Annotated in this window: 40 protein-coding genes and 5 pseudogenes; 19 read left to right on the plus strand and 26 right to left on the minus strand. The window is 65.7% G+C overall.

What is annotated here, in order from left to right; genetic code table 11:
- Together B9A95_RS06830 and B9A95_RS06835 are read left to right on the plus strand one after the other, a co-directional pair.
- A partial coding sequence (locus B9A95_RS06830) for a replication-associated recombination protein A (protein WP_212648265.1) occupies nt 1–1,420 on the plus strand: 1,420 nt, incomplete at its 5' end.
- Nucleotides 1,421–2,196: 776 nt separating this feature from the next.
- Nucleotides 2,197–2,421, plus strand: a complete 225-nt coding sequence (locus tag B9A95_RS06835; RefSeq protein ID WP_139806546.1) for a hypothetical protein — start codon at nt 2,197–2,199, stop codon at nt 2,419–2,421.
- 247 nt (nt 2,422–2,668) lie between these two features.
- On the opposite strand, the gene B9A95_RS33375 is transcribed toward B9A95_RS06835, so the two are convergent.
- The 4 genes from B9A95_RS33375 to B9A95_RS06850 form a co-directional block, all read right to left on the minus strand.
- Nucleotides 2,669–2,824 carry a hypothetical protein gene (locus tag B9A95_RS33375; RefSeq protein WP_170928487.1) on the minus strand — a complete coding sequence of 52 codons (156 nt, stop codon included), beginning with the start codon at nt 2,822–2,824 and terminating at the stop codon, nt 2,669–2,671.
- Nucleotides 2,825–3,263: 439 nt separating this feature from the next.
- On the minus strand, nt 3,264–3,455 hold the full coding sequence (locus tag B9A95_RS31730; RefSeq protein WP_139806547.1) for a hypothetical protein: 192 nt from the start codon (nt 3,453–3,455) through the stop codon (nt 3,264–3,266).
- A gap of 579 nt (nt 3,456–4,034) precedes the next feature.
- The gene (locus tag B9A95_RS06845; protein WP_139806548.1) at nt 4,035–6,401 is read right to left on the minus strand and encodes a GAF domain-containing protein; all 2,367 of its coding nucleotides are present in this window, start codon (nt 6,399–6,401) and stop codon (nt 4,035–4,037) included.
- Nucleotides 6,402–7,242: 841 nt separating this feature from the next.
- On the minus strand, nt 7,243–7,659 hold the full coding sequence (locus B9A95_RS06850; RefSeq protein WP_084046197.1) for a hypothetical protein: 417 nt from the start codon (nt 7,657–7,659) through the stop codon (nt 7,243–7,245).
- A gap of 30 nt (nt 7,660–7,689) precedes the next feature.
- Here B9A95_RS06850 and B9A95_RS06855 point away from each other — a divergent pair, with 30 nt between their 5' ends.
- Entirely contained in the window at nt 7,690–8,370 is a 681-nt protein-coding gene (locus B9A95_RS06855; protein WP_139806549.1) for an Lrp/AsnC family transcriptional regulator, read from the plus strand.
- 1,256 nt (nt 8,371–9,626) lie between these two features.
- On the opposite strand, the gene B9A95_RS06865 is transcribed toward B9A95_RS06855, so the two are convergent.
- Nucleotides 9,627–9,896, minus strand: coding sequence for a hypothetical protein (locus tag B9A95_RS06865; protein ID WP_084046200.1), 270 nt, complete (start codon nt 9,894–9,896; stop codon nt 9,627–9,629).
- Nucleotides 9,893–10,099 (minus strand): hypothetical protein, encoded by a 207-nt coding sequence (locus B9A95_RS06870; RefSeq protein WP_139806550.1) that lies wholly within the window; start codon nt 10,097–10,099, stop codon nt 9,893–9,895. The genes B9A95_RS06865 and B9A95_RS06870 overlap by 4 nt, the downstream gene beginning before the upstream one ends.
- Nucleotides 10,100–10,476: 377 nt before the next feature.
- On the opposite strand from B9A95_RS06870, the gene B9A95_RS06875 reads away from it, so the two are divergent.
- Complete coding sequence (locus B9A95_RS06875) at nt 10,477–11,619, plus strand: hypothetical protein (RefSeq protein ID WP_084046202.1); 1,143 nt, start codon at nt 10,477–10,479, stop codon at nt 11,617–11,619.
- 2,180 nt (nt 11,620–13,799) lie between these two features.
- Here the strand turns inward: B9A95_RS06875 and B9A95_RS36130 are convergent.
- Both B9A95_RS36130 and B9A95_RS06880 read right to left on the minus strand, forming a co-directional pair.
- Entirely contained in the window at nt 13,800–13,928 is a 129-nt protein-coding gene (locus B9A95_RS36130; RefSeq protein WP_281255827.1) for a hypothetical protein, read from the minus strand.
- Between the two features lie 484 nt (nt 13,929–14,412).
- Entirely contained in the window at nt 14,413–15,186 is a 774-nt protein-coding gene (locus tag B9A95_RS06880; RefSeq protein ID WP_084046203.1) for an AraC family transcriptional regulator, read from the minus strand.
- Nucleotides 15,187–15,267: 81 nt separating this feature from the next.
- Between B9A95_RS06880 and B9A95_RS06885 the strand changes: the two genes are divergently transcribed.
- From B9A95_RS06885 to B9A95_RS06900, 4 genes are all read left to right on the plus strand, one after another.
- Nucleotides 15,268–16,233: a DMT family transporter gene (locus B9A95_RS06885; protein ID WP_170928488.1), complete on the plus strand. Its 966-nt coding sequence runs from the start codon at nt 15,268–15,270 to the stop codon at nt 16,231–16,233.
- Between the two features lie 509 nt (nt 16,234–16,742).
- Nucleotides 16,743–17,537, plus strand: coding sequence for an isocitrate lyase/PEP mutase family protein (locus B9A95_RS06890; RefSeq protein ID WP_084046204.1), 795 nt, complete (start codon nt 16,743–16,745; stop codon nt 17,535–17,537).
- Between the two features lie 550 nt (nt 17,538–18,087).
- Nucleotides 18,088–18,324, plus strand: coding sequence for a hypothetical protein (locus B9A95_RS06895; protein ID WP_084046205.1), 237 nt, complete (start codon nt 18,088–18,090; stop codon nt 18,322–18,324).
- A 194-nt stretch (nt 18,325–18,518) separates the two neighbouring features.
- Complete coding sequence (locus B9A95_RS06900) at nt 18,519–18,806, plus strand: hypothetical protein (protein ID WP_139806551.1); 288 nt, start codon at nt 18,519–18,521, stop codon at nt 18,804–18,806.
- Nucleotides 18,807–19,112: 306 nt separating this feature from the next.
- On the opposite strand, the gene B9A95_RS06905 is transcribed toward B9A95_RS06900, so the two are convergent.
- A complete protein-coding gene (locus tag B9A95_RS06905) occupies nt 19,113–20,294 on the minus strand; it encodes an aminotransferase class I/II-fold pyridoxal phosphate-dependent enzyme (protein ID WP_084046207.1) in 1,182 nt (393 codons plus the stop codon).
- Nucleotides 20,295–20,442: 148 nt separating this feature from the next.
- Between B9A95_RS06905 and B9A95_RS06910 the strand changes: the two genes are divergently transcribed.
- Entirely contained in the window at nt 20,443–21,021 is a 579-nt protein-coding gene (locus B9A95_RS06910) for a Rad52/Rad22 family DNA repair protein (protein ID WP_084046538.1), read from the plus strand.
- A gap of 117 nt (nt 21,022–21,138) precedes the next feature.
- On the opposite strand, the gene B9A95_RS06915 is transcribed toward B9A95_RS06910, so the two are convergent.
- The 4 genes from B9A95_RS06915 to B9A95_RS06930 all read right to left on the minus strand — a co-directional run bounded on the left by B9A95_RS06915 (nt 21,139) and on the right by B9A95_RS06930 (nt 24,060).
- Complete coding sequence (locus B9A95_RS06915) at nt 21,139–21,318, minus strand: hypothetical protein (protein ID WP_139806552.1); 180 nt, start codon at nt 21,316–21,318, stop codon at nt 21,139–21,141.
- Nucleotides 21,319–21,684: 366 nt separating this feature from the next.
- Nucleotides 21,685–22,146, minus strand: coding sequence for a response regulator (locus tag B9A95_RS06920; RefSeq protein WP_084046209.1), 462 nt, complete (start codon nt 22,144–22,146; stop codon nt 21,685–21,687).
- Nucleotides 22,147–22,759: 613 nt separating this feature from the next.
- Nucleotides 22,760–23,002 carry a hypothetical protein gene (locus B9A95_RS06925; RefSeq protein ID WP_084046210.1) on the minus strand — a complete coding sequence of 81 codons (243 nt, stop codon included), beginning with the start codon at nt 23,000–23,002 and terminating at the stop codon, nt 22,760–22,762.
- 446 nt (nt 23,003–23,448) lie between these two features.
- Complete coding sequence (locus B9A95_RS06930) at nt 23,449–24,060, minus strand: hypothetical protein (RefSeq protein WP_084046211.1); 612 nt, start codon at nt 24,058–24,060, stop codon at nt 23,449–23,451.
- Nucleotides 24,061–24,545: 485 nt separating this feature from the next.
- Between B9A95_RS06930 and B9A95_RS06935 the strand changes: the two are divergent.
- Nucleotides 24,546–25,415: pseudogene (locus tag B9A95_RS06935) on the plus strand (IS5 family transposase).
- Between the two features lie 4 nt (nt 25,416–25,419).
- Here the strand turns inward: B9A95_RS06935 and B9A95_RS06940 are convergent.
- From B9A95_RS06940 to B9A95_RS06950, 3 genes are all read right to left on the minus strand, one after another.
- Nucleotides 25,420–26,529 (minus strand): BMP family lipoprotein, encoded by a 1,110-nt coding sequence (locus tag B9A95_RS06940; RefSeq protein WP_084046212.1) that lies wholly within the window; start codon nt 26,527–26,529, stop codon nt 25,420–25,422.
- A 758-nt stretch (nt 26,530–27,287) separates the two neighbouring features.
- Nucleotides 27,288–28,242 (minus strand): IS630 family transposase gene (locus tag B9A95_RS06945; protein WP_139806553.1). Its coding sequence is split into 2 segments (ribosomal slippage): nt 27,288–27,890 and nt 27,892–28,242, totalling 954 coding nucleotides; the frame shifts between segments, so codons are not numbered across the junction.
- Nucleotides 28,239–28,493 (minus strand): hypothetical protein, encoded by a 255-nt coding sequence (locus B9A95_RS06950; protein WP_084046213.1) that lies wholly within the window; start codon nt 28,491–28,493, stop codon nt 28,239–28,241. The genes B9A95_RS06945 and B9A95_RS06950 overlap by 4 nt, the downstream gene beginning before the upstream one ends.
- A gap of 808 nt (nt 28,494–29,301) precedes the next feature.
- On the opposite strand from B9A95_RS06950, the pseudogene B9A95_RS35105 reads away from it, so the two are divergent.
- Nucleotides 29,302–29,597 (plus strand): annotated as a pseudogene (locus tag B9A95_RS35105) (IS630-like element ISDds8 family transposase); the annotation flags it as partial.
- A gap of 1,571 nt (nt 29,598–31,168) precedes the next feature.
- On the opposite strand, the pseudogene B9A95_RS06960 reads toward B9A95_RS35105, so the two are convergent.
- Nucleotides 31,169–31,949: pseudogene (locus B9A95_RS06960) on the minus strand (IS982 family transposase).
- A 796-nt stretch (nt 31,950–32,745) separates the two neighbouring features.
- Here B9A95_RS06960 and B9A95_RS33380 point away from each other — a divergent pair.
- On the plus strand, nt 32,746–32,907 hold the full coding sequence (locus B9A95_RS33380) for a hypothetical protein (protein WP_170928489.1): 162 nt from the start codon (nt 32,746–32,748) through the stop codon (nt 32,905–32,907).
- A gap of 410 nt (nt 32,908–33,317) precedes the next feature.
- On the opposite strand, the gene B9A95_RS06965 is transcribed toward B9A95_RS33380, so the two are convergent.
- Nucleotides 33,318–35,114: a putative bifunctional diguanylate cyclase/phosphodiesterase gene (locus B9A95_RS06965; protein WP_084046215.1), complete on the minus strand. Its 1,797-nt coding sequence runs from the start codon at nt 35,112–35,114 to the stop codon at nt 33,318–33,320.
- 478 nt (nt 35,115–35,592) lie between these two features.
- On the opposite strand from B9A95_RS06965, the gene B9A95_RS06970 reads away from it, so the two are divergent.
- Nucleotides 35,593–36,450 carry an alpha/beta fold hydrolase gene (locus tag B9A95_RS06970; protein WP_084046216.1) on the plus strand — a complete coding sequence of 286 codons (858 nt, stop codon included), beginning with the start codon at nt 35,593–35,595 and terminating at the stop codon, nt 36,448–36,450.
- Nucleotides 36,451–37,400: 950 nt separating this feature from the next.
- Here the strand turns inward: B9A95_RS06970 and B9A95_RS06975 are convergent.
- Nucleotides 37,401–38,486: a DUF4384 domain-containing protein gene (locus B9A95_RS06975; protein ID WP_084046539.1), complete on the minus strand. Its 1,086-nt coding sequence runs from the start codon at nt 38,484–38,486 to the stop codon at nt 37,401–37,403.
- A gap of 576 nt (nt 38,487–39,062) precedes the next feature.
- Here B9A95_RS06975 and B9A95_RS36850 point away from each other — a divergent pair.
- Nucleotides 39,063–40,347, plus strand: a pseudogene (locus B9A95_RS36850) (IS701 family transposase).
- Between the two features lie 320 nt (nt 40,348–40,667).
- Nucleotides 40,668–41,041: pseudogene (locus B9A95_RS35110) on the plus strand (IS982 family transposase); the annotation flags it as partial.
- Between the two features lie 252 nt (nt 41,042–41,293).
- Here B9A95_RS35110 and B9A95_RS06995 read toward each other — a convergent pair.
- From B9A95_RS06995 to B9A95_RS07010, 3 genes are all read right to left on the minus strand, one after another.
- Complete coding sequence (locus B9A95_RS06995; RefSeq protein WP_212648267.1) at nt 41,294–41,878, minus strand: hypothetical protein; 585 nt, start codon at nt 41,876–41,878, stop codon at nt 41,294–41,296.
- A 578-nt stretch (nt 41,879–42,456) separates the two neighbouring features.
- The gene (locus B9A95_RS07005; RefSeq protein ID WP_170928491.1) at nt 42,457–44,493 is read right to left on the minus strand and encodes an ATP-binding protein; all 2,037 of its coding nucleotides are present in this window, start codon (nt 44,491–44,493) and stop codon (nt 42,457–42,459) included.
- 31 nt (nt 44,494–44,524) lie between these two features.
- On the minus strand, nt 44,525–47,620 hold the full coding sequence (locus B9A95_RS07010; protein WP_170928492.1) for an ATP-binding protein: 3,096 nt from the start codon (nt 47,618–47,620) through the stop codon (nt 44,525–44,527).
- Between the two features lie 938 nt (nt 47,621–48,558).
- On the opposite strand from B9A95_RS07010, the gene B9A95_RS07015 reads away from it, so the two are divergent.
- The 4 genes from B9A95_RS07015 to B9A95_RS07035 all read left to right on the plus strand — a co-directional run bounded on the left by B9A95_RS07015 (nt 48,559) and on the right by B9A95_RS07035 (nt 53,941).
- Nucleotides 48,559–49,395 (plus strand): hypothetical protein, encoded by an 837-nt coding sequence (locus B9A95_RS07015; protein ID WP_084046223.1) that lies wholly within the window; start codon nt 48,559–48,561, stop codon nt 49,393–49,395.
- Nucleotides 49,396–50,478: 1,083 nt separating this feature from the next.
- Nucleotides 50,479–51,885 (plus strand): hypothetical protein, encoded by a 1,407-nt coding sequence (locus tag B9A95_RS07025; protein WP_084046225.1) that lies wholly within the window; start codon nt 50,479–50,481, stop codon nt 51,883–51,885.
- A gap of 1,016 nt (nt 51,886–52,901) precedes the next feature.
- On the plus strand, nt 52,902–53,243 hold the full coding sequence (locus tag B9A95_RS07030) for a hypothetical protein (protein ID WP_084046226.1): 342 nt from the start codon (nt 52,902–52,904) through the stop codon (nt 53,241–53,243).
- Nucleotides 53,240–53,941, plus strand: coding sequence for an aspartate/glutamate racemase family protein (locus tag B9A95_RS07035; RefSeq protein ID WP_084046227.1), 702 nt, complete (start codon nt 53,240–53,242; stop codon nt 53,939–53,941). Before B9A95_RS07030 ends, B9A95_RS07035 begins: the two co-directional genes overlap by 4 nt.
- Nucleotides 53,942–54,819: 878 nt before the next feature.
- On the opposite strand, the gene B9A95_RS07040 is transcribed toward B9A95_RS07035, so the two are convergent.
- The 4 genes from B9A95_RS07040 to B9A95_RS07055 form a co-directional block, all read right to left on the minus strand.
- Entirely contained in the window at nt 54,820–55,254 is a 435-nt protein-coding gene (locus tag B9A95_RS07040) for a sensor histidine kinase (protein WP_170928493.1), read from the minus strand.
- On the minus strand, nt 55,184–55,837 hold the full coding sequence (locus B9A95_RS07045) for a GAF domain-containing protein (RefSeq protein ID WP_170928494.1): 654 nt from the start codon (nt 55,835–55,837) through the stop codon (nt 55,184–55,186). The genes B9A95_RS07040 and B9A95_RS07045 overlap by 71 nt, the downstream gene beginning before the upstream one ends.
- A 48-nt stretch (nt 55,838–55,885) precedes the next feature.
- Entirely contained in the window at nt 55,886–56,317 is a 432-nt protein-coding gene (locus B9A95_RS07050) for a GAF domain-containing protein (protein WP_139806556.1), read from the minus strand.
- A 196-nt stretch (nt 56,318–56,513) separates the two neighbouring features.
- A complete protein-coding gene (locus B9A95_RS07055) occupies nt 56,514–56,915 on the minus strand; it encodes a PAS domain-containing protein (protein WP_084046231.1) in 402 nt (133 codons plus the stop codon).
- Between the last annotated feature and the right edge of the window lie 756 nt (nt 56,916–57,671).

A 57,671-nucleotide genomic window follows, 5' to 3' on the forward strand; every position in this document is an offset into this window, starting at 1 on the left:
AGTAGGCTTTCCGCTCACGGGCGTTCTGGACAAGACTTCGCCTGCTGTTGCCTTGGAGGACCGGATGAACACCCTGTTTCAGCATGATCAGCGTCCTCTGGCGGAGCGGATGCGGCCCGAACGCCTGGAGGACCTTGTGGGTCAGCGCCACCTGTTTGCCCGTGGAGCGCCCCTGGAGGTGGCCCTACGGACCAAGCGTGTGCAGAACCTGATTCTGCACGGCCCGCCAGGTACGGGCAAGACCACCATCGCCCGCGCCCTGGCGAACAGCGTTGAGGGTGAGTTCATCGCCCTGTCGGCCGTGAACGCCGGCAAAAGCGAACTCGCGGACGTGATCAAGCGCGCTGACGCCAACCGGGCGCGTGGCAAGCGGACCATCCTGTTCCTCGATGAGATCCACCGCTGGAACCGTACCCAGCAAGACGCGCTGCTGCCCCAAATCGAGTCGGGTCACATCTCCGTCATTGGGGCGACGACCGAAAACCCGGGCTTCAGCCTGGTCCGGGCATTGCAAAGCCGGGCGCGCATCCTGGAGATTCAGCCCCTCACCGCTGAAGACCTCGGGGAGATCCTGCGCCGGGCAGAGCAGGCGGAAGGGAGGCGGCTTCCACTCACGCCCGAGGGTCGAACAGCGCTGATTGACTCGGCAGATCATGACGCTCGACTCGCGCTGGGCATGGCCGAAGCGGTATGGTTCGCCGAGCCGGACCACGACCTCACGCCCCTGGAGCTTGAGGTGATCGCGCCGAGCGTGCACGGGCGACACGGACGCAACCGCGAAGCGCTGTACGACATGCTCTCCGCCTTCCACAAGTCCATGCGGGGCTCGGATCCCGACGCGGCGCTTCTGTATGCCTTTCGGATGCTCGAGGGCGGTGAGGACATTCGGCAGATTATCCGGCGGGTTCAGGCGTGCGCGTCAGAGGATGTCGGCCTCGCGGATCCTCAGGCGATGGTGCAGGCGGCGTCCGCATGGGCGGCCATTGAGCGCCTGGGGGACGCAGAGGGGTGGTTGCCCCTGGCGCAGGCGATCATCTACGTGGCGGCCGCGCCCAAGAGCAACGCGGTGTACGCGGCGGGCAACGCCGCCCGCCGCCTGGCTCGGGAGACGTCGGACCTTCCACCTCCGCTGTGGATGATGAATGCGCCAACCTCATATCAGGCGTCACTGGGCCGGAAGAAGGGGTACGCGTACGACCATGACTTCCTGGGTGCCTTCTCCGGGCAGACGCGGTTGCCGGAGGCACTGGCGGGTACGGTGCTGTACCAGCCTTCAGAGCGGGGATGGGAGTCCGTGCACCTGAGCAAACGGCTGGCCCACTGGCGAACTCTGCGGGCCAGCGGTGAACTTCAGCCGCGGGCGACAGGGCCCGGGGCTGAACCCTCGGAAGAGGCGGAGGAGGAACGCCGCCTGAAGTGATGGCGCTGCTCCTCCGCTTGCGGGTGAAGGATATGGAACGGGGGTCCACGCGCAGCCCACCACACGCAGGCCTTCGAAGTGCAGCAGGCGAAGACGTCCTCAATGGCCCAGCGCTGACGGTACGCCTGCGGGCTTCGGGGGCGGAGGCCACAGAGTTCAGATCCCCCAACGAGCGCCCTGTTCCTCCAGATGTCCGCGCTGGGGAGCGACTTCAGCCACTGCACAGGGACGTTCCAGCGCTCCAGCAGGGTGCTGAGGGTCACCCGTCCAGAAGCTGCGTTCAGCGGCAATTTCTCTTTCTCCAGCACGCCCGAGTATCCCCTCGCCAGCCCTGGATACGGCCTGGCCCCACCGGGTTCGAGGCTCACCACGACGGAAACGGACCCGGCGTACGTGCCGGCCGCTCGAAGCTGCATCACGCCTCCATGGACCTCTCCGTATGCGGCGACCTGCGAGAGCTCGGGCGTCCATACGGTGACCCTCAGGGCGCCCGCCAGCGAGAATGCCGTGAACGCCAGGCGCCCTGCCGCAGGCGCGCCCTGCCACCCTGTGGGCAACGCCCTGACGTGCCCAGGTCACCGCCGTGAGGCATTCACCGGGTAAGGTGGCCCCGTGATGAAAAAGCTGCTGATGGTGGGCCTGCTGGCCCTGACGGGCCAAACCGTTGCCTCGAGCGCTGGCGCAACCTCAAGAGCCTCGGCGCGAACCCGCAGGGTGGAGGGTTCTCCTGCACGTCGGTGCGTTACGGAGTCTCCTGCCGGGGGAAGGTGGCGGCCTTGAGCCAGGACATCATCAGCGTACAGCAGGCCAGCACGACGCGGTACATCATTCAGGTGGGGTTGCCCGGATTCACCATTGGTCAGATCGCGCCGCTGCGCACCGCCTCAACGCATCATCGCTATCAGCTCATCACTTCAGGGCCGCTCAAGGGGCACTTCGTCAAGCAGCTTGGAAAAATGATCACCATTCGGAGCGCAAGCGCACTGGACGGGCTGTACTGACCCCACACCCCTGTGAGCGAGGCTCCGCGCGCATGGGCGCCTGCGGGCATCTCAAACTGGGTACAGCAGGACACCCTTACCGCAAGGAATCGACTCGTAAACCAGTACCCTGCGTGAGATGGGCTGATCACGCAAACGGATACGACTCCGCTGAAGGTCACTGTGAATACGGCGTGGGTTCAACAACTTGCCCCTCCTGAACTGGAGGGGCGGCTGGGTTCTTCGGCGTTGTTGACGGGAGTGCGCCTCACGCGAGGCGGCTCTGGCGCAGGAAGGACAGCAGGTAGGCCAGCTTGAAGCGGTCACGCTCCCGTCCCTCGGCACGGGCGGCTTTGGCCTCGCGGCGACGCTGGGCTTCCGCCTGCAGTTCTTGAGCTCGGTCGTTCAGGACGTAGGGATTCACGGTGTTCTCCTCCTTCCCGGGCGGCCCCTTCGCCTCCCCGGTTGTCCCCATGGTGCTCTCCCGCCCCTCCAGGCCACATCACCCGGCTGGCGCATCCCCCATTCCGCCAGATGGCGGAGGCCGCCTACGACGGCCCCGTGCAGCGCAAGTTGGAAGCCGGACAAATGCTCCAGGATGAATACCGCGTAACTGCTCAGCAGGAGGCTTCGACTTGGGTAAGCAGATAGAGTAGAGATATGTCCGACGACACCTGGCCGAAGTGCAAAGACCATGGGTGATCTCGACAAAGACCGTTCCCTGACGCGGAAACGGACTCCAGAAGAGGCTGCTGATAGACTTTCGACCCGACTCGAAAATACCGTTCCCTGACTCAAGGACTGAGCCCGCAAGAGGCCGCAGATACACTCGCGACCCAGGATGTATTCACTGGGGAAATCGTCTATACCATATTTAAACTATTCGGGCTTCCTTTGAGTGAGGCGAAGAGAATAGGAGAAATTGCCTGTCGGGCAGCCAAGGATGGGAAGCCCATTGGTGAATAATTGCAACTGCTCAGCACAACAGTCGGTATTGTGCTGAGCAGTTGCAATACCGCAGCGGTAACGACAATCAGGGACTTGATTTTCAACATAGAACCTCCTGAAAAGGAACTCGTGACTTGAATAGAGCCGTTTTCCATGTGGCAAGCCCCACGGAAGGATATACACAGTACCTGTGTTTTTTCTTCCACCACATAGAATCGGCCTGACCCGCAACAGTGAATTGTTCACATATGTGGTACATTTCGAGGATTTTGCGAAGACTGCGGTATTACCTGCCTTTAACCGTATTATTTACTGCCAATAAGACCTGATGGAGTAAAGGGAGAAGCTCAAACAGGGACAGAGCTACCGAATCCATCAGGTGCAATCGGCCGACGCGCACGCTGCGCTGAGGATGCCGCCGGTTCTGCCACGCCCCGCGGCGAAGAAGGCCCTGGGAACTGCAAGACCTGTGCGCGTGACTGCGACGCCTGGCATTGCGGGCCGTGGTCCTTGGGTGGGGTACGGCGGACGTCCAGGGTGTGCCGGAGGTCATGGTGGCGTGTTGGATTTGGAGGAGATGTTTGCGGCGATGGGGAGAAAGGGTGAGCGCGTCCGTTCTGAAAGAGAAGGCTGTTTTCGCCGTGAGGGCGGAGGTGATGTTCAAACCAGCAGTGCGGACCATTTCCTCACCGTGTGGGAGGGCCCTCCTTGGGGAGGGTGAAGCCGAAGGTCGCGCCCTTACCGACCTGCCCTTCGGCAAACACCTGGCCGCCATGTTTGAGAACCATCCGGCGGACGCTTGCCAGCCCAACCCCCGTCCCTTCAACCTCCGTGCCGTGCAGCCGCTGGAACATATTGAACAGCCGCTCCTGGTAGAGTGGATCGAACCCGATCCCGTTGTCGCTCACCGAAATCTGCCACGCTGTCCCCAGGTCCTCCGCCGTCACCTTGATGACCGCTGGAGCGCGCCCCAAGGTAAACTTGAGGGCGTTTTCGGTCAGCTGCGTCAGCACCCCGTACAGCGCCTCGCGGTCCCCGGTCACCACCGGCAGGTCCTTGACCTCCCAGTGGATCTGGCGGTTCAGCAGGTCCGGCAGCAGGGTCTTATGGATCCGGACCATCGTCTCGTTCAGGTTGACGTCCGTGAGTCGCAGTGGCTGTCTGGAAGTGCGCGACAGGTAAAGCAGGGCGTCGATCAGCACGTTCAGCCGCGCGCTCGCCTGATCGACCACGTCCAGGTAGCGGGTCGTCTTGGCATCGAGATTTTCCCCAAGCGCCTGCCGGGCCAGCTTGATGAATCCGGCAATGTGCCGTACGGGCGTTCGGAGATCATGCGAGATAGAGTACGAGAAGCCCTCCAACTCCTCGTTCGCTGCGGCGAGCTCCTGGCTGCGGGCGACAAGCGCGTCGCGCTGGCTGGCCAGTTCCCGGCTGGCGAGCGACCGCTCGAGGGCGAGACCGAGGCTGCGGGCCACGGTCTCCAGCACCGCGCGTTCCGGCGCGGCCCAGGTGTGTGCCTGGTGCAACCCGAACACCATGACCCCCTGAACCTGATCTGCGACGAACACCGGTAACGCCGCGGTGGCCTTGACCACCGCGAACTCCTCCTGCGCGACCGTGAGTGGCCTGGTATCCAGACGTTCCTGGTAATACGGCAACCGGGTGTTGAACGGCCGCTCAATGTTCGGGATACCGCCTTGGGGGACCCCCTGCTGGAGGACCTGAAGCAGTGCGGCCTTAAAGGTTCCGCGGTGAGACACCAGGGCCCAGTAGGTTCCTTGCCACTCGTAGTAGGTACTGACCCCTTCTGGCAACAGTGACAAGATGAGTTCCTGGGCACGGCCAACCAGCGTGACCGGGTCGTGCTCCAACGAGAAGTCCCGGGAGAGAAGGGCGAAGCCCTCGAGCGCCTGGGTGCGCGCCTGTAACTCGGCGTTCTTCTCCTCGAGTGTCTCCGCCTGCCCGGCGCGCTCCAGCGCGAGGCCGAGGGTATTTGCTGCCCGCTGCAGGACCCGCTGTTCCGACGTGCGCCAGCCCCGTCGCATCGCTGGGCGCCAGATCACCAAAAACCCCTCCAGCTTGCCGTCCGGCAGGCAGATCGGTTCGACCCCCACCGCCAACGCGGGGAAGGACGCCACCGTGCCGGCCGCAAGGTGGTAGTCCTCGAGGTACACTGCCTTCTTGGATTCCGCCACCCGGTACAGCAGAGGCGTATCCCGTAAGGCGAGGCCCGGGCGCGTCATGTGCTCGAAAATTTCCTGCGGCATGTCGCCCCAGAGGGTCGGCAAACGGATCTGTTCACCATCAAGCCGCACCACCAGCATGCTCAGGGCCTGCAAGGCAGGGCCAAGCCTGAGCAGCGCCAGGGTCGCTACTTCTTCAGGCCTCCTGGCTTGTTGCAGCGCATCTCCCAGCGCCGCGAGGAGCTCACTGTCCCGCAGGGCATCCTCAACCCGCCGTTCGAGGTCCTGCGCGAGAGCGACCCGGCCCAGGGCGACGCTGCACTGGGCGGCCATCGCACGCAGGAACCGCTGCTCGTCCGGTTGGAAATCGTGAGGCTCCTTGAAGTCCAGCACCACCACGCCGAGGGGCCGGTCGTCCAGGACCATCGGCAGCACCGCGCTGGCGCTCGGGGCGCGCGTCCCGGTCCGGGGTTCAAGCGCCGGGTATGACCGGGTCAGCGCCTCGTGATCCTCGAAAAACAGGGCTTCCTGCCGCTGCAGGGCGTCTCCAGCGGGCAGCTCGTGGTCGAGCTGGCCAGCCTGACGGCTGGCTTTGAGGTCGGGTTCGTGCCCTTTGGCGGCGGCGAGCTGCAGCGCCTGATCCTCTTCGCTGACCATCAGGATCACGCCAGCGACCGCGCCGACCGCCTCAAGGGCGGGGGTGAGCACGATGTCGAAGACGGCCTGCGGGGTGTCTGTGGTGGCGAGGGCTTCGGTGACCTGCTGGAGGCGTTCGATCAGCGTCGGCCGAGCAGGGATGGGCCCATCACGCTGTTCGTGCATCCCGCAAGATACTGTCTTGCCTTCACCCTGCACGCCAGCAGGCTGCATCACCTCCTCCCTCTTGCCGGGGGCCTCCACCCGGCCCACCCGCAGGTCAGCGCATTTGGAACCGAGGTGCAGGCCTTCTGATCCGAGGTCCCCGCATCGGTGTAGAGGCAGGGCCAGTGGGTCAAGGTTCGCTGCGCTCTCCCAAAGGGTCTATGTCTCGGTGAGAGACTGGAAGGGATGGAGGCCCGGACACAGGTTGTCGACCGTGCTGGGGTACGCGATGAATGGGAGTGCCGGGCCACGTATATGCGCGGTGTCCACGTGGAATATCCTGCCGTCGGGCAGGATCTGGATGCCTCTGGAGACGCCCTTGGGGGGAAGACAGGGTGCCCGGAGGTCAACTGCCCGGTTTGCCCAGCACGGTATTCGCCGGCCCAGTTGCCGTTTCGCGACGCCCCACCCCTGGCGCATGGGTCAACGTGCGGACTTCTTCTGGACCGAGCCCGGCGAGCGGACTGGAAGGCGCATGGGGGAGAATGGCGCCGTGAGGGCTGCCCTTCCACCCACGGCGTCATCCGGACGAAGCCTCTAATAGGAGAGGCCCTGGAGATACATTCGGAACGTGGCCCGCGGTATCGGACGCGCGAACGTCTCGCCGAACAGCCGGCAATACTGCTCCGGAGGATCAGGAAGGCGCTGCAGGGTGCCCATTCCCTGGCTTGCGCTCCATGCGTCAACGGAGTTCCGGTAGGTGCCTCAGGGCACCGGGAATTTCCCGTTGGGCACGCTGAACTCTTCAGGGTCCATATCGTCCCCGTTCCTGTTGTTCCAAGCGGCGATGCGGCCATCCTTCCCCACCACCACGCTGCTCCTGAGGTCCGCGGGGACTGCCCCACCGGCGCTACAGGCCGGGAACAGCCCCGGGGCGTGGGCCGGGCCTCCACAGGAACATACGCCACACGAAGGCCAGCGCCAGCCCCGCCATCACCAGCACGACCGCCCACATCCCCCCGGGAAGCGCCCCCGTCAGCGTCCCCCGGCCCAGGGACGCGGCGGCCGACAGGCAGCACAATAGGTTGCCCAGCCCGACTGGCCGTCCGTGGATGCCCCCGAGGGGATTGCCCCGCCACCACCAGTTGATCATCCCCAGGCCGAGCAGGCTGCTCGCCGCCAGCTGTGCCAGCGCCTCGCCCCCCGCGGACGGTGCGCCCAGCCACGCGGCGGCCACGTCCCCTGCGAACAGGAGCGGCACGCCCAGCGTAAACAGCACGGCGGCGGTCAGGGTCAGCAGCAGGCGTCCGGCAAGGTCTTGAGGCATGGCGGCACCCTGGCGTACCCTCAACTTGCCTTGCAAGACGATATGAAAAGTAGGCCCCACCGCGTCGAGAACCGCCTTCAGGCAGAACTGCTGATGGACCGCACCTGGTTGCGCCTGCTTGACGTGTTCGCCCGGGAAGGCCGGGGGGTCGCGGATGCGGCCCGCGTGCTGGGGGTCACGACCGAATGGCTGTTCAGGCGGGTTCGGCGACTGGAGCGCGCCGGGCTGCTCAGCGTTCAGGGCGCCCGGTCCCGCGCCGGACGCGCGGTGAAGCTGTACCGCGCGGCGGCTGAGACCTTCTTCGTGCCGTTCTCACTGGTGCCCCCCGAGACGGTCGGGCGGCAGAACCGCGCGCAGCACCTCGAGCTGTTTGAGACGGCGATTGGGCGCACGTTCCTTCAGGCACCGTTTGACCAGGACGGGTGGGGCTTTGTCACCGCGCGGATGCCGAATGGAGACGTGCACCTCCGCATCATGCGGGAGGACGGAGCGCTGTGGGCAGACCTGGGCGACGCAGCGCCGGTCATGGTGAGCGGCTGGCATGTGCTGCACCTCACGCCGAGCGACGCCCACGAGCTCCAGGGGGAGCTGCGCGCGCTGCACGGGCGCTACGCGCAGCGCACGGGCGAGGTGCCGTTCCTGCTGGGAATCTTCCTGGCAGACACGTCGCGTGTCTCCGGACTGGAGCACGCGCATGGCGCCGCTCCCTGAGGCTTGCCCCTCGGCCGACCTGGTGGTGGGCGGGGCCCCAGGGAGGAGAACCCGGTTATCCGGGAGTGGCGTCCCGCCCCGTACCGCGTCCCCCTTCCCCGATACGGGTTTGCGGACCACCCGTTCCGTCCCCCCTGCTCCGCAGCCTGCGTCACCGTTTTTCCTGCATGCTGTGCGGCGCAGCGTTGCCCGTCGGCTCGGGTTGGCCCGTGAGTTCACCGCGGATTCACCCGAATCCTGATCGGCCTCCGCCACGGTTTCTTCAGGGTCTCGTTGCCGCCAGGGCCGGGTCTGCTGAGCAGCGCGGCTTCCATGCGGGGGCCGTGGGCGTCACGCACGCGCCGGTCGCCGCACCAGCCCGGGCGAAACTCCATGCCCGCTCGGCTGCCGCTTGGCGCAGACCTGGGAACTGGGTCGCTCTGCGAAGTCGTGCTTGGCGGCCAGAACGGCGCACTGCTTGTTCAGACCATACCTGCTGGCCCCTCGGTTGTCCACCCAGGAGCGCAAAGCCCCGTTCCTGGTGAACTGGGTGACGCGGACGGCTTCGTCTAAAGAGGCGAACTGCTCCGCTCTCCCGCAGGCTTTGAATTCAAGGATGACCATAACCGCCCGCCGTCTAATTCTGCGTATGCCAATGCCTGAGGCATTGGCCCTGGCACCGCCGCCCGTTGGGCGGCCTGGGTTCTGCATCCAACCCCTGAAGGGGTTGGTTTTCCGCCCGGACCTATTTTGATAGGCGCCGCCGGACTCCGGGCGGCACTTCCCCCGGGGAAGCTTGCCCCGGCGTTGCGCTGAACGTCTGGCTCCCCGCCCTGCCGTTTCCTGGAAAGGCCACCCGGAGTCCGCCTTGGTGTCCTGACTGCGGCAGGGAAAAGGAGTCGGGGAACGGTCAGCCCTGGACACGACGCGCAGACTGCGGGCATACCGCGTCCCCTTCTGTCCGGACTTGAGCTGGTGCCGCTCCCGCCGCGGAAGAATGGTCCCCAGCCCATTGAGGACGCCAGCGATCCCGCCCCGGCGCGTGGAGCCGCCCAGGCACCTCCGGTACTGCTTTGACGGGGCGCAATCACAGCGCTTCTCAGCCTTGTTCACATCCTCTTCCCTGTGGACAGGAAAAGGGCCCGGCTTCGGGTAGAGTCCTTCGCGACGTCTGTTGGGGCTGCAGCGCGAGCTCCAGGCCCGGCTTCTGTGCGCGGTACAGCGCGCGCTCCTGCGTTTCGCTGTTGGTGTCGGGGAGCGGGTGGCCGGCACGCAAGTCACAAGGGTTTTTCCGAGGCGGCGAGGGAAAAGCGTCCGAGGCCAGAGAGTCCGTAAACCCTCGTGTACCCGCGGCTCTCCTCGAACTGACGATCAGCTTCAATCAAGTTTGCCGCCTGAAGCCCCACGACTTCCTGAACATGAACGGCGGGGCCGGGGTTGAGGTGGGCGCTGGTGGGCGTGCCGCGTCCGCTGTATTGGACGTAGAGGGTGGCGCCCTCCCGCATGGCCTTGAGGATGGCGGCCTGGGTTGGGGTGAGGACGGTCACTGCTGCCCCCTTGGCTGGATGACGGGCTCGGGGCCGAGCATACCGGGGACAGCCTGCCAGTCACTCCGGGGGTCAATGGGCGACCGCGCGAGCGTGCGGCCGATGCTGGCCCGCCCCTTGCCCAGTTGCGCTGCCCGCTGCGGTTGATTCATGCCCCAGGCTTTGAGGGCGACCTGCACGGCTTTTCTGGGCGTCTCGCTCATGAAGTGACTGTAGCACTTTTGTTGGCCGGACCTGTTGACATTGCCCGGGGAGAAAAGCCGGGTTCCGCAAAGAAGCCCCGGCCTGTGACGGTGAGCAGCGTGGCCGTGCCTACAGGCACAGGCGCCGTCACGGTGCGGTGCACGGCTACGCTTTTGGACAGCCTGGAATGGCGACGGAGGCGACGGCGTGAAGCGGGCGGTGCTGGGCAGGCCAGCACGCTGCCCATCGCCCGGAATGCCGCCTGGTCCCAGCGGGACGGGGCTGGGTCCCCCCGGTCTACCGGGCGGGTTCGCGCAATGTGGGAAGCGGCGATTGCACCTCGGCCTGCCTTATAAACGGCAGAAGAAGTGCTCTCACGCTTTTACCTTAAACTTAGATGAAGATGTTTGCCTTTTCCTCCACCACTGCTCTGCCTCAGGCGTCTTTCCTCACGCCACTGGGAGAAGAGGTAAGGAGCGACTGGCAGTTTAGTGCTGTCGTGCAGCCCGAAGGTTCTCCCGCTCCCATCTACGCGGGTCACAATGCCACCCTTGCCCTGATGTACGCCTCCCTGGCTGCCCTGGACGCGCAGTGGGACGCCTTCACGGTGGTGCCCACCGCGCCCCTCCTCCGGGGTCAGGCCCCTCGCCCTGCACCCCAAACCGCTCCTGAAGATCTCCACGTGGTTGCCCTTACTGCCGCAGCAGCGGCGTCCTCCCACATCTCCAGCTTGATTGACGGACGGAACCGGGTGACCCGGCGCCGGCAGTTGGGGCTGAAGAACACTGTCATCTATCAAGCTGACCAGCCCTGGTTGGGTTTTCGACCCGAAGAGGTCAAGCGGACGGGAAAGCAGCAGGACCTGAGTAGCGTTCTGCTCCGAATGCGCCCATACGTCGAGGAAGCGTACGCCCGACTTGCAGCGTGGGATCTTAAGAGCTTCCCCTACCCGGTGGTCTTCCATCCGGACCTCTTCACCCAGCCGGAATGGGTCATTCGGTGTGAACGCGGGGACCTCTGCCACCCCTTCGGGTGGATCGATGAGGGGACGAGGCGGCCCTACCCTGGACGGCAACGGGTCCATCAGGTCAAGACGAACGATGGGCCTGTGACGCTGTACGCGACCGCCCCTGATCTGGACGGGTCTCTGGAGATGGCCCAGCGCAGGACCAAAGGCTTTCAGTGGGCCGACACATCTGCGCTCGTGTCTACCCTTCACGGTCAAGCCAAGACGCCAAAGCCAGAAGCACCTGTACCGGCGATCACCTGTTTGAATACCTCGGCTGGACCTCAAACAGTGGTGTTAACGGGGTGCGAGACCCTCCGGGCAAGGTGGAATCAGGGGCAGACCGATACGTTGGTGTATGTGCAGGAGGACCCCCGGGTGATCCTGTTCACTCCAGAGGAAGCGCGGACCTGGTCGGTGGCGAGGCGACTCCCGTACCGTTTCGCCCAGGAGGCCTGGGCAAGGCACAGGAGCCTCCGAGGGATGGGCCGCTTACTGTATCCGGTGCCCCAACAACCCGGTATGGCGGTGTAGCTCTTGCGGCCACCTCTGAACGGTGACCGCGGAAGAGGACAAAAAAAGGTCCCACCTCCGTTTGCGCCGAGGGGGGGAGAGGCTTACCCACGCTGTGCCGGCCAGGCCCCTGCATCTCCGCACGCCGCTGCCCCCCTTTCTCGCTGATGACGTACACCCCAAAAGGCGCGACGATCGCGGGGCGATCAGCGGTGAGAAGTTGAGCTTCGCCGGTCGCAGTTGTGGGCTTGAACCTTCCCGGGCAGCAGTATCACCGGGTCCTTGAGGCGAATGGGAGCGTCCAGCATGACGGCGGTCATTTGGTCAATACTCCGGATGTCGCTATACCTGATACCTGTCGGTCTCATTCCAGGAAGGTAAGCCCCCCTCAATGTCAAGTGTGTCACGCACCTGTTTCCGCTTGACCACCTGTTCCACCGCCTCTTCCCTGGCCGGTGGACAAAAAAAGGCCCCACCTTCGTTTGCGCCGAGGGGTGGGGCTCTTCGTTTCTACTGCAGTTTGGGCTGCGGCGGGGCTTCCCTGCCTAGCGCCTCTGCCGGTGTGGTCCTGATGCCTGGCGACGGAGATGCGCAAGATCGTGCACGTGGATGCCGACGCGTTTTCGTCCCCTCCGCTCTGCTTCGGCGATTCCACGCCTCACCGCCACCGTTTTCCCTGCCCGCTCTGCTTGGGTGAATCCGGCGTCTGGTACTCGATGAACCGGAAGCCTTATCGCCCGCCGCGTTGACAAACGGCGAGAGTGGGGGCAGATCCATGGCCACAGTGTGTCAAAAAAAGCCCTCGCCGCCGCGAGGCAGGGTGGGGCCTTCCATTTGGCGCCACTTGTCTGGGAATCAGCCTTCGCAGCCCAGGCTTCGGAGGAGGTCATCGATATGCACAGCGGACTGTTGAGACCTTGACACCTCAATAACTCGTGTTGGAGCAACGTATGTTGGGCGGCGAAAGCCGAGCCATCTCAGGATCTGCTGCATCTTCCCCTCCTCCTTCTTGGTGTTCTGAGAACTGTACGGGGTTGAGCCCCGCTCTACCATTGAGGGGTTGTTCATGAGCTTCTGCTTAGAGCATGTGTCAAAAAGAGGACTTCTTTTGACCGAGCCGCCCGGGCGAACTTGAGCGCGCAATGGGAACAACGGGGAGCCGTAAGGGGTGCGCTTCCACTCGCGGCTCAATTCGGACAACGGCTCTCTTGATCATGGCGTAAATCGGTATGAATTTCAGTCGGACGTTGTGTGCGCTGGTCATGTAACCCAAGGGGCACAGGACCGGTGCGAACCTACGCCGTGATCAGTAATGGTACGCCGTTGACTGGCAGGAACCTGATGGATGGCGCCCGCGTTTCTGGGGTCAGCGCGGTACGGAAAGCGAGGGAATCCACTGTGTGCTCGCCAGCACTTTCAGACCCAACGGACGACCAATAAGGGGCGCCTTTCACGCTGGCCTGACCGCCAGTGCACCACCGTCCGGTCCAGGGCCGCAAAAACCCCCTTCTCCGCCAGCAGAGCTCAGCGCAGGGAGGGGACAACAAAAGGCCCCACCCGCCGCGAGTAAAGGTGGGGCCGTTCGTCTGGCGCAGGTTTGGGAGGGTCAGTGCCCGGCGTGTCGTGCGTCTGCGCCGCCCCTTCTCCGCGGTGAATACCCCCCTCGCCCCAGGTTGGCGGGCGGCCACCCGCTCGGATACAGCGAAAAGAGCTTCGCTCGGCGCACTCCGGATGTTCACGCCGTTGCTGGCCCGCACGCCACGGGCAACGACAGACGCGGCAACGGGCGCCACCTCGCGCGCGAGGGTCACTTGCTATAGGTGAGCGGTTTGCCGAGCTCGGGGATGCCGAGGGGAACTTCGTCCAGAACAGGTTCCCGTTCTCTCACCATTCGGCGGTCTGAACGCCTACGCCCGCGGCGAGTGACCCGCGAGAGGCCGGAAGTCCGGCCGTGTGAAACTGTCTGCCAACCGGGGTCTGCCGGGCCCACGGGCGCCGGCACGGTACCGTTGGCCGCGTTGGTGCGGTCTGCACGGATCCCGCGCAGGGAGTAGGCGCTGCTCGGCGTGGCGACGCCCGCGGTCGGCACGCTCGCCGGTCGCCGCCGCTCATCCCACCGCTCGGGCCGTGGGTTTCCCGGAGGCCCCCCTGTGAAAAACGCCCCCCGCGAGGGGCGGGGAGCGTACCTGGGCGCAGTGAGCTCAGCGCATCAGGAGTTGCATGATCAGGAGGGTCAACGCGACGACACCGAAGGCGAGGCCTGCCATAACAGGGGTGTCGCTGCGTTTCAGGCGCCAGAGGTACTTGCGGGTCAGCCGCTTCACGTTCATGCGTGCAGCGTACCTGACCCAACTCTTACTCCCCTGATCATTTCAACGTGGAGCGAGGGTGGCAACCTGCACAGGGCCCGGGGCGAAGGGGGGGGCGAGAACAGGCGCAGAGGTGCGGCGCCCGGATGCGGGCAAATGGGCAATTCGCAGCGCGCCTTCACGGCTGTGGGAGAAGGCGCGCCAGTGAGGTCGCGGTTGGCGCGCCCACTTGGAACATAGCTCCGTGTTTCTCGGGCGACCTCCACCGCGAAAACGCGCCCGCCATAGCCTTCACGGCGCACCACCGCATTTTGGGGCCTGCCGGTACTGCTCCGGCGTGGACGCGTTCGCCGTGCGTCACCACCCCTGGTGCGCCGTACAGCGCAGCGTTGTTTTCGCCGTCTTGACGTTTGGACGAAGACGCCGCTTGACGCTCCTTCGCCGGACCCCTCTGTGTGGGCCGTGGCGACTGCCGGGAAGGGGTTCGGACAGGCGACAGGTGGGCCTACAGCTGCAGTTCCCCGCTGCGCAGACGCTGGCGGTAGGTCTGGGGCGTGATGCCGCTGACCTCCCGAAACTTCCGGCTGAAGGCGCTGTGATCGCTGTACCCGCAGTCATGCGCCACCTCCGCGACCGAGCGGTCTGACTCCCGCAGCAGCCGGACCGCGGCGTCCAGCCGGACCCGCAGCAGGTACTGCTTGGGAGAGACGTGACACACCCGGCGGACCAGCCGTTCGAAGCTGTCGCCGGAGACTCCAGCACGGGCTGCCAATTCGCGGATCCGGAGGGGCTGCGCGTAATGCGCCTGCATGAACGCCAGCGCGTCCGCCACCCGGGCGTACCCCTCACGCCGCTCACTCAGCGGCGGAACGTCGCGCGACACGCCGGCCACGCCGACCACCGCGCCGTCCGCAGAAAACACGGGAACCTTGTGCGTCAGGCACCAGATGGGCTCACCCCGCGGCCCAACGTACAACTCCAGCACGTCCCGCATCTGGCGGCCCTCCTGCAGGGTACGCTCGTCTTGCTCCTTAAATCGCCTGCCCGGTTCCCCGGCAAACACTTCGGCCGCGGTGCGCCCCAGCACTTCGCTCTTGTGCCGCGCGCCACACCGTTGCCTGAGGGTGTCGTTGATGCTGACGTACCGGCCCAGCGCATCCTTGACATAGAAGACCACGCCCGGCACATCGTCGAGGAGCGTCTCTATGGGCCAGCTGCCGTCTGCAGACGGACGAAGCCACTCCCGGGGATCGACAGGAGACGTACCAGGACGCACCATGCCTCCTATTATGCGGAAATCCGCAGGAGCGCCGCGCCGTTTCCACAAGACGCCGTGTGCCGCGGCGCCTACCTTAAAGGGATGCGCAGCGCTCCGGCCGCCCCGACTTCCCCTCGCCCCAATTCACGGGGAGACCTGTCCGGCATCGGCCTGGCGCTGCTGTCGGCCGCTGCCTCCGGCACCCTCGGCGTATGGGGAAAGCTCGCCCTCACCCTGCAGCTGAGCACACCGACCTTGCTGAGCTGGCGCTTTGGTTTAACGGCGCTGCTGCTGCTCGCGCTCGGGTCGTTTCGTGTGCCTGGACGGGAACGCCTCATTCTGCTGCTGCTGGGCCTCCTGTACGCGGCGACCACCGCCGCGTACTTCACCGCGCTGACCCGCATCAGTGCCAGCACATCCGCGCTGCTCGTGTATGTCGCGCCGGCTTTTGTGATCCTCTACGGCGCCCTCAGCCGGACCAGGCCCACCCGCGGGCAGCTTGGCGCGCTGGCCTGCACCCTTCTGGGATTGAGCGTCGTCATCGGTCTCCCGGGCGCAGCAGACCGCGATGTGTTCGGCTTGCTGCTTGGGGGACTGTCCGGCGCACTGTACGGCGCGTACCTCTTTGCCAGTGACCGGCTGGCTGTGCGGTCATCTCCGCTGACCGTCACGGCGCACGTGACGCTGGTCAGCGCCGTGACGTTCGCTGCCATGGGGGCACTGGGGGGAAACCTGGGTGTGCCGGCCAGCCTGCCGCAATGGGGACTCGTCACTTTGATGGTCCTGATTCCGACGTTGGTGGCCCTTCCGGCCCTGGCCGGCGCCGTTCAGCGCATTGGGGCGGCCCGCGTCAGCCTGCTGGCCAGCACGGACCCACTCTGGGCAGTGCTGTTCGCTACGGTATTTCTGGGTGAGGTGCTGGGCGGTGCCCAGGTGCTCGGCGGTCTGCTGATTCTGGCTGGAGCGGCCTGCGCACAACGGCCGTCCAGATCCGCGCGTGTCCGGCCCCTGCAGCTCACGTCACCGGCCCGTACGGCCGCGGAATGTTCAGATCCACGGGGGTCTTGAGCCGCTGCGCCGCTCGCCATCTTCGGCCACCACCGCCCGTTGAGCGCACAAGGTCGTGCCCCCATGCGCGGGCGACATTCGTTCTCCCATCCTCTTCTGCTTGACATCTACCTACAGGTAGGTAGATACTCGGCCCATGTCCGAGCAGCCTGACGCGCGCGCCCCCCTTCTGGACGTTGCCCAGCAATTCATTCAGAAGGGGGGGTACCGCGCCGCTGGCGACAAGGACATCGGCGAGCGGCCCGGGCTTGCCAACGCCGGCATTCACGCCCCCGTTCCCGGTCCGGCTGGCTTGTCCGCCGGTACCGGGGACGGGGGAGCTTACCGTGACGCCGTTGATCCGGATGGCCGCGCCGGCCGGCGTGCCCGCCGCCGGGAACACCACCCTCCCCGGGGACGGCGCGGTGCTCCTCGGTCTCCCCGTCCGGTGACCCCCGCCGTTTCGATCAGATTCTTTGCCGTGTGGACGCCTTGCGCACCCCCCCCGATTTCCCTTTGAGGAGCCCGAGATGACCCAGACCGTTCCGACCGACCTTGCCGGCCGTGCCCGCACCCTGCTCGACCTGCACGCAGCGCCTGAAATCCTCACGCTCGCCAACGTCTGGGACGTCGTCTCCGCCCAGGTCGTCGCCGCGGCCGGCGCCCATGCCCTCGCCACCGCCAGCCACGCCATCGCCTCGACGTTCGGCTACCCCGACGGGGAGAACATCCCGCTCGAACTGCACCTCGATATGGTGCGCCGGATCGTTCAGGCCGTGGACCTGCCCGTCTCGATGGACTTTGAGGCGGGCTACGGCAACCCGGGTGAGACCGCCCGGCGCGCCATCGAGGTCGGCGTGGTGGGTGGCAACCTCGAAGACGGAATGAGGCCGCTGGGCGAGGCCGTCGCCGCCGTGGAGGCCGTGATGGCTGCCGGGCGCGAGGCAGGCGTCACCTTCGTCCTCAACGCCCGCACGGACGCCCTTCTGCGCGCCGGAAAGGACGCGCCGCGCTCAGCGGTCCTGGGCGAGGCGATTCGCCGCGGCCGCGCCTTCCTGGAGGCCGGTGCCCCGGTGGTCTTCGTGCCTGGCCTGGTCGCCCGCGAGGAGATTCGGGAAGTGGCGGACGCCCTGGGGCCGCAGAAACTGACGGTCATCAGCGTACCGGGGGTCAGCCTTCCGGCCAGCGAGCTTCAGTCCCTCGGGGTGGCGCGCGTTTCCACGGGACCCTTTACCCAGCGCGTCGCCCTGACCGCCCTGCAAGACGCCGCCGCCGATCTGCTGGCTGGGGGTGTCCTGCCGGCCAGCACCCGGCCACTGAACTGAAATCCGTTCTCGGGTAGGGGCGGTCGCGGCGGCAGATCCCGGCCGTGGTGGGACCTGCGGGGCGATCTGGATGCCCGCAGACGTCTGCAACTGCGCTCTGGTCCGCATCCGCTTTCACCGCCATGGACGCGTCCGGACACCCGCACCGCTTGGCCTCTTCGGACGCGTGACAGAAGGGCCGGGCGCCTTTCTCGCGAACGAGAACCGTGCCCAGGTCCTTGAGCCGGGCCTCTCCAGGATGGCCTTTGCGCCACCAGTGGGCGGACGTTTGACCTGGGTGTCGCGAGGACACTGGGTTCATTCCACCACGGGGGCCGGGTGAAGTCGGCGTGGGCCGCCCTTTCGGGGGACCCTTGCTGGCCCGGACGCGCTCCCCTTTTTGTGAACGCCGGTTCCCACCCACCCGGCGGGGAGTCATGATGAGATGTCGCGCCCAGGGAGGGTGCCTGCCACGTTTCCCGGCGTGCGGCGCCAACCGCCCCCCGCCTGATTCCTGGCCCTCACCCACCAGGTGCCTCTCCCTGCAACGCCCTTGCATTACCTTAAGCCCATGCTCAAAGACGATATGGCCATCCACGCCGGCATCCCCGAAAAAGCTGTCAAAGCCGCCCTGCAGAAACTTCAGGACGACCAGGCCCACGGGGGGACCACCTGGGACCTCGGCAAAACCCGGGCGGGCCGCCCCATCAAGGTCTACTTCGAAGCCGAAACCATGCCCCAGATCCACGCCGCCAAGAAACGCCTGGAGCAGCTCCTCGACGAAGCCGGGTTTGACCTCTACCCCTGAACGGAAGCGGGGCCGCCTGCCTCCGCCCGCAAAGGGCGTTTTTTCGTTTGCCTCCCCCCGTCCCGCGCAGGCCACGTCCCCGAAAAAGCCTGTTCCATTCTGGGATGTGGCCCCGGGGAGGCTGAACCGTCCCACCCGGGCAGCTTCCCGCTGCCCAGCGTGACAACAGGATGAAAATTTGTTAAAACTCTTGCGTGCCACAACTTAACCCACGGCTCAACCACGCCTTGCGGTCATTGGGAGAATGCGCCGTTGCGCTCACCATGCTGGCCTTCGGTACAGTGCTGATCCAGGCCGCCCTGATGTCCTCGCACCTGCGTGAACACCGCCTCGCCGGCTTCCAGCTGGCGCTGTCGGCCGCCAGCGTCCTGATCGCCTGGGGTGCCGGCCGGCGGCTCGCTGCCTGCTGGCAACCAGAACAACCCGAAGCCTGGGTTATCGCGCCGCCCACCGTCTCCCTGTCCTGGGACGACGCCGCATAAGCCCTGCCCCCGCAGCAGGGCGAGGCGTGGTGGGACTCTGGCTGGGTGCCCAGCACCGCGGCGTTGCTCGAAAAGGACCGGGCGCCTTACTGGGCGTGGTTCTCAATCCGGACACCCTGAAGGGCTTTCGTTGCGCCCCGCTTACCGGTACCGAGCAGGAGGCGGACGCCGACTGGACCCCCGGGCGCGGCCCGCCGCGTCACCAACGCGGCTTCCTCACGCCGCCCCGCCGTTCGGGAGGATCCACCAGGCGCCGTCCACGAACAGGTGCAGCGAGGGCCGGACGCAGGGATCAGGGCGCAGGGATCAGGGCGCAGGGGGCTGCCGGGCCGACCGCACCTGCGGGGAAACGGCTGCGAGCCTGCGGGCCGCCTCGGTGAGCACCTCCGGCGGCTGCACGAGGGCGAAGCGGACAAAGCCCTCGCCCGCTGGTCCGAAGGCCCGGCCAGGGCTGACGGCCACGCCCGTCTCTTCGGCGGCCCGCAGGGCGTACTCCACACTGTCGGTCAGCCCCGGTACCCGCGCCCAGACGTACATGCTGCCCTGGGGCCAGTCCACCGCCCATCCCAGGGCGCGCAGGGCAGGCACAAGTGCGTCGCGCCGGGCTTCAAACACCCGCGCGGCCACACGGTTCCGTTCCTCCGGCAGGCCGAGGGCCACCTCCGCCGCCCGCTGAATCCCCAGGTAGGGGTGAAAGTCCACCGCTCCCTTTACGCGCGCAAGGGCCGCGATCGCTCCCCGGTCGCCGGCGGCGAATCCCACGCGAAACCCCCCCATATGGTGCGTTTTGGAGAGCGAGTGCAGCTCCACCACGCCGTTCACGCCCGCCTCCATGGCGCTGGGCGCGCGGTAGTCACCGAAGGTCAGCTCGGCGTAGGGGTGATCATGGATGAGCAGCGTTCCCCGCCCGCGGCACCAGCGGGCGGCCTCCCGAAAAAAGGCCGCGGTCGCCACCGCTGAGGTGGGGTTGTTGGGGTAATTCAGCAGCAGGGCGCGGGGCCGCACGCCCTCAGGCACCGCCCCCAGGTCCGGCAGAAAGCCGAGTTCCGGCCGCAGGGGCAGCGGGAAGGTCTGGAGGCCCGCCACCGCCGCCGCGCCCCGGTACGGCGGATAGCAGGGGTCGGGCAGCAGCAGCACGTCGCCGGGATCCGTCACAGCGAGAAGCAGGTGTGCGAGGCCCTCCTGCGCGCCGATAAGGGGCAGCAGCTCGGCGTTCTCGTCCAGCTCCAGCGCAAAGCGCCGGCGCAGGTACAGGGCTGCCGCCGCCCGCAGGGGCCAGGTGTCGCTGAACAGGGGATAGCGGGAGGTGGCGGGATCCCGCGTGGCTGCCCGCAACGCCTCCATCGCCTCCTCCGGCGGCGGTTGATCGCTCGACCCGATGCTGAGGTCGATGACCGCCCGGCCTGCCGCCCGCGCCCGCTGTTTCGCCGCGTCCATCAGCGCGAACACGCTGCCCGGCACCGCCGCCGCCCGTTTTGAAGCCCACATGGACCGCAGGTTAGAGCATCGGGTGGCGGGGAGGCGGCCGGCAAGCGGTGCCGGCCGCCTCCCTGCACTTCGTTCTTCCTGACCTGTCGTGGGTTGGGGTGTTCGCTAGCCTGCGCGCGTGCCCTCCTCCGAACGGCTGTCCCCCGAACTGCTGTACCCCCAATTGAAAGGGCAGCTCGCCGCGCCCTTTCCCTCGGCCCGGGTGTGCTGGAAACCGCAGGCCTTCAGCCGGGACCGCTCCTCGGCGCTGATGGTGGCGTTTATCGACGCGCGGACGGTGATGGAGCGGCTCGACGCGGTGTGTCCCGGCGGGTGGACCTTCGATGTGAAGCTCTTTCCCGGCACCCCGCCCACCGCGCGGGGTCGCCTGACCGTGCTGGGGCTGACACGCAGCGACGTGGGCGAGGCGGGCGAGGGCGAAGCGGGGACCCTCAAGGCGGCGGCGAGCGACGCCCTGAAGCGCTGTGCGGTGCATTTCGGGGTGGGCCGCTACCTGTATGACCTGCCCCGCTGCTGGGTGGCCTGGGACGAGGACCGCCGCGCCCCGGCTGAGCCGCCCACCCTGCCTGAGTGGGCCCGGCCCGAGGACGAGCGGAGCGCCGGAGCCCCGCACGTCATCGGCGCGCTGGAGACGTTGCGGGCCGGGTTACCGGGCGACGTGGCGAAGCTGCGTGAGGTCTACCGTCATCTGCGTGCGGCGCTGGACGTCCTGGAGCGCACGGAATGAGGCGGGAAAGCTCCCGCCTCTGCATCCCGGCGGCGCCAGATTCCCGCGCGTGGGGACCGGGGGCGCCGAGGCATACCCGACCTGAACGCCGCTGTTGTGCGGAGCTGTGGACAGCGGTCATTTCCCGGCGCCTTGCTGCCCCGCCTGGAAACCCTGGCGCTCCGCATCCACGCCGGCCAGCACCAGAAGAGTGGACGCGGCAACGATGCCGCCTGGCCAGCGCGAACGCCATTCCAGCGGCTGACCTGCCGCTGCCCGGCGCACGCGCTGCAAAGCAGCGAGCAGGGCGGCCGTCAACGCCTGCGGGTGAGCCCACACCCACGCCGTCCAGACCACCGAACGCGAACACCCTGGTCCTTGCGCCCTTCTCCTCGCCTGCCAACTCCCTCCGTTTGAAACGTGATCTCAGCGCCGTGTTCAAAAAGAAGACTTCTTTCTGACCGGGCCCGGCGAGCGAACCTGAATGCGCATGCGGAGACTGGGGAGCCGTAAGGGATGCTCTTCCGCGCGCGGCGTCATTCGAACAGAGGCGCTCGTGGGTCATTTGCCACGGGTGTAGGCATGCAGACCCCAGGAGGATGAGAGAGCGGAAACCCGTCCTGGTTGAGATTCCCGTCGGTGTCCGCGAGCTCGGGAGACCACTCACCTCTGGCAAGTGTCCCACTAGTCGGTGTTCTTCCGCTCCTGGGACTGTGGGGGATTGTCCCTCAGCTCCCGGTGGTCAAACTCAACCGCCTGCCAGTACTTCAGAAAGTTATCGATCTGACGCACGAACTCCTCGAAACTGGCTGACTTCACCAGGTAGGAACTGGCGTGCAGGGTATACGCTTTGCGAACGTCTCCCTTGCTCCTGGAGGTGGAGAGCATCACGACCGGGATTCGGCTCAGCCGAGGGTCCTTTTTTAGGGTTTCCAGGACTTCAAAGCCATTCATGCCAGGCATGTTGACGTCCAGGAGGACGACATCCGGCTCAAACCGCTGGCGCGCCAGCAGGTCCAGCGCTTCTCTTCCCGTACTCACGCAGGTCAGGACGCACTCCGGACAGAGGTGGTCGAAGGCCTCTTGCGCAAGGAGTTGATCGTGCGGGCTGTCATCGATCAGCAGGTAGTGAAAAGGAAGGGCCACGAGAACAGTTTAAATGTTCTGTGTTGGCTGGACGGAGATCAGCGGCGGAGCGCCCGTTGCCGTGTTAAACAGCTCAAATCTGCCCTCGTCCCCTTGTTGTGACGGTTGTCCTGAAGTTCGGAGACGTCGCCCGGGGGATGGGATCCGCCCACCTCCTGGCGGCCGACGAGGCGCGCCACCCCAAAGGGGCGGCACGTTTCCCGAATGGATGAGCGGAGGGGGGAGGGACCGGAGGACGCGCAGGCCCCTGAGGCTGCCGAAGAGGAACTGCGCGGGGAGGGCTGCGCCGATGAGGATATCGGCGGCACCCTGCTGGGCGCCGGTTTTCACGACGAGGGAAGCGGGCTGGCCGGAAAGGGTACCGGCGAGAAGGGAAACGGTCCGGGACATGCATGTGTCTTCGCCTTGAGTGCCGCTGGACAGGCCCTGTTGGCGCACCTTCTCAGGGTCTGGGCCCGGGAGGACGGCCGGCGAACGCCAGACGCTGGGAGGCCACAGCGCCCTCCCAGCGTCTGGCGTTCCCTCTCCCCCACCCTGACCTTCCACCCCTCAAACTCGCCCTCCCGCTCCGGCGGGGGCTTTTGTTGTGACGAGGCGCGGTGGGTCAGCGCCATCAGTGCAGCTGCTGCACCAGGGCCTCCAGGGCGCTCTGCACCTGTGCGGGCGACACACCGCTCCCGAACTGCTCAAGCACAACGACGTTGCGCACCTCACCCTCCTGCGCGTCCGGCACCGGCATCTTGATGCTGAGGTACGCGTAGATCACTGGCGTCTCCAGCGTTGTACTCAGATCGAGGTACTGAATGACGTCCACGTTGATGTACCGTCCCCACACATCCTTGACGAACTTTGCCATTCTGACAGCGTAGCCCAGGGGTGGTCTGGGCACGGAACATCAGGCCTTCACCGCGGCAGGAACCGGAGGTTTGGGAGAGCAGGGCGCCACGCGAAACAAGGCGCGTGAAGTTCGTCATCCCTGACCAACCTCACGGGTGTGACGGCTGGGTCGTCCCAGGACGAAATGGCCCAGACCGAGCAAGACACATTTGCGCGGCGGCCAGGGTGAGTGGGCAGAGCGGCTCCGTTCCAAGTCGGGCGCAGCGAGGTGGGTGTTCTCCCGCGGCCTGGGGCGCCCCGGAAGGTGCCGGTCTGTGTGCGAAGTGCGCTGCGGTGTCCTCCACGCAAGGCCCTTCCAGCCAGCACCACGCGGCCGCATTCACAGTCGTTCGTCCGTCGTCTGTCTTGGGCGGAGGTGAGGTGCGCCGCGGCCCGCCAGGGGGCGTGACAGCCGGCGCGCCCGGCCTACGTCCACAGCGGGGCCGAGGTCTCCGGAACTGTGGCGCCACGCTGGTACCGCACGACCTCGTGGTGACGGCTCCCATTGGCCAGCCACGCTCCAGGGGCGTCCAGCGCCGCGCTCGCCGTTCCCGCCTCTGCGCCAAACCAATGGGTCAACCGGTGGACCTGCGCTGGAGGAGTTTCACGGGGCAGAACCAGTCGGGCGGCGTTTACCTGCGGCTGCACGTGCAGGGCCAGTCCGTTCCAGAACGCTGCATTTTGCCGCAAGACCTCGCCCACCCGGCGGGTCGTGGCCAGAACGTCAATCAGATGTGCGGTGTCGGTGAGCGCTCCCGGAGCGACGGTGCTGTTCCAGGCCGCGTTCACGTTCAGGTGAACGCTGACCGTTTTCCGCTGTTCCAAGCTGAGTGCCCGCGCGAAACCGAGCGCCTCCTCCCGGGAGGCGTAGGGCAGCCGCACCTCCACGGTCCGGGTGTCCAGCTTGACCTGGAGGTGTCTGGAAGCGTCAAGACCGAACGTGCGGCGCACCAGCGCCGTGGCCGGGGCTGCCTGGCCCTGCGTGATGAGGGGCAAGCAAACCAAATGCAAGGTCTTGACGGGAAGGGAGGCAAACATGGGGAGGGCGCCCTCAGAATATCAGGGCCGCCTTTCTGTCCCATGACGCGGGGGGAACGCCGCTATGGGTGAGCGATCGACTGCCCCCGGAACGGGACAGAGGCGTTTGAATACGCTTTGCGGATCATGGGCTCGATTCCGGTGATTTCACGCCTCACCGTCACCGTTTTTCCTGCCCCTCTGGGGCGCCGCGCGGCGCGTCCGCTCGGGTTGGCCCGTGATTTCATCACGGAAGAGCCGGAATCCTATTCACGCTGCGGAAGGCGGGCGCTGACCTGCGGCCCCCCTCTTGCAGTGTTTTTAGTACTACAGTTGCAGTTGCTCCAGGAACCTGCTGTTCAAGGGCTTTCTGTCACCAGTCACCTCCCGAGAATTCCCGTGTTTTAGAGACGGAATCGCCAACTGCAACTGTAGTATTAGAGCCTATCCGGAAGATATTGATCTACTGAAGGGCAGTGACGACGACGCAACCGCACCAAGATCAGATCAATGACCAGAACACGCTCTGGGAGGTATCGGATGAGCTCTGGCTGCGTCTGGCCCCTGTGCTGGTGATCAACAAACCCAGGAAAAAGAGCGGGCGTCCCACGCGCGACGCCCGCTCAATCTTCAACGGGCTGATTTGGTTGGCCCGAACCGGCAGTCAGTGGAGCCAGTTGCCCCGCCGGTACGGTCCGAAGTCGACCGTCCATGAGCGGTTCTGTGCCTGGGTGGAACACGATTGCTTCCGCACGGCGTGGGCGATGGTGCTCGAAGAGTACGACCAGGAACTCGGCACCCTGTGGGAATGGCAAGCCGCCGACGGGAGCATGCTCAAGGCCCCATTGGGGAAAAGGGGGGCACTGGTGCCCCCGAAGCTACGGGCAGCAATCCCACCGACCGAGGAAAGGCGGGATGTAAACGCACCCTCCTCACGGACGCCAAAGGTATTCCGCTCTCGGTCGTGCTGTGTGGTGCCAATCGCCATGACAGCACGATGCTCACCGAGGCCCTCGATGCTGTCGTCGTTGCTGTTCCTGCTCTCCTGTAGAGCAGGAACAGCGCCATCTCCTGCTGGACCGTGGGTACGACACGCAGGCGTGTCGTCAACTGGCCATGGATGAAGCTTTGGTCGCGCACATCCCCAAGACATCGGCGGCCGCTCAGCCCATTCCTGCTCCTGGTGATCCACAACGACACCCACCTCCGAGGTGGGTGTCGTTGTGGGCCACAGTTGGTTTAACCGTTTCCGTCGCATCCAGACACGTTGGGAGAAGCGGCAAGACCTCTATCTGGGCTTTGTCGAATTGACCGCTTGCCTCATCATCTGGCGCAAACTCGCCCCCGTTGCTCGTCTCAAAACATCTTCCGGATAGGCTCTTACTTGGCGGGGACCTTGATGGTCCCGCCGATCACGAGTTTCTCGACCGTTTCCAGGTTCTTCTTCATCGCTTCGGGAATCAGGGCCTGGTTGTACTTGTCCACCGCGAGGTCAATGCCGCCGTTGCTGAGCCCGAAGGAGCGGTCGCCCGCACGCCAGGGCCGCCCCTCGGCGACTTCCTTCACGATGGAGTACACCGCGTTGTCCACGCGCTTCAAGACCGAGGTCAGGCCGTGGTTGAGCGTCGCCGGATTCTTGTCGAAGTCCCCCAGTCCGTTCTGGTTCGTGTCGACCCCGATGAAGAAGGTGGGGCGCGCGTCGCCAGCGCAAGCCTTCTGATCTCCCGCACTCCTGGGTACGCTGGCGAAGTTGTTGGACGTGAACCGCACGCCTTCTGGAAGGCCGCTCGCCCTCAGGCATGGCTGCGCCTTGACCTGCTCGATTAGCCCGTACCCGCTGGCACCCGCCGCCGCGTAGATGATGTCCACCCCGCTCTTCATCATGCCGGCCGCAATCAGCTGGGCTTTTTTCGGATTGTTGAAGCCCTGCGTGTCGTTGTCGACGTAGCTGACCGTCACCTTGCAGGCGGGGCAGGCGAACTTCACGCCCGCCTGAAACCCGGCTTTGAAGCGGTTGATGACCGGAATGTCCAGTCCTCCGATGAAGCCGATGCGGCCCGTCGCACTCTGTTTGCCCGCCAGCCAACCCGCCAGGAAGCTGCCCTCGTGCTCGCGGAAGCGCAGGCCCACCGTGTTCTCCCCTTTGGGCAGATCGTCCACCGTCACGAAGTGGGCGTCCGGGTTGCTGGCGGCCGTGCCAGTGATGGCCCCATTGTTGGCAAAACCAACGCCGACGACCAGGTTCGCGCCTTTCTTGGCGAGGCCGTCAATCCCTTTGCCCACCTCTTCGAGCGTTTTCGGCTCGTAGGTCTGAATGCTGCCGCCCACTTCAGCGATCGCGCGTTTGGCCCCTTCGAACGCGCCCTGGTTGAAGCCCTGATCGTTCCGGCCTCCGAGGTCGAAGGCCAGACCCACTGTGAACGACGCGGCGTGGGCGGAGCCCAGAAGCAGCGAAATGAGGACAAGCCTTGAAGCGTTCTTCTTGAGCATGGTGTCAGGTCCTTTGTTCAGATTCCCGGCTGGGAGCAAGAGGGCGTTTACCCGTGTAGGCATCGTCACGCGCGGCGGCCAGAGGCCTTCAGAAGGCACCTTTTGTAAAAGCGGCCTGATCAATGTCGACCGGTGCGGTCGTCGTCTGGCCCGCCACGTGGCAGCCGAAGGCCGGCAAGGAGCACGCAGGAGTGGGATAGAGTGCCTGAAAAAGGGCCTGGAGTCGGCGTAGAGGAAAAGTGGGATGGCTATGGACCCAGGCACGCTGGAGAAGTGCCCCCGCCTCCCGCTCTAAGTCACGGGATAGAAGCCTGTTGGAATAATAGTGCGAAATGCGCACAAATTTGTCACCACGTTGCGTTCCCACGGAGAAAATAGCCAGAAGAAGAGCCCATCCTGGTATTTTGACCGGAATATTTTCAATGCCTACCGCGATGGCCGTGCTCGTGGTGGGCAGCCACCGCACCCGCCTGATACTCCGGTGACGGCCAAGAACGTGATGGATGGAGGCCTTGTTTCCAGGGTCAGCGCGAAACGGAAAGCGTGGGAACCCACTGTGTTCTTCGCCAGCACTGTTGAACTCAACGGCGTACCGATCACGGGAGATCCCCCGCCTTACAAGGTCGCCCCAGCGCCCTGAAGGAGAGCGTCGGCGGCTAAGCAGGAGGGCAAGGCGAGGGGGAGGCCCAAGACGCTATACCCTGGACCTCTCCTCGGCTTGTGCCTCCACGTCCAGCTTGCGACGTCTAGAGCATTTGTCATAAAGACGCCGAAGGGTAGGCATGCCGGAACCAGGCAGTAATGTCCTGCGCGCGAACCGCCTGCAAAGCAGTTCCAAGAGTAGAGATGAGACCGTCGATGTTTCGACAAGCCTTTGCTCTTACGACGGCTTTGATCTTGGAGAACCTCAGTTCAATGGGACCCAAGTCGGGACTATAGGGCGGAAGGAACAAGAGCTGACACCCCTGTGCCTCAATAATCACGCGAACAGAGGCTCGATGATGAGAGGACAGATTGTCCATGACAACGACCTGTCCTGGCTGTAAGGCAGGACAGAGCAGGTGGCGGACGTACCATTCGAACGCTGAACCATTGACCGCCCCAGTCAGGACGAACGGGACCATGGGTCCCGTAAGTTGTCGGGCGCAAATCAACGTCTGATTGCGTCCGTGATCCCTGGGAACATGGCCCTGAGCGCGCTCAGAACGGTGAGCACGGGCGTACCCACGTGTCATTGCTGTATGAAAACCACGCTCGTCCAGGAAGACCAATTGTTCCGGATGCGTGAGATAGGGAGCCAGATCATTTAGAAACTGCCGTCTGTGCTCTTCACTTCGTTCGCTCGCGACCAGCGTTTTTTTTATGGGTGATGTGGTGCTTGCGAAACACCCGGTCCACTGTTTTAAAACTGACCTTTAATCCTGTCGCTTCTTCGAGCATGCGAGCATGCTCGACCAAGGTCGCGTCCCGATGCGTTTCGAGTTGCTTCAACAGTTGCTGTTCGTGGAGGAGGGTGACACGTGGAGGACGTCCAGAAGACCGACCCACTTCGTGGAGTGTTCCCAAGCGCTGCTTTTCCAGATATGTATCAACGGTTTCGACGCGCATTCGGTACAACCGGGCGACTTCTTGCCGGCTCTGTCCGCCTTCTACCGCCGCCACCACTCGTTCTCGCAAATCCAGACTGTATCCTCGACCCCCGACTGGCTTCATTCCTTTATTATGACAAATGCTCTAAAGGGGAGAAAGAATTTGACCAGCGCCCAGGGGGCCACCACATCTTTTAGGGAGAACCCGGCGACGAGTAAGAGGAGGGACGCTGCAAACCATAGCGTCAATACCCCGCGACTCAGCGCCCAGGCGGCGGCCTTCGGCCAGTGTACGCCCCGGTACACCACCGCAAGCTGGGGTTGACTGGGATTGATATACACCTGCTGTACTGGGTGGGAAATCCAGTTTTTCACGTCTGCTCCACAGTCCTTTTGATAGACCCCCAGGGTCCATCCGGCACCGTAGGGAGAAGCGGTGCCCGAACGTGTTTTGGGATGGAGCGTGGGACCGCGAGCGTTGCTTCCGCCACTTGCCGCGAGGTGATTGTGTCCCCGATAACGGTATGTCAGTGCAAGGGCCGAAGAGTCACCGGTATTCGAACGCCCACACGAACTTCCAGCCGCTTTGATAACCCGTGCCTGGATGGGGATCCAATTCCTCGTCCTCAGATCAGCAGGAAGACCAAGGATCCAAACCAGGAGGGAAATAGCACCAGCCACAACAGAGACCAGACCCAACACACCTGACACAACGCCAACCAGAACCTGTACAGGCCCAGCTCCGTGCTGATCTTCGGGACGAATTGTTGGATCATGAGATTCAGGGGTGATGCCCCCGCTTTCGTCACGCACTTCAAGTGGGGGTGTGGACGGTTCAGGCGGAGCAAGGAGGAGGCGGTCTCCTGAAGCCAGCAGGCCCACGCAGGTGAGCGAAGCGCAGAACACGCTGAGCCAGACCATGCTGTGGCCCAGGCTCCAGGCTGCCCCCATCGCTCCAACTCCAGTCACTCCGCCCCACACCAGGCCCCGCTTCCAGCGCATGCCTGGAGTCTGCATCCTCGGAACGGGGTCTACAAGCCCTCTGAGGAGCCAGCCACTTTCGTCACAAACCGGTAGCTCTATCCGGATGAAATACTGCCTTTTCCTCTGACCTGGAGCGTTTGTCATAATAAGGGCCTGAAACCAGTCGGGAGCGAGGGTACAGCCTGGATCTGCGGGAACGCGTGGCGGCATGACGCGTAAAAAAACGCTGGTCGCGTGCGAACGAAGTGAAGAGAGGCGACGGCGGTTTCTCAATGACCTGGCTCCGCAGCTTACGCATCCGGAACAACTGGTCTTCTCGGACGAAAGTGGCCTAAACACGGCCACGACACGCGAATACGCGCGTGCTCCCAGCGTAACCAGACACTGATCTGTGCCCTACAGCTCACGGGACCGGTGGTCCCGTTCGTCTCGGCTCGGGCTGTCAACGGTTCACCGTACGAGGGGTACATCTGCCACTTGCGCTGTCCTGCCTTATAACCGGGCCGGACCGTTGCCACGGACCTGGGGTGGCGCAGAGTCCTGCGGCGCCCGCAGTCACCTGGACCCTGAGTGGGGTTGCCCGCGCTTCAACGGTCTCGGCAATCGCCCGGGAGCGGCTGCTCGGCCTGTTTGCACGGGGGGCGAACTTCACAGGGCCTACCCCCTACCCGGCCAAAGGGAGACCCACCAGCGGGCGGGGCGCTGGCGAGAAAGAAGCGTTATTCACGCTGCGGAAAGGGGACGCTCCCCACCCCACAGGCCCATTCCGGGAATAGGGCGGTCGTGGAGGGCCAAGGGGAAACCCCATTCGTCGCTACACCCCCAGTTCGTTCAGGATGAAGCGCCGGAGACGAAGTACGTGGAAGTCTGGGAGGACGTGATTGGGCGCGTCTACCCCTTGGACTGCCCCGTGCAGGAGGGCGCGCGCCCTGGCGGGTTCACCATTGGGCTTAACGCGCCGCTCCTGACGTCCCTGCTCCCGCCGGGAATCTGAAACCTCCCATAAGGCTGGGGCCTGAGCGGGGGAAGGGCCAGCGAGGTCAGGCGGCGCGAGTCATGTCCAGCAAGCAGGTCAAGGCGTACCGGATCCCGAAGGCTTCTGTGACCTGCGCGCGGTGAGGCGAGGGCGGCCGAAAGGTGCTCGATCAGAGACAGGGCGATGGGAAGAAGTAGTCGTCTCGCGAAATCTCCGGAAAAGCGAGGCGTGGATCAACTCGGAAACGCGCGAACTCCAACGGGCTTCCCCAGAAGAAGGAGGCGAAAAGATTATGAGCAATAAAAATGAATTATAGTCTGATGAGGCCACATAAAACTGTTAACGTTTCAAAGGCAAGAGTTACATAATTCTTCTGTATTCGACGGTATTCTTTCTTCCTTGTGAAACGCCTCATTGCCCTTGTGTCTGCCCTCCTGGCAACGAATAGCCAGAGTGTGACCTTCTCCCTGAACAGGGTCAGTTACTACAACGCTATTCGAAGTCAAACAGACAGTACGCCTCACATTTCCGCCTGTGGGCCAACAAAGAAGGGGCAGCTGGCCCTCAGCCGTGATCTGCTGCGCCAGGTTGGATGCGGGGCGCGTGTCCGCTTGACCGTTCATGGAAGAAGTACAGTTTATGTCGTGAACGACACGATGCACCAACGGTACAAGAAAACCGCTGACGTTTTAGTGGGAAAACTAAGTACCGCCCGGAAGCTGGGCGTAACCAGAGGAGTATTGACTATACTTAATAAAGGGCGTCCATATCAAGGATAGATGGCCACTCCAGTCGGTTCGGAGTGACCATAGGGGAAGGCGGGTCATGTATATGAGCTCCATTGCTGCCCGGCACGAATTCTGACTTGACATTGAGTTGTAACAATTTGCGAAATATTTCTCTCGGCCAATCACCTTTGAATACCCTTCCCCATAAGAAATTTCCGGCCATAAGGGCAATCCATTGTCCAAATCACGCTGTGAGTGGAAGGGCAGCCCTCACGGTTCCATTCTCCCTAATGCGCATTCAAGTTTGCCCGCTGGGCTCCGTAAAAATGAATTACCGCGAATAGGGGTTGACAGGGTGGCGATCAGCCACTGAGGTCAATGAATTTCAGGTTGTGCGCCAGGACGCCCAGCGCGACCTTCAATCGCAGACTGAGGTAGGTCTTGTCCCCAGCGCAGCCCTGCACCCACAAGGACGGAGAAGGCAGATTCGATGCACTTCCTCGCGGCCCCATATTCTTCCTTCCAGCGCGGATCAACCTGCTTGGCGTTCACTTTGGGAGGCGTCAGGCATGTTCCTGACGGGTACCCCTTATCCCCAATCTGTTTTGGTGCGCCGTAGGCGACCCAATCCAGGTTCATGTGGCACAGCACGGTGAAATCATGTTCATTCGCGGGATAAATGTCGTATTTCACGATCTTGCCATTGAGAGCGCTCCAGGCATGCAATTTGAAGCCATACACGGGTCCAGCGGTGCTGAATCCGTGACGAGCCCCACGAAATTTGCACCGAGGTGCGCGTTTGAACGTCGAGACGGGCAGGGGCTCGGAATCGACCACCACGAAGTCCAGACCCTGGACTTCGGTTGCGAGCCGCTCAACGACTGGGGTCAGTCGAGCCAGTCGAATGCGGGCCTGGGCTTCGGATGGAAAGTGCGGGAAGTGGTTGAGCTTGAGAAACCGCCACCACCGGCTGAAGTACGGCACCTTATGGAGCTTTTGAAGCAGAGCGACCGCGAGCAGTTGAGCGTCTGACATTTTCTCGTGTGGGTGAAGCAATTTCGCTGGGATGTGTGACGCGATCCAGTGGGTGAGGCGCGTCACTGCGGCTTGAAGCGGTAGGAAAGTCAGATCGAGAGGGCTCATGAGCCCTCTCCCTAGCGCCCTTCGGGCCGCCCTTGTCAACCCCTATTCGCGGTGAATTCCTCTTTTTGACAAATTCTCTAAAACCACCAACCGGGTGGACTTCCCTTGCTCGCAGGTATGGAAGCGCCAACGCAGCCGAAGTGGTCAGCGAGAAATTCGGCAGCCAGGCGCTGATCGGGCCGTCTTGCCCTTTGCCGGGTTTGGTCTGAACGCGGACATGGTCCTGGCCGTGCCCCTTGGGTTGAGCACCCGAACGGCCAGGCGAACGCGTTCAGTGGCCCCTTCCCGGTAGAGCGGCACCCGCAGCACCGAAGCCTCTTCCGCGGAGCACCGCGGCTGCCGGGCGGCGGTCCTTGTTCTTGACCATGACCCAAGCCGTGATCGTGCGTACACCCACCGGGTACGCCGCCTGCCCGCTGCTGACCGTAGGGCAGTCCCCTGTGCGGGTGTCTCCGCGGAACGCGTGCCCTTCCGGCGCTCCGGCGCTCAGGGTGTCTGCCCAGGGGGCGGAGTCTGGGCCGTTCGTTTGGGCCGTTCGGGTGGGCTCCTGGGAAAGGGCGCGGTTCAGGAGACCGCGCAAGCGCAGGGCAGACGGTTGACCGACGTCGGTGACCTCACCTCTGGCTCCTCACCGCCCCCTCGTTTGACTTCCTGCGGCTTGTCTCGGAGGCGCGCGGCCACCGCGCCCCTGCTCTCACTCGTCTCATTGCGAAATTTATATCTTCATTCTGTTTCTGGCGATCAGAAACGGATCAGACTCGGAACGTGACGTTCAATGGTTGCAAGGAGCTGACAGATGACGACCACCCACCGTGCTCCCAGTCAGATGACAGAACAGGAATGGCAGGCCTTTGTGGCCGAGGCCCGCCAGAGGCTCGCCGAGTGGCAACGGAGACGCCGGGGACAGCTTGAACTCCACCCAGCGCTCACCGCCCCGTCCGCGAAGGCCTGCGCCTAAAAGTCCGGTTTCACGGCCCAGGCCCCCAAGCACGGCTGCACCTTCATTTGGCTGCAAACCGCGTGTTGGCGGTCGGAAAACAACGTAACTCCTGGGTGCTTGGCGTGGCGACGCTCCCAACGGTGGGTTCGCGGCGACGAGCGGCCCGAGGGACAGGCCTCTGCGAGCGCAGGGGGCGTCCTGGCCCGTTACCTCAAGGGGCGAAAGCGCGCTCGTCCCACGTTATAGGGATGCGGGTTCGTCCGTGATGAAATCACGGACGAACCCGCGCGGGCGTGCAACGCTGCGCAGCAGAGCGGCTGATCCCCAAACGGTTTCCGCGCGTGTGGTGAGCGGCCAGGACGGTCCTCTCGGTGATGGCGTCTCCCGCCGCTACGCGGCTGCCGGGCCAGGCAGGGCCGCTCCACCCTTCAGCTTCCGCCCAGAAACAGTTTTTCAACCTCCCTGGGGGGCAGGGGGCGTGCAAAGAGAAACCCCTGGGCCAGGTCGCACCCGAGACCTTTGAGCGTGGCGCGCTGCGCCTCGGTCTCCACCCCTTCGCCCACCACGGGAATTCCCAGGCTATGCCCGAGGGTGATGACGGTCGACGCCAGGGCCAGCGCCTTGGGTACCGTCGGGACGCCCCGCGTGAAGGAGCGGTCCACCTTCAGCTGGTGAACGTCAAGGTGTTGCAACTGACTGAGGTTGGAAAACTGGGTCCCGAAATCATCCAGCGCGGTGCGCACACCCAGCTCGCACAGTTGCTGCGTCAACTTGGGAGCGGCGCTGAGCTCTGAGAGCAGGGCGCTTTCCGTCACCTCCAGGAGCAGGCGTTCGGGTGGGCAGCCCGTTTCACGCAGCGTGCGCCGCACCATGTCCAGAAAGCCAGCGCTTTCCCACTGCCGGGCAGAGACATTGATGGACAGGTCCCAGACGGGCGCACCGGCGTTGAGCCACGCCACGAGTTGCGTGCAGGCTTCCCGCAGGGTCCACTCGCCCAGGGCCACGATCAAGCCGCTCTCTTCCGCGACCGGGATGAAGTCTTCCGGACGGGCCCAGCTTCCGTCAGCGCGCGGCCAGCGGACCAGGGCCTCAAAGCCCACCACCTTGCCCGTCCGCAAGTTCACCTGGGGCTGGTAGTGCAGCCGCAGCTGCCCCCGCTCCAGCGCAGAGCGCAGCTGGCCTTGCAGCCGGAGTTTGGCCTGGGCCGCCTCCGACATCGCCTCACTGTAGAAGCAATACCGCAGGTGCGGTGACGCCTTTGCGCTGTACATGGCCGTGTCCGCGGCCAGAAGCAGGGCGGCGGCGTCCACACCGTCGTGGGGGTACAGGCTGATCCCAAGGCTCGCGCGCGTCCGGACGGCCTGTTGGGCAAGTGCGAAGGGCCTGTCAAACGCTTCCAGAAGTTTTGTCGCCACCTGCATGGCCGCGAGCGGCTCCCGCAACTCGGGAAGCAGAATCGCGAACTCGTCTCCGCCGAAGCGCGCCACGGTGTCTTCCGAGCGCACCACCTCGCACAGGCGCTCGCCCACAGCCTTGAGGAGCCCGTCTCCCACGGCGTGCCCGAGGGAGTCATTGATGCGTTTGAAGCCGTTCAGGTCCAGCATCATGACGGCGGCCGGATGACCGAGTCGCTCCGCCTGACGCAGCGCCTGCTCCGCGCGGTCAAAGAAGCGCAGGCGGTTGGGAAGACCGGTGAGGGCGTCGTGGTGCGCGAGGTAGGCGCTGCGTTCCTGGGCTTCCCGCCAATGGAGGGCGGTCAGGCGGAGTTCGAGCTCATCCATGACCACGGCCGCCAGGTCCATCAAGAGGCCGAGCTCCTCTGAGGTGAAGGTGCGCACCTCCAGGTCGAACACGGCAAATGCGCCAATCCGCTGCCCATCCGGGGTGATGAGCGGCGCACCCGCGTAGGCACGGGCGTGTTCGGCGGTAAGCATCCGGTCCTTCTGGAAGCGGGGATCGGCCTGAATATCCGGAACGGTGAAGGCGCCACTGCTTTCGATGGCCCATCCACAGCAGGCGTCCTCGCGGCGAAGTCCCTGCAAATGCGTGCCTACGCTGGATTTGAACCATGTGGAATGCGCCGCCACGAGGTTGATGATGACGATAGGGACGCCGAGAACGCTTTGCCCCATACGGGCGAGGCGGTCGAGGGCCTCATCCGGCGGCGAACCGAGCACCTCGTAGCGGTAGAGCGCAGCCAATCGTTGGTGCTCGGCGTCCGACATGCTTCCTTATACTGGGTCTATTCACGTCCGTGGTGAACAAGCACCTCGGGGCTTGCCCATGAAGCTCCGCCTTGAAGACGCCGCGGGGCGCGCCCCACGGCGTCTGCCCCTGCCCTGGGAGACCGGTCACCCCCGCGCCGCTGCCCGGACGTCCTCCACAAACCCACTGGAACAGTGTAAAATATATACGAGACTGCACCACAGAACGTCTTCCCCGCCTTCCCCCCTGCGTGCACCGCTTCTGCCCTCCTTGGCCCAGAGCTTCCCTGGCCGCCGGCTCCGCGGCGGACAGAACCTGGTTCGCAGCGCGCCCGTTAGGGGGCGGACCACCTGCCGAATTGGGCCCACCACCCTCCCGGGACCCCGCTTTCCCCGTCAACTGTGCGCCGCCGTCCCAAGCATGGGGGGAAGCGCCCTGTAAGCTGAGAACGCATTGGGGATCAACCTGCACCGCCGGCTCCCCACAAGGAGACCACCCGTGCTGATCGCCACCCCGCCGACGCAAGCTGACCCCCATTTCGCCGTACCCATGCAGATTGCCGACCGCTTGAATACGCGGATCCGCGGGAGTGGGGAACGGACCCTGCTGTTTGCCCACGGTTTCTGCTCCACGCAGGAGGTTTTTGACCGGCAGGTGGAAGCTTTTGCTCCCCACTACCGCACCGTGACCTTCGACCTCGCTGGATTCGGCGCGTCTCATCCATCGAGCTGGCATCCCGAGCGGCACAGCGCCCTGGAAGGGTACGCGGCCGATCTGGTGGACCTGATAGACGCGCTGGACCTCCAGCGCATCACGCTGGTGGGCGCCTCCATGAGCGCCATGACGGGCCTGATGGCGTCGGTGGCGCGTCCCGAGCGCTTCGAGGGGCTGGTGTTTGTCTCCGGATCGCCCCGCTATCTCAATGGCGACGGCTACTTCGGGGGCTTTGACCGAGAATCGCTGGACGGGTTCTACGCGCTTGTGGGCGGCAGCGTGTACTGGAGAAAGGCCGTGACCGACATGCTCCTGAACCTGCAGGGCGCCGAGACGCTGGAGGACGTGGCCCGTTCTGTGGACTGTACCCGCACCGAGGTCGCCTACACCGCTGCGCGCGCCATCTTCGAGTCCGACTGCCGGTGCTGGCTGGCCCGGGCGCGTCATCCCGTGCTGGTCACGCAGACGCGCGCCGACGAAGCGGTCCCCGAAGCCGTGGGGCATTACCTGGCCCAGGCCCTGCCCGACGCGCAGCTGGCATTTCTTCCAGGCCGGGGCCACCTGCCCATGCGCACCCAGCCGGAGGCCTTGAACGCCCTGCTCAGCGCGTTTCTGGAAAGGACTGCGCCCCGCGCCGGGTAAGCGCGCGGGCAGCAGCAACGCGCCCAACGTGCGGTGGAGTCCAGGTGCCGGTACGCCGGGCGCCTTTCGTGCGGCCTGGCCATGCGGCGTACCGCGCCGCCTCGCCCGTCAGCAAAACCGCGCCTTACCGAGACCAACGCGTGGGCCCAGCAGCACCTGGACGACCCCGCAAAGCCGGCAACACCTCTGACGTGGTCAGCAGCGGCCCGAGCGACCCTGAATGCCAAGGAGCCGTGAGGGGCGCCCCTCCCACTTTTGGTTGTCGGTACAGACGGCGTCTTCTCAAACTTGATCCACAACTGCGCAATGGGTCTTGACTTCATGCCCCTTACATAAGCGTCTTCCCCGCCCCTCTGCCCGTGCCGACCACCATCACGCGCTGCCACAGAAGCACTCAGCATGCGCCTTCAACCACGGTGATCAGAAATTCACCCCCAAGTCTACCCGGTCGGTGAACCGATGCGGTTAAAGTGCGCAAAATATATACCCCACCAGCTTCTAAAGCCTCCCGCCTGCCCTCCCCCACGCCTAGGCCAGCCACCCGCACGTCAGCTCCGGCGCTGCCCAGTGCCCTGGGTTGACGCCGCGAAGGGAGAAAGGAGGGGTTCTGGGTCCAGAGGAGCCCCTCTTCCAAGGCGGATGCGGGCTTGGTCGCCGTGCCGGCCCGGTGCGGGTCGCCGAGAGCTCCAGCACAACCATGGTCTGGGACGGAGCTCTCCGCGTTTGGCACGGTAGCGCTGGGGGACTTTTCCCACTTCTCCCCAGGCGGTAGACGGCCAGCTCTGGAGGCGGCCTCCGCGCTGCACGGTACCAGGCGATGGTGGCCCATCGCCCGGAGCCTTCCCAGGCGGCGTCTGCCCCGGACAGGTGATGGGCCAATCCGCGCGCGGCGGCGAAACGGCCGCTTCCTGCAACGGGAGCAGCGCGCACCTGCCGCATTCAGCCGTGGTTTAGTAGCGGTACTGCGTGGTCTCGCTGACCTGTACGCTCAGGGTGCGGCCTACACCGCGCGTGACGGTCACGGTCACGGCGCTGGCCCCCTTGACCAGCATCCCCTCATAGCCCATGGCGGTCTGCCGGGTCGACTGCAGGGCGTAGCCCTGACGTTGCCACTCGCCGACCTTCTGGTCATAGGCGCTGCGCGCGGGGTCTTGCACCTGGCCCGAGACGGCGCCGAGCAGGCTGCGGAACAGGTCGAGCACCGTGGCCGCGCCCGGCTGGGCCACCGGAGCGGGTTGCGCGGCCTGCGCGAAATCTACATTGACGTTGCTCACGCTTCCCGCCCGGATGGTGACGGTCCCTGTAAAATCACGCTGGCCCGCAGCTTGCACGCGCACGGGGTATGTCCCGGGGCGCAGGTTGCTGTAGGTCGCGTTGGCGGTCCCCAGGCGCTGCTCGGCCAGGAAGACGGTCGCCCCGCTGACGTTCGTGCCCACAAAGAGGCTGCCCGTCGTCACGGGGGTCTGGGGCACAACGGAGAAGAAGGCCGTGTTGGTCGTCCAGCTCTGCGGTGGAACGGGATTGACCACGATGCTCAGGGCCTGCGCCAGCCCCTCCTGGCCGCGCGCCGTAACGGTGGCGAACTGGTCTTGCTGGGACTTGAAGGCGCTGAGCTGCGAGAGGTCCAGCGGGGTGAGGCTGGCGAGCGCCAGCACCTTGTTCAGCCCGTTCTCACCGTCCACGGTGAAGCGGAAGTTGCTGCCCGCGGGGGGAAACACAGCGGTCGTGTTCGCCTTGATGAAGTTCTCGCCGCCCAGGCGGTTGGGCAGAATCTGGGTCACATCACCGGAGGCGTCCACGCTAAACAGGTACACGTAGGCGTCCTGATTCACGGTGGCGCTGATGCTCACGTCTTCACCGGGCCGGTAGACGGGAACGGCGGCGCCTGTGGGGTCGCGGTCCACCCGCACGCTGACGCTGAGGTCCGCGGGCGCCGGATTGACGATGATGCTCTGGGCGCTCAGACGGGCCTGAGCGAGCGCGGGGGTCGGCAGGGCAACGCCCATGACCAGGGAAGCGGTCAGCAACTTCTTCATGAGGACCATCATCCCTCCTCCCTTTGATGATGGTCTGATGGAGGCGCGCCGAACGGGTTCGCGGTGCGGCGGAGTTCAAGTGCCGGTGACGTCAACTGCCCTCCGTACGAGCGGCCTCCGGCGTGCGCGCCGCCTTGCCCGTCAGGTAAGGTGCAAGCGGAACGAAAAATCCTGGTGATGACCCAGCAGAGCCTGGGCAACTGGGTGGGATCAAACGAGGTGAGGGCATCACCGACGTGACCTGCCCAAATTGCGAACACGTTTCATCCCAATGAAATGAATGCAGCGATACAGCAAGGATAAGAAAGCAAGAGTAACACCGTGGAAACTTTTTCAAATTATGCTTGATGGAACAAAGAGCAGACTGGAGATCGTCAATAACTTAAGTCAAAGAAATGTCTAGCGGATGGACGTGCGAGTTGTTCATAGATGGACTTATACGAGACCAAAGTGATTCTCGTATGTGGCAAAGTTGATGGTGAGGCTGTAAAGCTCGTCTATGAAGGCCTAACTGTACTTCGGGGAAATCCAGAGTAGGACCAGGGAGGCCAGCATGACCGATGCTGGCCTCCAGCTATGCCAGGTGCTATGTCGCCCTGGGTCCGACACTTTCCCACTTGGTTTGCGCCCTTTCTAACGCACTTTCGCCACGCAGCACAACGGACTTGGGCACCGTTGTACGTCCGAGGATTGTGCAGCGCTGCGTCGCGGAAAAGCATGCACCCTCTGGCTGCCGTGGTCGCTCCTGGGAAAGAAGACCACGTTCAGCACTTCATCACCGACAGTCCCTGGACGACTCATCCCCTCGAAACGCTGCTGGCTGAGCGGGCCCAGCAGATGCTTGGAGGCAAAGACGCTGTCCTGATCATTGACGGTACCTGCCTGACCAAGTTTGGAACGAAGTCTGTGGGCGTGGCCCGTCAATATTCAGGACAGGTGGGCAAGATCACGTCCTGTCAGTGTCTGGTCTCCCTGACCTTGGCCCACTTGCCTGTCCCCCTGGCCCTACGACTCTTCCTCCCGCAGGAGTGGACCAGTGATCCGGTGCGTCTTCAAGCTGCTGGTGTTCCAGTGGAACACCAGCAGCCGCAGACCAAATGGGCGTTGGCTCTTCAGGAGTTGGACCGGGTGCGCGAACACGTGACCTTCGGCATGGTTTTGGCGGACGCTCGGTCAGCGCGTGGCGGAACTGGGGCGCCACGCGCTGACCGAGCGTGGACTGCTGTGGTCCGTCGGGATCACCCGCACGCAGAGGGTCTATCCCAAGGAGGTCCGATTGATCCCCATCCCCAAGTTCTTTCGGGGCAGAAGACCCAAGTCCCCCACCCCCTCAGAAGACCGGCAATCGGTCGAAGAGGTCCTCAAAGGTGCTGCCATGCAGCACCTGGTGTGGCGACATGGGACCAAGGGCCCCCCTCTCAGGACGCTTTGCCGCCGTGTACGTGCGTCTCGCCGATGGAGAGGAGAACGCGCAGGGCCAGCACCTTCCTGGGCAAGCCGCCTGGATTATTGGGGAACAACGCCGGGGAGAGGAACGCAAATATTACGTCTGCAACTTGCCCGAAAACACTCCACTTTCTCGTCTGGTGGAGGTGAACAAGCGCCGCTGGGCTTGTGAGCTGACGCACCGAGAGCTGAAGGACGAAGTCGGTCTGGACCACTTTGAGGGTCGTTCCTGGCAGGGCCTCCATCACCACGCCGTGCTGTGCATGGTGGCTCTGACCTTCCTTCAATGGTTGCGCTTGACCCAGCCCGATGACCTCAAAGGAAACACCGTTCCTACCATACGAGCGGAGGTGGGCCCCTGCCACCTCAATGCCGATCTTGTCGCGCCTGCACAGCTTTATTCAGTGGTCCCTGAATTTCCCCGAAGTACAGTTAGTGCGGAGTGGCTCTCATGCGCCAAAAGGTGGAAATCACTTTATTGATCCCGGCATAAATCGGTATGGATCACGGTGGGACGTCATGTGTGCTGGCCACGTTCCTCATGCCTCAAGTCGGGTAGAACCGGTGCGAACTTACGCCGGGATCAATAGTTCCGTAATAGATACCAGGAGGTCAGCTTCATGTTATCTACCGTCAATGGAGATGTCGCCGGTATACCAAAAGAGTATTTATCTCAAGGGTGTATGGAAAATAGGGGTTGACCTGTAGGGCAAAAAATGGAAAAGGGACGGTGTTATGGGCCGCCCTGACCTCACTTTACTGCCGCTGGTGGCGCTTTTACCCCACCCAGCCGCTGGATTGGGCGTCACATTCCCTCGAAACTGCTGCATCCACATGAAAAAGTCTCGGACGCAGACTTGCTTGCAGTGGCCCTTCTTCAGAACCTGAGCAAGGTGCCGCACTTCAGCCGCTGGTGGCGCTTTCCCAAACTCAACCACTTTCCGCACGCTCCGCCCGGGCCCCAGGTCCGCATCCGGCTCGCCCGGTTAACTCCCGTGGCCGAACAGTTGGCCGCTGAAGTCCAGGCACTGGACTTCGTCGCGGCGGATTCGCAGCCCCTGCCCGTTTCAACATTCAAGCGCGCTTGCCAGTGCAAATTTCGTGGGGCCTGACCTGGATTCAAGACCTCTTGCGCAGTCGTGGGTCAAGTTTGAGGAAACACCGTCTGAATCGGCCAAAACCAATTTAAAATGACTTGGGTCCAAAAAGAAGTGCTTTTTTACCACTCAGACGACGTTTATGGAGCTTCGACTCCTTAGCGGTTCTCGCTACGCATCCTGTATCTATTTTCCAGGAATGGCGCGGATGTGGCTTGCCTCTCCGCGCGTTCGGCGGGAGGCGGACCGCCAGGCTGCACCCGCTCATGGCGCGGCCACCCCTCTCCCCCGAACGCTGGGGTCCTGCGCTTGACCGCCAACGGGCATGAACGCCATGGTCCAATTGGTCTCCCAGGTCTTGCCGCCGTCATTGGAAAACGCTTGTTCCCAGCGGGGGTTCTCTCCAGGAATGGCGGTCCAGACAAAGCGAACCCTGATGGGCGCACTTCCAAGAACGTCGTCGGCGTAAAACGTCCCCACATGCCCAGCAAATCGGCCGACGACTGGGACACCGAGCGTGGTGGGCGACCGGCCATCGAGCCACCAGATCGACCAGGTACCGGCCGCGGCGCAGTATGAGCGCACCGCAAGAGCGCGGACCGTCCCTGTGGGAAAGTGCAGGACGTTGTCCTCAAGGTTGCCGAAGCCGCCCAGCGTTTTGGTGGTCGACGAAGCCCCTTCAAACGCTGTCCACTGCGTGCAGTTCGAAAATAGGGCGCTCAGCCGGCGGTGGTTGACCCGCCAGTCACCGGTGATGAAGTCAAAGTCCTGAGGCGCGTTGGGATCGGGGGGCAGGGCCATACCTGACCGTACCTCCACGCTGCCCACACGAACAGAGCCGGTTTGCACCACCGGCAGCGGACCAGTCTCAGCGCGCAAACGTGCTGCCGGGGAGCGCCAGCCGCCGCGCTGGCGCTCCCCGCAGGAGGGCAGCGCCGGAGCCGTTCGTTTCCCACACAGCACGCGTTGCTGCAAAGCACACGCTGCTCAGGCGGGACCAGCAAGGCGCACGCCTGCACAGACGTCTCCGCCGAGTTCGCCCGGAGACGGGCGGCGGACGTTCCGCCGCGGTGGGGAGGCAAGTGCCGGATAGACGGCGCGGGCAGTATCGCCGGTGCTCCGCGCACTTGAGGGTGCCGCGCCTCCGGGCGAACTCGGCGGAAAAGGGACAAGAAGCTTGATTTTATATATTCTACTGTTTCCAGGGGCCCCAGCCCAGTTGCATTTGGCGGCCTCTCCCCCGCCGGCCAAGGAGGCCTGGGCGGCGGGGGCGCTGACGGGCGCGGCGTTCATACGGATTGCGGATCATCCGTTCCGTCCGCTCCGGCGCTTCCACGCCTGTGCGTCAGGGCCGCGCCACATCCGTATCCTTGCCCTCTTCACCTTCCCTGCTCCGCACCGCCGGCGCCTGGAGGCGGTGCTTTTCCTCAGGCGGTGACGGGCGCTGACAGCCTGGCGGCGTGCTCGCCTCGGCGCCGCATCTCCTCAGCCCGCCCCGCATCCCCGGCTTCGGCAAAGGCCTGACTGGCGCTGAGGTAGAACCCGGCCGCCTCCGCGAAGTGCCGGGTGGCCTCGGCGTGCTGCGCGGCCCGCTCCCACCATGGCGCGGCCTGGGCGGTCTGGTTTCCGGCCTGCCAATGGGCGGCCACCCGGGCTGGAGGCGCACCCTGCTCGCCCAGCACGCGGGCTGCCTTGCGGTGCAGCAGGGCACACACCATGGGCATTTCTTCCAGGCGGCCCTGCACCGCCTGGGCAACGAGGTCGTGCGCGAAGCGCTCGCCGCGCACCACCTGGGCGTGTTCCAGTTCCTCCCAGGCGCCCAGCAGTTCCATGATTCCCCAGCCCAGCACCTCCGCCACCTGTTCCAGTGAAAAGTCGCTGCGCAGCGTGACGGCAGCCTGCGCGGCTTGAAACGCGGCGGGCGAGAGCCGCGCCAGCCGTTCGGCGACCAGGCCCCCCAGGGTTCGGTTGGCGGCCTCCTTGACGGCCTCAACGCCAAATTCTCCCTGCGCGTACAGGTACTTGGCGAATTCCAGAGTGAGCTGCGGGTTGCCTCCGGTAAACCGCTGCACCTCAACCGCCAACCGGGCCGCGCCGGGCACCTCGATGCTGCGGAGCAGCGCCTCCGTGGCGTCCGTGCCCAGCGGGGCCAGGTGCACGGGCCGCACCAGGCCACTGGCGTACATCTGACGGGAGAGGGCCTCCGCCGCGGCCGAGAGCGTGCCCTCTCGGTAGCAGAACATGGAGCGCAGCGGCGCGTGGCCGTTGCCCCAGAACTTGGCGTACACGTACGCCCCCGCCTCAATGGAGGCGTCGTCCATAAACTGGAGGTCGTCGGAGATCAAGACGACGGGTCCACGCTCCGTCACCCGGCGCAACACCTCGTATTTGGCGTCGTAGAAGCGCAGTTTTTCCTCGTCCGAGGCGAGCGGGGCCGGCGCCGGCCCCAGTTCGGGAATGATTCGCGCCAGCTCGCGGCGCACCCAGTCGGGAAGGCTGGCGGCCAGTCCGGGAAAGGCGTCGAGGGTCTGGCGGTAGGTGCGGGCGTGGGCCGAATACGCGGTGTCCTGGTCACCGGCCTGTCCCTGAAGGAGCAGCACGTGGTGATTGGGGTGCGCCTGTACGAAGTCCAGCACCAGGCGCGACTTGCCGCTGCCAGGCGCGCCGATAAGCGCCACCCCGGCGCCAGCGGTCCAGCCCGCCTCCATCTGGGCCCAGGCCTCTTCCCGGCCGAGCAGCACAGGCGGGCGCAGCAGACTCAGGGGCATCGGTTGCCGGGGAGGGTGCGCCGCCTCCCCGGCCGCCAGGTCACGTGCCAGCCGCGCCGTCTCGGCCGAGGGCTCCTCACCCAGTTCCAGCCGGAAGGTCGCCTGGAGCCGGAGGTAGGCCTGCATGGCGGCTGCGCGGTCTCCCCGGCGATGGTACAGCTGCATCAGCAGCTGGTGGGCCTCCTCGTTGAGCGGGTCACGCTCGACGCGCTGGGCCGCCAGAGCGGTCGCGGCAATCAGATTGCCGTCCTCCACCAGCGCCGCGATGGCCTGCACCACCTGCTGGTCCTGGGCGACCCGCCGGCGTTCGCGCTGCGCGTCCAGCCAGTCCTCAAAAGCCCGGCTGAAGTCAGCGTCCACGCCCCCGAGCAGGGCCGCTTCACCGGGGAGCGGCGGATCCCAGAGGTCAACGGTCAGGTGGGGCGTGAGGGCCAGGCCGCGTTGCCCGCTGACCAGGACCCGGCCCGCCTGTTGCTCCAGCCGCCGCAGAAGTTGCGCGAGGTTGTTTCGCGCGGCGGCTGGGGGGGTATCGGGCCACAGAAGCGCCGCGCAGGCGCTTCGGGGCCGCGGCCCTTCGGCAGCGAGGTAGGCGAGCAGCGCTGCTGGCCGGGCATCCAGGACGCGCACTTTCCCGTCCAGGAGGATTTGCGGCGCGCCCAGCAAGCTCAAGTGCGCCCCTCCTGACGGTCGACCCATACATGGAGTATAGACGCGCATCACCGTGCGTCTACGCGGTGAAGCGGGCGGACAACTGCAGGCTGAGTGCCAGGGCGGGGTCCCCCCCCGCGCTGTGCCCTCCCGCCATGGCCCGGGCCAGACCAGATAAACCGGCGCCTTGCGCCGTCCTGGCGGCGGCGCGAAGCGCTTCGGGCGTGCCCTGCAGCGCAGCGCGGTGCGCCTCACAGCGTACCGTGAGGTACAGGTCACCCTGGCAGCGGGTCAGCGCCAGCGCGCCGTCAAGGGCAGCCAGGGCCTCCGTCCTGTCGCCGGCGGCGGTGGCCACCGCCGCCGTCAGGGCAAAGCGCTCCGCGCGCAGCGTATGGGGAAGGGCCGCGTTCTCGCGTCCCCGCTCGCAGAGCGCCTGCGCCCGCTCCACCTCGCCTGCGGCGAGGTGGAGCCAGGTCTGAACCAGTTCCAGGGCACCGTGCCAGCTCAGCTCGGTCTGGGTGTGTTCGGCGTCTGGGGCGCCCGCCGCCCAGCCCTCCACCAGCCGCCGCGCGCCGGCCTGCTTCCCCAGCGCCCACAGGCAGAGGGCCTCGCCATACGCGTTGATAAGCTGCACCACCCGGAAACCCTCGCCCAGACCGAGGTGCTTCCGGGCACGCTGGGCCTGGGCCAGCGCTTCGGGGAACTGCCCGAGCTTGTACAGGGCGCGCGCCTGCTTGGCGCTGGCCGACGCCGCGTAGGGAGGCGGCTTTGTCTGGAGGTGCAGGGCTTCGGCGGCCCTGAGCAGTTCCGGAGCCTGCTGGGGATTGGTCATGGAGGTGGCGAGGCCCAGACCCTCCAGAGCCCAGGCGCGCAACTCGGGCCGCCTCAGGTCGCCCGACAGGGCATTCAGGCGCTCCAGGATGGGCTGAGCAGCGCGGTAATCGCGGTGCAGCTCGCGGCCAGCCAGGGATTCGAGCAGTTCGGCTTCGAGGCCAGCGTCGCCCACCTGCTGGGCCAGGGCCAGACCCCGCCTGGTGGCCTCCTCCTGCTCCGCCTCCCGCTGCATGGCGAAGAGCAGCCGCGCACGCTGCAGCAGGGCCTGCGCCTGCTCGCGCGGCGTCACGGCGCGGACCTGCAGTTCCTCGGCGGCGCGCTGCCACTCCGGCACCTCGTCTTCCAGGACGTACAACACTTCGCCCTGAGCGACAAGCGCCAGGAAGGCCTCGGAACGCAGGGCGGCGCGGTCGTACCGCTCCTGCGCGCGCCTGAAGAACGCGAGGGCCTCGCGGTACAGCCCCCGAGACCGGGCGTCGTCGCCCGCTGCAACGAGGGCGCGGGCCGCCTCGGGCAGCCGGTCGCCCGCCTCCCAGTGGAGGGCCAGCCGGGAATGGGGCGCGCCGTCGCGCGCCAGCGCGCGGGCGGCCGTCCGGTGGAGCAAGGCGCGCAGGGCGGGTGGGAGCCGGCCGAGCAGCACGTCCCTGACGAGGTCGTGGGTGAAGTGATCGCCGGCGACCACGCTGCGTGAGGTCAGCTCCTGCCACGCACCGACCACGCTCAGCAGCGGCAGCCCGAGCATATCGGCCAACACCTCCGGCCTCAGGTCGTGCGACAGCACGGCCGCTGCCCGCGCGACCTGCGTCGCCTCAGGCGAGAGCTGCTCGGCCCACCGACCGATCAGGTCCTCGGCAGACCCCGCCGGGGGCAGGCGCCCGGCCTGGGCGAGCAAGTGGCGCGCCGTTTCCAACAGGAACAAGGGCCGCCCGCCGGCGAACTGCACGGCCCGGCCGATATGGGGCCCGAGTTCGGCGCGGCCCAGGCTGTGCAGGAGCGCTGCGCCCGCCTCCACGTCCAGTGGGCCAAGTGGCTGGCGCACCGCCCGTCCCGCGCGGTACAGCTCGTCGAGGACAGCAGCGACGGAGGCCGGGACCTCCGCGTCGCGGACGCAGGCCACCATGGCGGGGCCCCCCACCGTCCCTGCCAGTGTGAGCAGCAGGCGGGCCGAAGCCGCGTCCATGAGATGGACATCGTCGAGCAGCAGGCGGGAGCCTTCAGTCAGGGCCAGCGCGAAAACCTCGCGCAGCGCCGTGTCCAGGGCCGCACCAATGTCACGCTCCGGCGGCGGCACCGCTCCAAACCGTTCAGGCAACAGCGCCGCCAGGGTTCGGCGGGTGGGCGCTGGGATGGGCAGCCCCGGTTGCCGCGCCAGCACCTCCCGTAAGCTGCGGGTCACGGCCGCATAGGGGACTGGGGCGTCGCTCGGACGGCCGCAGAAGGCGGTGACCGGACGAGACTCGCCTGGGGCCCCAGCCTCCCAGGCCACCGCAAAGTCCCGCGCGAGCCGGCTCTTGCCCACGCCAGCCTCACCGGTCAGCACCACCGCCTGACCGGCAGTCCAGGCCGCGCTCATGGCCTGCCACTGTGCCTGACGGCCGATCAGCTGGGGGGCAGCGAGCGGGGTGGGCACCGCTCCGCTGCGCGCCGGGGGCAGGCCAGGCCCTGACCTGGCCGCCTGCCGGATCTCCTCGGCCAGCGCCAGGGTCAAGGCCGTGGGCACCACATTCAGGTCGCGTTCCAGGGTCAGGCGCAGGTCGCTGAAGGTGCGCAGGGCCGCTGCAGGGTCGCCGCTGAGGTACTCGGCCCGCATCAGGGCGCGGGCCGTTTCCTCTGAGAAGGGTTCGAGGTCGAGCGCGCGCCGCAGGACGGTCCGGGACCCGGCGTACGCTCCCCGCGCTTCAAGGCCCTGCGCCTGCTCGCGCAAGGTCTGCAGGGCCTCGGCCCGCAGGCTTTGCCGGCGCTCGGCGATCCAGGCGCTGAACTCTGGCAACTCGGGCGTGTCCCAGCCCGCCAGGGGGAGGGCGTCTCCCAGCAGCGCCGCACCGCCGCGCACGACCTCGACCTGCCCACCGAGGGTCAGCAGCGGACCGGAAACCGTCCAGAGCGCCTCGCCGTAGGCCTGCCGCATGCGGCGCAACAGCACCACGAGGTTGTTGCGGCTCGCTGCGCCGGTCTGCGGCCACAGCAGATCGGCCAGCCGGGCGCGCGTCGAGGGACCTTCCAGGGCCAGGTACACCAGGAGTGCCAGGGCCTTGCCCTCACAGCGCGGCGCAACACCCAGGGGGCCCATCAGGCCCGGTGCTCCCCAGAGCTGTAATCTCCACCCCTGTGTGGGCGCCATGGCGTCCAGGGTAACAAGGGTGGATACGATTGGAAAATGCGCTCCCTGGCCTAGGGGGTGTAGGCCGGGGTGACGTGACGGCGTTTCTCTGCGTCGACCACGTCGTCCACCGTGCGGATCGTGGAAACGCACCGACCTGCGCATACCCGGGGGTCAGGCGGAAGGGCACATCTTCAACCCGTTGGCAGCGTGGCGACCGCTTCTCCAGAGGGGACATCACCACGAGCACGGTTCGGGCGGTCAACTTGCTCCCGAAGGAGTCTCTGCTGGATACCTTCGTGCCCTGCTGGGCCGCAATACGGACCTGTCGCCCGTTGTTGGCGCCGACAAAGGCGGGGGACCAGTTTCGGTGCCCAATCCCCGCGCCAAGCAGGTGTTCAGCTTCTTCAAGGACGAAGCGAAGACGCACGGAGGTGTTTTGCCGCACGCCATCAGCGTAACGGGCGCTTCAGCCGCTGCGCCTCACCTTGGCGTACACGCGCTTTGGGACCACGTTCTTCGCCGGTCCCTGACGGGCTGAGGTCCGTGCAGACCAGGGTGGACGGGGGGGCGGGAAACCCAGGGGATCAGGCGCCTGCCGCGCACCGCCGCCTGCACGCCTCCGCCGCCGGACCGGGCTTTGGTTCGCGGTGCAAATCGCCACCGTCCCGGGTTTCCGTACAGCGACGCGGTGGGTCTTGCTGCTGGCCCCGAAGTTCGGGCACGGCCCGTTGCGGGCACCTCGGATCGGCCGCCGTCACTGCGTGTGGTCCACAGCGCCTCTTCAAGGGTGACGTGGGGGCGGACGCGCCGAGGTGCCACCGAACCCCGCGGCCTTCCACGCCCCTGCGCGGAGGTGTTGCGGCACCACTTTCCCGGCGTGTCACCGCCGCGTCACTCCCGGCTGCTTAGGGTAAGCGCGTTCAGCTGATCCGCACCATTTGCCAAAGGAGTTCACCATGAAGCGCCGTTTCCTCCAGGTTCTACTGCCCACCCTGACGCTCGCCGCGGCCGCCCCTGCCCGCGCGGCCACGGTGCCCGCCCCACTTCAAGGCCAGTGGGAGTACGGCTACGTCTCGCCCACCGAGTACTACGACCCCTCGACTGGAAAATACGCAGAGGGCAGCGGCACCAGTGAGATCATCCGGATCCAGGCGGACGGCAGCTACGAGCGCAGCGGCATCATCGTCGTGACCACGTACGGATGCACCTCCAAACTGCTCACCACCAGCAAGGGCAAGGTCAGCCTCAAGGGCAACGTCTTGACCTTCACGCCGAGCGCCGCCCACAACAAGGGCTATACCTGCTCGCCGAGCAAGAGTTACGAAACCCACGAACTGCGGCCCTCGGTCTTTACCTGGAAACTCAGCGGTGACACGCTCGTGCTCGGCGATCCCAAAGGAGAATCGCGCGACAGCCTGTACAACCGCCCACGAACCCTGGGCGCCTCGCCCGCAGGACAGCGCGTCCGGCGCGTGACCGGCATGCTCAATTTCCCCGAGGGCCACGCGCCAATGGGGGTGGCCGTGATCGCCTGCCGCGTGGACCGCGGCTGCGGCGCTGAGGACGGGAGCGTGCGCTTCGTCAACCTCACGGGCAGTGGCCGCCAGCAGAACTTCTCGCTGGACAACCTCGAGGGTGTGGCCTACGAGATTTTGGCCTGGGAGGACACCAATGGCAGCGGCCAGCCCGACCCCGGCGACTGGGTGGACTCGGCCTCCGCCCGGGGCCAGTCGGGCGTGACCGTGACGCCGCCCGTGACCAACGTCTTCCTGAAGCTCGAACTGTGGAAGTGACCCGGCTGTGGATGCTGGCGAGTTGAGCGCCAACGGGCTGGAGGCCGCCGGTCCCGGCCACCGGTCACTCCTGTATGTCTGGACCGATGCACGAGGCTGGCGGGCCACGGTCCAGTGTGGGGACGAGCAGCCGCGCACGTTCTATGAGCCCGACGACGCCCTGCTGTTTCTCTACAGCTGTCTGTTGCGGCGCTGCCCCCCAGCGCCTCCCGCGGGGTCCCTGTTCAGGATGGACCCAGATTGCCATTGAGCATGCTCCTCACCCTGAAGCTCCTCGCCTGAGAAGGATTGCGCTTCATCCGTGGTAAGAGCGCGGGCCAACCCGGGCGGACGCGCAACGCTGCGCCGCAGTGCAGGCAGGAAAAGCGGTAACGCACAGGCGTGGACGCGCCGTGGCGGACTTGCAAAGCCGCGCAGCAGGGGGACGGAACGGGTGATCCGGTTTCCGCGGCAGTGGGCGTTCAAGCCCTGGGGATCTCGTGGCCCCTGGCGCCGGCGCTGCCTGACCGGCGGCCGCAACCCCACAAGCGTTACTGCGGCGCGAATCAAGAGCGGCGCTTCGCACAACACCTTCAAGGCGCCATTTGGAGAACGCTGTACAGGCCGGGAGCTGGGCGCGCCGAAGTCACGTCCACCCTCCCCAGGTGGCTGAAGGACGCGTTCTGAAACTCGCCGCCCCGCCCACGCGACTGGTTCCGCCGCCGCACGCCTGCTGACACCCACCTCTCCCCACGTTTTTGCGGGCCGGGAAGATCAGCCTGCTGCCCAAACGCGGCATAGACCGGCTTCCTTTTCCTGGCAGCTGGCCCAGGCGCTCGAGCTGTCAGGCCGGGGAAGCGCAGGGACACGGAAGGCCATCTCTTCCTTGGGGCGCAGCCACAAGCGTCTACGGGCAGCGGCCCTTGCGCCCACTTCGTCTTCGCCGCGCGGTACAGCCTGCCCTCCGGCGCCCTGCTGCCGGAGGACGCGGGGAGAGAGACCCCAGCACCTCCGGCCAGAGCGCGGCGCGTCCTGCACGCCGCGAACAGCGGCCTCCCCGGACCAGTCATCCCCGAATCACTGGGGCTCAAGCAAGCTGCCTTCATGCTTCGCCCATCGCCTGCCCGGCCCCCGCGTTCCTCCACTTCCCCCGCGCGCCGTACCCTCACCGTATTCCTGTCCTTGAGCCTGGCCCTTCTGGGCGGCGCCTGCGCGACTTCCGGCAGCGCTCTCCAGGACAGCCTGGCTGGACCGGACAGCGACAGCAACGGGGTGCGCGACGACCTCGACGCGTTCATCGCGGCCAGCTACCCGGCGCCCGAACAGCGGCTGCGCGCCGACGCCCTGCGTGACTACGCGCGCAGCCTTCAGCGGGCCACCGTGGGGGGTGAGAAGCCAAACGAACTCTGGCTCGGCGTGCAGGCCCTCGTGGGTCTCCAGACACAGGGGGAGGCGCGCTGGACCTCCCTGGCTGCGGAGGTCCGGTCACGGACGCTCAACACCGCGCTGCGTCTGGACGCTTACGCCGCGTTCCAGAACCGGGCAAGTGCGCAAAGCGGCCTGATTTCCTCGCCGGGCGCGAGCAGTTCGGGCGAAACACTGGCCCAATGCCAGGGCAACTGCACGGTCATTCTGTTTCAGAACGGCATTCTGACGCCGGAAGAGCGGGCGCTCAGCAGCGTTCGGGCGCTGCAGAAGCTGCTGGGCAGCGAGTACCGGGGGCAGCGGCTGATCTACGGTTTGAATTACAACCCGACCGACGGGCTGGCAGACTTTCTGGAAGTGTTTCGGCAGAAGCTGGGCGAGCGTCCTGGGGGGGCGTCCGAGTTCAGCCGTGATTACGGCGCTCCAGACGGAGTGGAGCAGGCCGTACGCGACGTTCTGACGCGCACACTCTCGCGGGCGATCACAGTCCCCAGGTCTCCCAGCGGACTGTTGGCCGCTTTGAGCAGTCCTGCATCGCTGCTGCACCCTCAGGCGGCGGTGCCCTCTGAGCAGGAGATTACGGCCGCAGCTGAGGAGTACGTGCGGGCTTACCTCGACCGGCTGGTGAACACCACCGTCAGGCTCCGCACGGCCGTGCAGGCGTCCACATATACAGACGCGCGCATCGCTCCACTGACCGACAATATCGCGGCCCTGCTGCGCCAGGGGCTTCCCGTCGTGCTGGTGGCCCACAGTCAGGGCAACCTGTACGCGGAGGTGGTGATCAGGGAACTGAAGCGGCGGGAGGTGCCGCTGGAACGCTTCCGCATGGTCGGGGTGGCGGTGCCCAACGATCACGTTCCGCTGGAGTCCCGCTACGTCACCACGCGTTCGGACCTGGTGATCGCGGCCCTGGGCCTCGTGTTTCCGGTGATGGCGACGAACGACACGTCGGTGCCCCCGATGCAGAAGGGCGGCGCGTTTATGGGTCACGCCTTTACGGAGGTGTACACGAATACGGAACACCAGGTGGCGCTGACCCTCAAGCGGGCCATTGAGGACGCCATTTCGCAGCTCAGTCCCTGAGCTCGTGAGAACCGGGTGGCCGGAAGACCGCGAAGGGCCCCCGCGCCAGGCAGGCGGCCAGGCACCGTCACGGCCGCGGGGCGCGGGGGGCCGGGCCCTGTGCCGGACCGACCCTCCCGGGGAAAACAGGCCTGCACGCGCGAAACGGGGGAACTTCAAGGAATACCCGGAGGCGCCGTGGGCTGCTCCGGTGTGGCCTCACGCGGCCGTCTCCCCCGATCCGGCGGAAGGCGGCACGCAGGCGTTTCGCGGCCCGAACCGCCCCGGTCCGCCCCGCGAAACGCTGCAAAGGGGGGATCATCGGCGCCACGCCTCTCCCGGTGGCCCGTCCGGAACGCGGCAAACGGGGCGCGGTGGGGGTTGGGGACCTACGGCGCCGTCCCGGGGTACAAGCGGCCTGCCTGGGCATGCCCGCAGGTGACTGCAGTGCCGGCGCAAACCGGCCCACCTTCGTCACCGCCAGCGGCGAGCTGAAGTGGAGGTGGCCCGAATTCGGTGGGCCAAAGAACGTGGGAGACGGAGGCCCCTGGAGAGGGGCCCTTGCCGCCTTTACAGGAAAAACACCCGGTATGACAGCGGGGGGGTCGGCTTTGCCACCTCCTCAGGTGACCCAAACGCCTTGAAATCGCCTTTTCCGGCCCGCCGAAGCCCAGATTCGCTTCGTTGAGGCCCAGCGCCCCCCCGCTTGACGCCGGCTCCGCGTCGCCGTCCCCGCCCACCGTCTCACTCAATCCTGAAAGGGGGCGTCGGTCGCGGTGGATGGAGCGGGGGCCAGACACCACGCTTGCAGGCGTCAGGGGGCACCTTACCGGCGGCCTGCAGGACACCCGCCATTGCTCGCCGGAAGGAGGCCTGCACCTGGGGGGCCCGTTCTGAGGTCTCCAGGGTTGTCCTGGAATGCCGGTGGGCCGCCGGGAACCGCGCATCACAGGCCTGGAGTGCGCCGCGTCATCCAGGAGTCATCCTGCCGTTCGTACAGTCCCGGGCAGGTCAAGAAGGCCATTCGAGGTGAATGTATGAATCAATGCCAGCGTCCGCACACCGCCGTCACCGGTGCCAGTATGGAAGGCCTGATCGCCGCTCGCGTCCTGCTCAGGCCGTTTGATCGCCCCCTCTTTGCGCCGGAAAGCCTGTCCCGGCACGCTGCGGTACGCCAAGGGGTCGCGCACAGGGCATGGACGGGCGTGACGGTTCGGGACCCGGAGATCCGCGTCGGTCGCCAACGCACCACCGGGGTGGGCCCGCACCACAGCGCCGGTGAGCTGGAAACGCGGCCCACATCCCCCTCCGCAACCCGGCACACGCGCTCTCACCTGGCGGCACGGCGCCGTGGCCTGTCCCTGGAAGGGGCCCAGTGAAAACCATTGGACTGATCGGAGGACTCTCCTGGGAGTCCAGTGCGGAGTACTACCGCGTCATCAACGAAACGGTTCGCGGCCGGCTCGGTGGCCTCGCATCGGCCCAAAGCCTGATGTACACCGTCAACTTCGCGGAGATCGAGCGGTACCAGCACGCGGGCGAATGGGACCGGGCCACCGCGGTCATGCAAGACGCTGCGCAACGTCTGGAACGTGGTGGTGCGGACTTTCTCGTCATCTGCTCCAATACCATGCACCGCATGGCCGGTGAGATTGAGGCCAGCGTCAGCATCCCGCTGCTGCACATTGCCGACCCCACGGCAGAGCAGATTCGCGCGCACGCCTTTACGCGCGTCGGTCTTCTGGGCACGGCCTTCACCATGGAGCAGGATTTCTACACGGGCCGGTTGCGCGAGAAGCACGGACTCGACGTGATCGTTCCGAAAAAAGCGGACCGCGCCGCCGTGCACCGGGTCATCTACGAAGAACTGGTGCAGGGCCAGGTGAAGCGGGAGTCCAAGGCCGAGTACGTCCGGATCATGCAGGCGCTGGCAGATCGGGGAGCCCAGTGTCTGGTGCTGGGGTGTACGGAAATCATGCTCTTGGTGGGAGACCAGGACAGCCCTGTGCCCGTTTTCGATACGACGACGCTCCATGCCGCTGCGGCGGTCCAGCGGGCCCTGGACGCCTCCCCATGAGGGCGTGGGGGGTCCACAGACCCGGGGACCGGCACGAACGCACCCGTTTGCGGCCCTCTTTTCAGATGCCCGGATGGGATGCGTTTCCCGTTCGAAGTAATGGACGGCGTGCCGGTCCACATGTAGCGTGGGGCCGACCATCCGCAGTACACGGGCCACCAGGGCGTGTTGAAAGCGCAGACGTGCGCGAATCTGTGCCAGAACCTCTCCGGTCCAGAACCTCGCCCTCGGGTATTTTGAAAGGGAGTGTTGCGGTGCCGTCTGCTGCGGCCTCAAGCAACTCCAGCCTACAGCAAGCGTGGGATTTCCAGGTCAGGAGGACGAGCGGCACGCCGCTTCTCGCGCAAATCTGGCCAATTGGATGGAGTTGTGGCCGGACTGCGGCGGTTACGCCCGGCCCGGACGCGAGGAGAAGGACGGCGAAGGGTATGCCCTGCGCTCCTCCCCGGTCCAACCCAGCACAAGTGCTGGCAGCACTTCGGGTGGCGTGTGGGCAAACCAGTTTGCCGCCGTTCCCGCTTTCTGAGCGCGTGTGTCCGAAGGGCGCCGTGAGGGGCGCCCTTTTCCCCACGCGCATTCATGTTCGCCCGCCGGGACCGGCCAAAAAGAGGTCCTCACCCTGACTGGTGCTCTACATCACGGTGGTCAGCAAAATGCGCCGCCCTCGGCCGCGCCCGGTGGATCAACAGGAACTTTGGGCTCTTCGGCTGAGGCGGAGGGCACCCGTGCAGGACGCCCAGGCCAGGCGCCTCAGGGGCGTGACGAGCGGACCGGGGAGGTGGGGGTGTCTGTCGGCAAGGGACGCGCGGGTCTTCAGGGTGTGTAGCGTCATTCCCCGGTCCACGGTGAGGCGGGAACGCCGTGCGGCGGCGTTTCCTTTAGGACAACACCTTCTTCGGAAGGGAGAATCCGAATGCCGCTCCCTTGCCCACGCGGCCCTCTGCCCACACTTGCCCGCCGTGGCGCGCCACCAGGCGCTGAAACGCCCCGAACAGCTTGCCTGCATACAGGGGATCAAAGCCGACGCCCCGGTCCTTCACCAGGATCGCCCAGTCCTGCTCCCGCTCTTCCGACCAGACCCGCACTTCCGCCTGGCCTGGGCTGTACTTCACGGCGTTGTTCAGCAGATGCCCGAACACTTGCTGCAGGGTCGCCGCATCCCCCTGAACCGTCGGCAATGGGTCAATGGTCCAGGCAACGCGGACATCCGGAAACATCAAGGTCACGTCTTTCTGCGCCTGATCAACCAAGCGTTGCAGGGAGACCGTCTGGAGGTTCAGCGTCGCCCGGCCCGCCCGTGACAGGACCAACATGGCGTCCAGCAGCGTCTCCATTCGGCCCGCAGCGTCGGTGACCACGCCAGGGTGACGCTCCGCGCGCCAGATCTCCCTGGGCCGGGTCCCGTCGGGCCAGCGTCGCGAACCAGGTGAACGCCTCGGGCTCCTGATTTGACGCCTGCAACTCTGTATTTGACCGGACCAGTTGGGCGCTGCGCTCCACACGCTCGACCACAACCGCGAGGTGTTGGGTCGCCGTGGTCAGGACGGCCTGATCCGACGCTGTCCACGACCGCGATTCGAACAGGGGCACGTTGAACAGTCCCCTCACTTCCCCGCCGACGATCAGGGGCAGCGTGGCGTGGGCCACCACGCCCTGGGTGACTTCCGGGTCAAGCGCTGGACCGACGTCTGCCTCAGCGTCATAGGCCTCCACGAAGGACGGCTCACCCGTCTGGGCGACCTGGTCGAAGCTGGGCGTCCGGCCGACCGGGAAGCCGGCGTCCATAAGCGCCTGCATTCCGGCCGATCTGACCGCTCCTGTTTGGGTGCGCAGCTGCCACCGGCCGCCCTGGGCCTCGTAGTAGGCCGCGAAGCCTGGCGGAAGAAGCGTCAGCACCAGGCCCTGATCGGGCGTGTTCAGAGCCGTGGGGTCCGTCGCGGCACCCTAATCCTCCTTCAGCTGCAGCCGGGTCTCCAACTCCTGCGTGCGGCGGTTCAGGTCGTCACGCTGCTGCGTCAACTGTTGCGCCTGGGCGGCGCGCTCCAGGGCCGGGCTCAGCCCGCGCACCACGGCCCGCACGATGGCCTGCTCCCGAGCGGACCACCGTTCGGCCGTCCGCTTGCCCACCGCGAGGATGGCGCGGACCTCGCCACCGATCAGCAGCGGAACGAGTCCAGCTGCGCCGTACCCGGCGGCTGCGGACAGGGCGTTGTCCTCGGCGTTCCAGCCCTCCGCAAAGGTGGGCGCGCCCCGGCGCACGGCCTCGGCAAAGCTGGGCGCGTCCAGGGATATCCCCGCCTGCAGCTGCGCCACCACTTCCGGGACCACATCCCCGGACCACACCGCGCCCCTCCAGAGGGCGGCGGGGCCGGTCAAGTTCGTAGTACGCCACGCTGACATCCCTGAGGCTGACCTGCACGGCCGCCGCCCGCTGCGCGAGGCGGTGGAGACTGGTGTCCGTCCCCACAGCCTCGGTAAAGCTGACGAATGCGCCGAGCGCCGCGGCCCGCTCCTCCAGCGCCTGTGTCTGCTGACGGACCTGCTGCTCCAGGAGGTGGGCATGCTGTTCCAACTAGCCTTGCGCCGCCTCCCGGGCCTCTTCGGCCATCTTCTGCGCCGTGATGTTGCGGGAGGTGGAGAGCAGGTGGGTCATCCGTCCGTGGTCATCCCACAGCGGGGCCACGGTGACCGTCCACCATTTGGGCGTGCCCATGAAGGTCCGGGCCCTCCCCGGAAAGGTGCGGGTCTCCCCCGCACGTGCGGCGTCGAGTTGGGTGCGGTCATCGCCTTCCCAGAACGGCGTCAGGACGGCGTTGCGGCACTGCCGGAAGTCCGAAATCTCCATGGCCTGCTGACCGCCGAGCTTCATGGTAAGGAGCCGCGCGTCCAGGTCAAGCACCTTGATGCAGTCGCCATTGGCGTCAATGACGGCCTGCAGCTGTCTCAGCGTCAGCAGCGGGTTGCGGGACGTCATCTGCGGTGGAAGAGAAAGTGAGAGGACCGGGACATCCTCCTCAGCATCGTGCTGATCCGCAACCGGCCCTGGCCTCTCCCAGATCTCCGTCGGGACGCCGCCCGCAGGGCACCAGCCGGCGGGTTTTACCGACGGGCTGAACTTGAAAGGTGAGGAACCCACCCTCCGCGAAGGGGCGGCCCGCCGCGGCTCCGCGGCACACCCGGCGGAAGTTGTGGGTAGGATCGGCCGGATCTGTCCGCCGTCATTTTCTACCGGCGCCGTCGCCTGGGAAAACGCCCTCGCCTCCGCGTGGCGAGACCGACATAAAGGCGGTGAGTCAGGAAGCGTGCGCCGAACTGGCGCTGGAGACGGGAGGTCGCGCGGACGCCTGGGCCGCTGGTGCGCGGAGACCGACAGCGGCGTTGTGGGGGTAAAAACTGTTTACGGCCCTATGCTCCACTGAAGCCGAATGACCTCGCGTGAGCGGGACGCGCCAATCGAGGCGTGGTCGTGTTCGCGCTGAGGCGCCGCCGCGAGGGTGGGCAGCCAAGGGTGCTTGGCAGCTCAGGAGCCCAAAGAGAAGACCGCTTAAGCGGGTGGCAGGGAAAAAGTGCGTCGCAACTGCTTTGCTGGCCTGACGATGAACTTTCCCGCCACGCCCCCGAACTCCTCCTCACCCCTGTATTCCTGGAGGGCACTGCCCATACAGGGTTTCCTCCAGGGCACACGCGGCGTTCTTCCTGGGCGTGGCCAATGCTTCAACTTCTCCCCGCC

This window comes from Deinococcus hopiensis KR-140, from assembly GCF_900176165.1.
In the GTDB taxonomy this organism is placed as follows: domain Bacteria; phylum Deinococcota; class Deinococci; order Deinococcales; family Deinococcaceae; genus Deinococcus; species Deinococcus hopiensis.

Coding starts and splice junctions, on each gene's coding strand:
- B9A95_RS07005 (WP_170928491.1), bottom strand. CDS start 44,493: ATGGGTCGACCGTCAGGAGGGGCGCACTTGAGCTTGCTGGGCGCGCCG.
- B9A95_RS06965 (WP_084046215.1), bottom strand. CDS start 35,114: ATGTCGGACGCCGAGCACCAACGATTGGCTGCGCTCTACCGCTACGAG.
- B9A95_RS06885 (WP_170928488.1), top strand. CDS start 15,268: ATGCGCAGCGCTCCGGCCGCCCCGACTTCCCCTCGCCCCAATTCACGG.
- B9A95_RS06870 (WP_139806550.1), bottom strand. CDS start 10,099: ATGAGCGAGACGCCCAGAAAAGCCGTGCAGGTCGCCCTCAAAGCCTGG.
- B9A95_RS06875 (WP_084046202.1), top strand. CDS start 10,477: ATGAAGATGTTTGCCTTTTCCTCCACCACTGCTCTGCCTCAGGCGTCT.
- B9A95_RS06930 (WP_084046211.1), bottom strand. CDS start 24,060: ATGTTTGCCTCCCTTCCCGTCAAGACCTTGCATTTGGTTTGCTTGCCC.
- B9A95_RS06975 (WP_084046539.1), bottom strand. CDS start 38,486: ATGAAGAAGTTGCTGACCGCTTCCCTGGTCATGGGCGTTGCCCTGCCG.
- B9A95_RS06925 (WP_084046210.1), bottom strand. CDS start 23,002: ATGGCAAAGTTCGTCAAGGATGTGTGGGGACGGTACATCAACGTGGAC.
- B9A95_RS06905 (WP_084046207.1), bottom strand. CDS start 20,294: ATGTGGGCTTCAAAACGGGCGGCGGCGGTGCCGGGCAGCGTGTTCGCG.
- B9A95_RS06940 (WP_084046212.1), bottom strand. CDS start 26,529: ATGCTCAAGAAGAACGCTTCAAGGCTTGTCCTCATTTCGCTGCTTCTG.
- B9A95_RS31730 (WP_139806547.1), bottom strand. CDS start 3,455: ATGTTGAAAATCAAGTCCCTGATTGTCGTTACCGCTGCGGTATTGCAA.
- B9A95_RS06895 (WP_084046205.1), top strand. CDS start 18,088: ATGCTCAAAGACGATATGGCCATCCACGCCGGCATCCCCGAAAAAGCT.
- B9A95_RS07010 (WP_170928492.1), bottom strand. CDS start 47,620: ATGGCGCCCACACAGGGGTGGAGATTACAGCTCTGGGGAGCACCGGGC.
- B9A95_RS06890 (WP_084046204.1), top strand. CDS start 16,743: ATGACCCAGACCGTTCCGACCGACCTTGCCGGCCGTGCCCGCACCCTG.
- B9A95_RS07055 (WP_084046231.1), bottom strand. CDS start 56,915: ATGACGTCCCGCAACCCGCTGCTGACGCTGAGACAGCTGCAGGCCGTC.
- B9A95_RS06850 (WP_084046197.1), bottom strand. CDS start 7,659: ATGCCTCAAGACCTTGCCGGACGCCTGCTGCTGACCCTGACCGCCGCC.
- B9A95_RS07015 (WP_084046223.1), top strand. CDS start 48,559: ATGAAGCGCCGTTTCCTCCAGGTTCTACTGCCCACCCTGACGCTCGCC.
- B9A95_RS06845 (WP_139806548.1), bottom strand. CDS start 6,401: ATGCAGCCTGCTGGCGTGCAGGGTGAAGGCAAGACAGTATCTTGCGGG.
- B9A95_RS07030 (WP_084046226.1), top strand. CDS start 52,902: ATGAATCAATGCCAGCGTCCGCACACCGCCGTCACCGGTGCCAGTATG.
- B9A95_RS07040 (WP_170928493.1), bottom strand. CDS start 55,254: ATGTTGGTCCTGTCACGGGCGGGCCGGGCGACGCTGAACCTCCAGACG.
- B9A95_RS06880 (WP_084046203.1), bottom strand. CDS start 15,186: ATGGTGCGTCCTGGTACGTCTCCTGTCGATCCCCGGGAGTGGCTTCGT.
- B9A95_RS33380 (WP_170928489.1), top strand. CDS start 32,746: ATGACGACCACCCACCGTGCTCCCAGTCAGATGACAGAACAGGAATGG.
- B9A95_RS07025 (WP_084046225.1), top strand. CDS start 50,479: ATGCTTCGCCCATCGCCTGCCCGGCCCCCGCGTTCCTCCACTTCCCCC.
- B9A95_RS36130 (WP_281255827.1), bottom strand. CDS start 13,928: ATGAACGTGAAGCGGCTGACCCGCAAGTACCTCTGGCGCCTGAAACGC.